Origin of the sequence: Pectinatus frisingensis (genome assembly GCF_014076555.1) — a bacterium.
Taxonomy (GTDB): Bacteria; Bacillota; Negativicutes; order Selenomonadales; family Selenomonadaceae; genus Pectinatus; species Pectinatus frisingensis.
In genome coordinates, this window is sequence record NZ_CP045424.1 from 1367573 (window position 1) to 1425243 (window position 57671).

The 57671-nt window shown below is 39.2% G+C and carries 50 protein-coding genes, 1 other RNA gene and 3 riboswitches (2 of these 54 running past the window's edge); of the genes, 17 read left to right on the forward strand and 34 right to left on the reverse strand.

The genetic code is table 11. From position 1 onward, the window contains the following. On the reverse strand, positions 1-445 hold the 5' portion of the coding sequence (locus F8M42_RS06380) for a metal-dependent hydrolase (RefSeq protein ID WP_182188500.1). It extends 233 nt beyond the left edge of the window; the window shows 445 of its 678 coding nt (coding positions 1-445); its start codon is at positions 443-445; its stop codon lies beyond the left edge, outside the window. 114 nt (positions 446-559) lie between these two features. Here F8M42_RS06380 and F8M42_RS06385 point away from each other — a divergent pair, with 114 nt between their 5' ends. Further along, the gene (locus F8M42_RS06385; protein WP_182188501.1) at positions 560-1270 is read left to right on the forward strand and encodes a thiamine diphosphokinase; all 711 of its coding nucleotides are present in this window, start codon (positions 560-562) and stop codon (positions 1268-1270) included. Between the two features lie 103 nt (positions 1271-1373). Here the strand turns inward: F8M42_RS06385 and F8M42_RS06390 are convergent, their stop codons facing one another. The 9 genes from F8M42_RS06390 to F8M42_RS06430 form a co-directional block, all read right to left on the reverse strand. Continuing rightward, positions 1374-2777, reverse strand: coding sequence for an aminopeptidase (locus F8M42_RS06390; protein ID WP_182188502.1), 1404 nt, complete (start codon positions 2775-2777; stop codon positions 1374-1376). 443 nt (positions 2778-3220) lie between these two features. Then, on the reverse strand, positions 3221-4231 hold the full coding sequence (locus F8M42_RS06395; RefSeq protein WP_182188503.1) for a tyrosine-type recombinase/integrase: 1011 nt from the start codon (positions 4229-4231) through the stop codon (positions 3221-3223). Between the two features lie 468 nt (positions 4232-4699). After that, positions 4700-6754, reverse strand: coding sequence for an ATP-dependent DNA helicase RecG (gene recG, locus F8M42_RS06400; RefSeq protein WP_229711494.1), 2055 nt, complete (start codon positions 6752-6754; stop codon positions 4700-4702). Between the two features lie 26 nt (positions 6755-6780). Further along, the gene (tsaA, locus tag F8M42_RS06405; RefSeq protein WP_229711496.1) at positions 6781-7170 is read right to left on the reverse strand and encodes a tRNA (N6-threonylcarbamoyladenosine(37)-N6)-methyltransferase TrmO; all 390 of its coding nucleotides are present in this window, start codon (positions 7168-7170) and stop codon (positions 6781-6783) included. 116 nt (positions 7171-7286) lie between these two features. Continuing rightward, the gene (aspS, locus tag F8M42_RS06410; RefSeq protein WP_182188505.1) at positions 7287-9089 is read right to left on the reverse strand and encodes an aspartate--tRNA ligase; all 1803 of its coding nucleotides are present in this window, start codon (positions 9087-9089) and stop codon (positions 7287-7289) included. Positions 9090-9091: 2 nt separating this feature from the next. After that, the gene (gene hisS / locus F8M42_RS06415; RefSeq protein ID WP_182188506.1) at positions 9092-10357 is read right to left on the reverse strand and encodes a histidine--tRNA ligase; all 1266 of its coding nucleotides are present in this window, start codon (positions 10355-10357) and stop codon (positions 9092-9094) included. A gap of 12 nt (positions 10358-10369) precedes the next feature. Further along, entirely contained in the window at positions 10370-11872 is a 1503-nt protein-coding gene (gene hemZ / locus F8M42_RS06420) for a coproporphyrinogen dehydrogenase HemZ (RefSeq protein WP_182188507.1), read from the reverse strand. After that, on the reverse strand, positions 11854-12306 hold the full coding sequence (locus tag F8M42_RS06425; protein WP_182188508.1) for a Fur family transcriptional regulator: 453 nt from the start codon (positions 12304-12306) through the stop codon (positions 11854-11856). The genes hemZ and F8M42_RS06425 overlap by 19 nt, the downstream gene beginning before the upstream one ends. A gap of 147 nt (positions 12307-12453) precedes the next feature. Further along, positions 12454-13506 carry a glycosyl hydrolase family 18 protein gene (locus tag F8M42_RS06430; RefSeq protein WP_182188509.1) on the reverse strand — a complete coding sequence of 351 codons (1053 nt, stop codon included), beginning with the start codon at positions 13504-13506 and terminating at the stop codon, positions 12454-12456. 62 nt (positions 13507-13568) lie between these two features. Between F8M42_RS06430 and F8M42_RS06435 the strand changes: the two genes are divergently transcribed. Next, the gene (locus F8M42_RS06435; protein ID WP_182188510.1) at positions 13569-14048 is read left to right on the forward strand and encodes a hypothetical protein; all 480 of its coding nucleotides are present in this window, start codon (positions 13569-13571) and stop codon (positions 14046-14048) included. A 1-nt stretch (position 14049) separates the two neighbouring features. On the opposite strand, the gene F8M42_RS06440 is transcribed toward F8M42_RS06435, so the two are convergent. From F8M42_RS06440 to F8M42_RS06460, 5 genes are all read right to left on the reverse strand, one after another. Next, positions 14050-14868, reverse strand: coding sequence for a polysaccharide deacetylase family protein (locus F8M42_RS06440; protein WP_229711498.1), 819 nt, complete (start codon positions 14866-14868; stop codon positions 14050-14052). A 101-nt stretch (positions 14869-14969) separates the two neighbouring features. Next, positions 14970-15311, reverse strand: coding sequence for a hypothetical protein (locus F8M42_RS06445; protein WP_182188511.1), 342 nt, complete (start codon positions 15309-15311; stop codon positions 14970-14972). Between the two features lie 136 nt (positions 15312-15447). Further along, complete coding sequence (dusB, locus tag F8M42_RS06450; RefSeq protein ID WP_182188512.1) at positions 15448-16425, reverse strand: tRNA dihydrouridine synthase DusB; 978 nt, start codon at positions 16423-16425, stop codon at positions 15448-15450. A gap of 40 nt (positions 16426-16465) precedes the next feature. Further along, positions 16466-17230 carry a type III pantothenate kinase gene (locus F8M42_RS06455; protein ID WP_182188513.1) on the reverse strand — a complete coding sequence of 255 codons (765 nt, stop codon included), beginning with the start codon at positions 17228-17230 and terminating at the stop codon, positions 16466-16468. A 24-nt stretch (positions 17231-17254) separates the two neighbouring features. Next, positions 17255-18229: a biotin--[acetyl-CoA-carboxylase] ligase gene (locus F8M42_RS06460; protein WP_182188514.1), complete on the reverse strand. Its 975-nt coding sequence runs from the start codon at positions 18227-18229 to the stop codon at positions 17255-17257. Positions 18230-18567: 338 nt separating this feature from the next. On the opposite strand from F8M42_RS06460, the gene F8M42_RS06465 reads away from it, so the two are divergent. Further along, a complete protein-coding gene (locus tag F8M42_RS06465; RefSeq protein ID WP_182188515.1) occupies positions 18568-19380 on the forward strand; it encodes a polysaccharide deacetylase family protein in 813 nt (270 codons plus the stop codon). Positions 19381-19439: 59 nt separating this feature from the next. On the opposite strand, the gene F8M42_RS06470 is transcribed toward F8M42_RS06465, so the two are convergent. Next, positions 19440-21350, reverse strand: coding sequence for a sigma 54-interacting transcriptional regulator (locus F8M42_RS06470; RefSeq protein ID WP_182188516.1), 1911 nt, complete (start codon positions 21348-21350; stop codon positions 19440-19442). A 242-nt stretch (positions 21351-21592) separates the two neighbouring features. Here F8M42_RS06470 and F8M42_RS06475 point away from each other — a divergent pair, with 242 nt between their 5' ends. Further along, positions 21593-21925, forward strand: a complete 333-nt coding sequence (locus F8M42_RS06475; protein ID WP_182188517.1) for a hypothetical protein — start codon at positions 21593-21595, stop codon at positions 21923-21925. 82 nt (positions 21926-22007) lie between these two features. On the opposite strand, the gene dnaX is transcribed toward F8M42_RS06475, so the two are convergent. Both dnaX and ffs read right to left on the reverse strand, forming a co-directional pair. Next, positions 22008-23756, reverse strand: a complete 1749-nt coding sequence (gene dnaX, locus F8M42_RS06480; RefSeq protein ID WP_182188518.1) for a DNA polymerase III subunit gamma/tau — start codon at positions 23754-23756, stop codon at positions 22008-22010. Positions 23757-23807: 51 nt separating this feature from the next. After that, positions 23808-23907: signal recognition particle sRNA small type (gene ffs / locus F8M42_RS06485), an RNA gene on the reverse strand. Between the two features lie 160 nt (positions 23908-24067). Between ffs and F8M42_RS06490 the strand changes: the two genes are divergently transcribed. Next, positions 24068-24445 (forward strand): methylglyoxal synthase, encoded by a 378-nt coding sequence (locus F8M42_RS06490; protein ID WP_182188519.1) that lies wholly within the window; start codon positions 24068-24070, stop codon positions 24443-24445. 253 nt (positions 24446-24698) lie between these two features. On the opposite strand, the gene bioF is transcribed toward F8M42_RS06490, so the two are convergent. The 3 genes from bioF to F8M42_RS06505 form a co-directional block, all read right to left on the reverse strand. After that, entirely contained in the window at positions 24699-26606 is a 1908-nt protein-coding gene (gene bioF / locus F8M42_RS06495) for an 8-amino-7-oxononanoate synthase (protein ID WP_182188520.1), read from the reverse strand. Between the two features lie 314 nt (positions 26607-26920). Beyond that, the gene (locus F8M42_RS06500; protein WP_182188521.1) at positions 26921-28210 is read right to left on the reverse strand and encodes an aspartate aminotransferase family protein; all 1290 of its coding nucleotides are present in this window, start codon (positions 28208-28210) and stop codon (positions 26921-26923) included. Between the two features lie 57 nt (positions 28211-28267). Continuing rightward, a complete protein-coding gene (locus F8M42_RS06505; protein WP_182188522.1) occupies positions 28268-30193 on the reverse strand; it encodes a peptidase U32 family protein in 1926 nt (641 codons plus the stop codon). 457 nt (positions 30194-30650) lie between these two features. On the opposite strand from F8M42_RS06505, the gene serA reads away from it, so the two are divergent. Both serA and F8M42_RS06515 read left to right on the forward strand, forming a co-directional pair. Beyond that, positions 30651-32234 carry a phosphoglycerate dehydrogenase gene (gene serA, locus F8M42_RS06510; RefSeq protein WP_182188523.1) on the forward strand — a complete coding sequence of 528 codons (1584 nt, stop codon included), beginning with the start codon at positions 30651-30653 and terminating at the stop codon, positions 32232-32234. Positions 32235-32469: 235 nt separating this feature from the next. Then, the gene (locus F8M42_RS06515; RefSeq protein ID WP_182188524.1) at positions 32470-33402 is read left to right on the forward strand and encodes a malate dehydrogenase; all 933 of its coding nucleotides are present in this window, start codon (positions 32470-32472) and stop codon (positions 33400-33402) included. A gap of 685 nt (positions 33403-34087) precedes the next feature. Here the strand turns inward: F8M42_RS06515 and dhaL are convergent. Then, a complete protein-coding gene (gene dhaL / locus F8M42_RS06520) occupies positions 34088-34708 on the reverse strand; it encodes a dihydroxyacetone kinase subunit DhaL (RefSeq protein ID WP_182188525.1) in 621 nt (206 codons plus the stop codon). Positions 34709-34905: 197 nt separating this feature from the next. Then, a complete protein-coding gene (locus tag F8M42_RS06525) occupies positions 34906-35910 on the reverse strand; it encodes a GGDEF domain-containing protein (RefSeq protein ID WP_182188526.1) in 1005 nt (334 codons plus the stop codon). Positions 35911-36073: 163 nt separating this feature from the next. On the opposite strand from F8M42_RS06525, the gene F8M42_RS06530 reads away from it, so the two are divergent. Then, positions 36074-36292 (forward strand): helix-turn-helix domain-containing protein, encoded by a 219-nt coding sequence (locus tag F8M42_RS06530; RefSeq protein ID WP_196591878.1) that lies wholly within the window; start codon positions 36074-36076, stop codon positions 36290-36292. Between the two features lie 388 nt (positions 36293-36680). On the opposite strand, the gene F8M42_RS06535 is transcribed toward F8M42_RS06530, so the two are convergent. The 3 genes from F8M42_RS06535 to F8M42_RS06545 all read right to left on the reverse strand — a co-directional run bounded on the left by F8M42_RS06535 (position 36681) and on the right by F8M42_RS06545 (position 39644). Continuing rightward, positions 36681-36881, reverse strand: a complete 201-nt coding sequence (locus tag F8M42_RS06535) for a hypothetical protein (protein WP_182188527.1) — start codon at positions 36879-36881, stop codon at positions 36681-36683. Positions 36882-37048: 167 nt separating this feature from the next. Then, on the reverse strand, positions 37049-38101 hold the full coding sequence (hydE, locus tag F8M42_RS06540) for a [FeFe] hydrogenase H-cluster radical SAM maturase HydE (RefSeq protein WP_229711500.1): 1053 nt from the start codon (positions 38099-38101) through the stop codon (positions 37049-37051). A gap of 136 nt (positions 38102-38237) precedes the next feature. Next, entirely contained in the window at positions 38238-39644 is a 1407-nt protein-coding gene (locus tag F8M42_RS06545; protein WP_182188528.1) for a diguanylate cyclase, read from the reverse strand. A gap of 464 nt (positions 39645-40108) precedes the next feature. On the opposite strand from F8M42_RS06545, the gene F8M42_RS06550 reads away from it, so the two are divergent. The 3 genes from F8M42_RS06550 (at position 40109) to F8M42_RS06560 (ending at position 42482) form a co-directional block, all read left to right on the forward strand. Continuing rightward, a complete protein-coding gene (locus tag F8M42_RS06550; protein WP_182188529.1) occupies positions 40109-40561 on the forward strand; it encodes a dCTP deaminase/dUTPase family protein in 453 nt (150 codons plus the stop codon). Between the two features lie 11 nt (positions 40562-40572). Next, entirely contained in the window at positions 40573-41907 is a 1335-nt protein-coding gene (locus F8M42_RS06555; protein WP_407672869.1) for a replication-associated recombination protein A, read from the forward strand. A 134-nt stretch (positions 41908-42041) separates the two neighbouring features. Continuing rightward, positions 42042-42482 carry an RrF2 family transcriptional regulator gene (locus F8M42_RS06560; protein WP_182188531.1) on the forward strand — a complete coding sequence of 147 codons (441 nt, stop codon included), beginning with the start codon at positions 42042-42044 and terminating at the stop codon, positions 42480-42482. Between the two features lie 149 nt (positions 42483-42631). Here the strand turns inward: F8M42_RS06560 and F8M42_RS06565 are convergent, their stop codons facing one another. Further along, on the reverse strand, positions 42632-43255 hold the full coding sequence (locus F8M42_RS06565) for a LysR family transcriptional regulator substrate-binding protein (RefSeq protein WP_182188532.1): 624 nt from the start codon (positions 43253-43255) through the stop codon (positions 42632-42634). Between the two features lie 293 nt (positions 43256-43548). Further along, positions 43549-43723: riboswitch (cobalamin riboswitch) on the forward strand. 356 nt (positions 43724-44079) lie between these two features. After that, positions 44080-44262: riboswitch (cobalamin riboswitch) on the forward strand. Positions 44263-44392: 130 nt separating this feature from the next. Between F8M42_RS06565 and F8M42_RS06570 the strand changes: the two genes are divergently transcribed. The 6 genes from F8M42_RS06570 to F8M42_RS13620 all read left to right on the forward strand — a co-directional run bounded on the left by F8M42_RS06570 (position 44393) and on the right by F8M42_RS13620 (position 52506). Beyond that, positions 44393-44821 (forward strand): OmpH family outer membrane protein, encoded by a 429-nt coding sequence (locus F8M42_RS06570; RefSeq protein ID WP_182188533.1) that lies wholly within the window; start codon positions 44393-44395, stop codon positions 44819-44821. 165 nt (positions 44822-44986) lie between these two features. Then, a complete protein-coding gene (locus F8M42_RS06575) occupies positions 44987-45790 on the forward strand; it encodes a hypothetical protein (RefSeq protein ID WP_182188534.1) in 804 nt (267 codons plus the stop codon). A gap of 24 nt (positions 45791-45814) precedes the next feature. Continuing rightward, entirely contained in the window at positions 45815-50173 is a 4359-nt protein-coding gene (locus F8M42_RS06580) for a TonB-dependent receptor domain-containing protein (protein WP_182188535.1), read from the forward strand. Positions 50174-50211: 38 nt separating this feature from the next. Next, entirely contained in the window at positions 50212-50817 is a 606-nt protein-coding gene (locus F8M42_RS06585) for a hypothetical protein (protein ID WP_182188536.1), read from the forward strand. A 103-nt stretch (positions 50818-50920) separates the two neighbouring features. Further along, positions 50921-52270, forward strand: coding sequence for a transposase (locus F8M42_RS06590; RefSeq protein ID WP_229711502.1), 1350 nt, complete (start codon positions 50921-50923; stop codon positions 52268-52270). Further along, on the forward strand, positions 52168-52506 hold the full coding sequence (locus tag F8M42_RS13620) for a transposase (RefSeq protein WP_229711535.1): 339 nt from the start codon (positions 52168-52170) through the stop codon (positions 52504-52506). The genes F8M42_RS06590 and F8M42_RS13620 overlap by 103 nt, the downstream gene beginning before the upstream one ends. Positions 52507-52721: 215 nt before the next feature. Next, positions 52722-52898: riboswitch (cobalamin riboswitch) on the reverse strand. 136 nt (positions 52899-53034) lie between these two features. On the opposite strand, the gene F8M42_RS06595 is transcribed toward F8M42_RS13620, so the two are convergent. The 7 genes from F8M42_RS06595 to anfD all read right to left on the reverse strand — a co-directional run. Then, a complete protein-coding gene (locus tag F8M42_RS06595; protein WP_182188537.1) occupies positions 53035-53439 on the reverse strand; it encodes a P-II family nitrogen regulator in 405 nt (134 codons plus the stop codon). A gap of 14 nt (positions 53440-53453) precedes the next feature. After that, positions 53454-53780, reverse strand: coding sequence for a P-II family nitrogen regulator (locus tag F8M42_RS06600; RefSeq protein WP_182188538.1), 327 nt, complete (start codon positions 53778-53780; stop codon positions 53454-53456). Positions 53781-53953: 173 nt separating this feature from the next. Then, a complete protein-coding gene (locus tag F8M42_RS06605; protein WP_182188539.1) occupies positions 53954-54484 on the reverse strand; it encodes a pyridoxamine 5'-phosphate oxidase family protein in 531 nt (176 codons plus the stop codon). A 52-nt stretch (positions 54485-54536) separates the two neighbouring features. Further along, on the reverse strand, positions 54537-54965 hold the full coding sequence (locus tag F8M42_RS06610; RefSeq protein WP_182188540.1) for a hypothetical protein: 429 nt from the start codon (positions 54963-54965) through the stop codon (positions 54537-54539). Positions 54966-54988: 23 nt separating this feature from the next. Beyond that, positions 54989-56377, reverse strand: coding sequence for a Fe-only nitrogenase subunit beta (gene anfK / locus F8M42_RS06615; protein WP_182188541.1), 1389 nt, complete (start codon positions 56375-56377; stop codon positions 54989-54991). Between the two features lie 112 nt (positions 56378-56489). Next, positions 56490-56837: a Fe-only nitrogenase subunit delta gene (anfG, locus tag F8M42_RS06620; RefSeq protein ID WP_196595516.1), complete on the reverse strand. Its 348-nt coding sequence runs from the start codon at positions 56835-56837 to the stop codon at positions 56490-56492. A gap of 23 nt (positions 56838-56860) precedes the next feature. Then, a protein-coding gene (gene anfD / locus F8M42_RS06625) for a nitrogenase iron-iron protein, alpha chain (protein WP_182188542.1) crosses the window boundary here: on the reverse strand, positions 56861-57671 show its 3' portion. 752 nt of this gene lie beyond the right edge of the window; only the last 811 of its 1563 coding nucleotides appear in the window; its start codon lies beyond the right edge, outside the window — the gene reads right to left on this strand; the stop codon is at positions 56861-56863.

Here is a 57671-nt window from a genome sequence, read left to right on the forward strand (position 1 = left end):
CTTTGGCACCGATAATCTGCATATCAGAAAATAGTGCTGTATCACCGGAATAGTAAACAGTCGGACCTTTTTTGAAATTTATGACAAAACCGCAGGCTATACCGCCGGCTGTACCACAACTGTGAATGGCAAGTGTCATACGCACCATACCAAAGGGGAAAGAATGTGAACCGCCGATATTCATACCATAGGTATTTGCAGTCTTACCACATAGCTTCAATACTTCAGGGATGGCAATTATTGTTGCACCGGTTCTTGCTGCAATTGCCGGTGCGTCGCCCAAGTGATCAAAATGAGCGTGACTGACTAGTATATATTGACAATCTATATCTTCCGGTTTAACTTTGGTCAAAGGATTATCAGTGAAAAAGGGATCCACTAAAATTATGTTATTTTCTGTGGTCAAAGAAAAACAGGAATGTCCATAAAAATTAAATTTTACCATCAAAAAACCTCCATTCGGGCTTTAAAAAAATTTTCTTATCATTAAACATTACGCATAAAATGATAAAATCCTGCTAAATTTTATATTAAGTTTATTTTAAGATGAGGTGATATAATGATATATAAATTATCATTGCCGGAAATATTAGTTTCATATGAGACGAGTTCAGCAACAACCAATAAATTATTGCTGATAAGCGGTGGACGGGCGCCTGAATCAGCGTGGCTCCAAAGTGTGTCCAGACAGCGAATCATTTATTGCGCAGATCATGGTATCGATATCTGCCGGCATTCCGGGGTGATGCCTGACTATATACTTGGTGATGGAGACAGCGCAGCTGCAGATAATTGGCAGTGGGCAAAAAAAAGTAACATTCCCTTGGCTGAGTATCCGGTTGACAAAAATCTTACTGATACACAGCTGGTTCTGCAGGTGATTGCAGAAAAATACCATCAAAATGATATAGTCATCACCGGTGCATGGGGCGGCAGGTTTGATCATTTATACAGCAGTATATTTTCCTCAGCATCATTGGCTGCGCAAAACAATATTATCTGTGCTGCCGATGAAAAAGAAACCCTGTTATACTTACAAAATGGTACTTTACAAGTTAAATGTCACAGCATGCCGATAAGTATATCACTTTTACCATTAAGCACCGTATGCGAGGCAGTAAGCATCAATGGCGTAAAATGGCCGCTGCATAAAGTCGTTCTGCAGCAATACTGGCCATATGCTATCAGTAATGTTTTGCAGAAAGATTCGGTTCTTGAAGTAACAGTGGGCAAGGGATTACTTGGAATATATTTCTGCTGGAGTGTATAACAGATAAATTCCATTAAAGCACGTTTTATTTTAGTATTGCCAAATAATTTACAAATAAAATACCCGCTTGTCGGCGAGTATTTTATTGCGGCAGAGGATTATATCAGGCTTCTGCTAAAAATGCACTGTAACCTTTCTTGGTTTCATAAACATCAATTTTACTGGTCACTTCCCATGGAGCATGCATATTAAGTACTGCTACACCGCTGTCAATGACCTGCATGCCATACAAGGCCATGATATAAGCGATAGTACCGCCGCCACCTAAATCAACACGACCCAGCTCAGAAAATTGAATATTTACTTTATGTTTATCCATCATGGCACGGATTTCACCCAAATATTCAGCATTGGCATCATTGGAGCCGGATTTACCGCGGGCTCCGGTGAATTTATTAAAGGCCATCCCTTTTCCCAAATAGGCAATATTTTTTTTGTCATAGGCAGATGCATACAGAGCATCATATGCAGATGTGACATCAGAGGAAAGCATCTTGGAATTTGTCAGGCAGCGTCGCATATTAAGCTCAGTGTATGTACCCAATAAATTCATGACTTCCGCTAAAGTGTTTTCAAAAAATTTTGATTGCATGCCGGTGGCGCCGACACTGCCGATTTCTTCTTTATCAACTAAAAGACAGCATGCTGTCTTTTTGACATTTTTGGTTTCTAATATTGCTGCCAATGACGTATAAGCACAAACACGGTCGTCCTGTCCGTAAGAGATTATCATGCTGCGGTCTATTCCCAGCTCTCTGGCGGCTCCAGCTGGAACAACTTCCAACTCTGCTGACAGAAAATCATTTTCTTCAATGCCATAGGTTTTTTTCAATATATTGAGTACATTGGCTTTTACTGCGTCTTTTTCTTCATCCTTCAGCGGCAGAGAACCTACTAAAACATCAAGCGATTCACCGGTGATTACTTCAGTAGCTTTTTTTGTCATTTGTTCCTGAGCAAGATGAATAAGAAGGTCTGTTACGCAAAAGACAGGGTCATCTGCTTTTTCACCAATGACAACATTCACAACAGTGCCGTCTTTTTTGACAATTACACCGTGTATTGCCAAAGGCATTGTCACCCATTGGTATTTTTTAATACCGCCATAATAATGTGTATCGAGATAAGAAAGACCGCCATCTTCATAAAGCGGATTTTGCTTTAAGTCAAGACGGGGACTGTCAATATGTGCTCCTAAAATCGTCATGCCATTTTCTAATGGATCACTGCCTATATTAAACATTACTACCGATTTTTTCATGCAGACTGCATACACTTTATCACCTGCATGAAGTGAACCGTCAGCTGCGATTATTGACCGCAGATCCTTATAACCTTTTTCTTCAGCCTGCTTGATTATTTCCTGTACACATTCTCGTTCGGTTTTACCAACAGTGAGAAATTTACGGTAATTGTCACAAAGTAGTTGAAGATTTTCCTTTTCTTTTTTGCTATATTTTTCCCATATGGATTTTTTATTATCTTTTTTATTTTCTTCTTTTGCCATATTTGTTTATCCTTTCAGTTTTATTATAGTTTCATTATACTATTCATTAATTTATCTGGCAATCATAAATCTTACTATTTTAGTAAGTAATCATACAAACAGCACTTTTATAAATCATTTAATTGTTTACTAAAAGGATAAGTGTCTGTTACATTAATGAAAGACGGTTAATTATTCATATAGTTATAAAATGAAAATGATTATGATTATATGCGTCAGCCACTTATCATAGTATTGTCATGATAATTTTCAGAATTGTTTCTTTTACACACTTTTTAACTTATGAAAATATAAATAGTTTAATAATATTCTATATCTATAAGTTCCAATTATTATTAATAAATGAAATCCTTGAATAATAAATAGCTATAAATATTTATTATTATTTTTACTATTATAAATACGAATATAAATATTATTAACTAATTAATATCAAATAATATTTATATGTTGTTATTTAGTCTAATATCAGACGTATAACGATTATCCATTTGACTAAATACATGAGCATATTTGCTAGTTATATTTATATCACTATGGCGCAGAACCTGTTTCACTATCTGTAAATCCTTGGTCGTGCTGTACAATAGGGTACCACAGGTATGGCGCAGCATATGGCAGCTGATACCGGCTTTTTTAAATCCGGCAATTTCCAGCCATTTATCGATGCTGCGGCGAATACTGCGCCGATTCATCCGGCCCCCTTTATTTCTATTGCCAAGGGCAGTAAATACTGGCTCACCATATGGATCTTTTTTTTGTTTATCGGCATAACGTAGTTTTATATATTGCTTTAAATATGCCATAACATCATGACGCGGATAAATAAAGTCATTGTGTCCCTTGCCATGGATATAAATAGTTTTTACCTGCCAGTCAACATCAGCTACCGACATGCGGTATACTTCAACTGTGCGCAATCCTTCCAGTGCCATAAGCATGATCATTGCTTTGTCACGAATGTTTTCAACGTTTTTTCCGTCATCAGGAATCACATTAAGTAAATGTTCCAGCTGCGCTGCCTGCAAAAATTTTAGAGGTGAAATGTCATTGGGTTCATAGGCCTTTACACCGATGCCATCAGTAGGATTTTCTGCCAGAAGTTTCAGTTTCACAGCCACATTGTAAAATTGTCTGACAGCATTGAGCTTGCTCTTAATACTTCCCTTTTTCATTTTTAACTGGACCAGCATATCCCGGTAATAAGTGAACTCATATTCGGTTATTTTGAGCGGGTGGCGCTTGTTATAGCGACACCATTGCAGATAGTTATCAATAGCTGAATAATAATTGCGCAAAGTATCCGGAGAAGGTTCACCATGAGATAGATAACGTTCTAAAAGTTTTTTGTAATTTAAGATAAAAGTGTTATCATTTATTTCATATTCCGGAATGAAATCAGGAATAGTCATGAATTTGTTAGAATCGGTAGATATTTTTGCTAAGTTTTTCATTGTAAATCCCTTTTTTTAATGGATTTTTCCGCTTTCTAAGTCCTATTTTTTATGAAGTAGGACTTAGAAGATTAACTTAATTATATCATATATAATTAAGCGCAGTAAAATATTTTTTAAAATAGACTGTATATAATTCTAATTTATTTAGAATTATATACAGGGATAGAATTATATTAAAATTAAAAATTTCAGTAAAAAAACTACCTCTAAAAATCAATTTTAAGCAATTTAAAATCGATCGGTAATATCAATACATTAATAAATAATTAAAACAGCTGCTGCTTAAATACAGGCCTAATAGTGATGATTCCTAATATTTTTATAATAAAAAGTTAATACTATTTAGTAACAATTATGATATGGTTAGAACTATTTGATGATATTATATTTTTAACAAAATATTGTCCAACAAATATTAAGTATTAAACATCTGAAAAGTTTATTGATATTTAATATTTGATAATGTTACGTATCAAATATTTTGAAAAAATTATTTTTATATTGTAATTTTATGGTTTCAATTATTGCAGCAATATTATTTTGTGTATGACACCATTGTTCAGCTTCATTACGCGCATTTAACAGAATGTCTGTATCGTTTAAAACATCGGCAATTTTTAAATCAGGCAAACCATGCTGCATTGTACCAAAGAATTGTCCGGGACCTCTGAGTTGTAAATCTGCTTCAGCAAGTTTAAAACCATCGTTGACTTTTTCCATCAAAGTCAATCTTTGCTTTGATTTGTCACTTTTGTTGTCAGATAAAAGTATACAGTAAGAATTATAAGGACCTCGGCCAATTCTTCCTCTTAATTGGTGAAGTTGAGCCAGGCCAAAACGGTCAGCTCCTTCTATCACCATTATAGATGCATTAGGTACGTTTACTCCAACTTCGATTACGGTGGTTGAAACTAAAAGCTTTATTTTATTGGTAAAAAAATCATTCATTATTTGTTCTTTGTTTTTCGTATTTAATTTACCGTGTAATAAGGCACAAGAAGTATTTTTAAAAACAGTATGAGTAAGTTCCTCATAAACTGCTTCTGCCGAAACGGCAGCAACATTTTCTGAAGTTTCAATTAAAGGACAAACAACATAAGCTTGTCTCCCTGCATTTATTTGCTGGTAGACAAATTTGTATATTTTATCTCGAGCGGACTTTGTCCGTAAAAAAGTCCTTATTGGCTTTCTGCCCGGTGGCAGATGCTTTATTGAAGATATATCAAGATCGCCATATACAGTAAGTGTCATTGTTCGTGGTATAGGTGTGGCTGTCATAACCAGTACATCGGGGGTATATGAAGCTTTGGTTTCTAAACGGGCTCTTTGTTCGATACCAAATCTATGCTGTTCATCAGTCACGACAAATCCCAGTTTTGCAAAAATAACTTTGTCTTGGATTAAAGCATGTGTACCGATGATTATCTGCCATTCTCCGGTGGCTATTTTTCCCAATGCATCTTCATGTTCCTTGGATGAAAGACTGCCGGTCAGTAATCCGACTTTTATATCCAATTTTGTTAAAGTCCGGCAAAAATTTACAAAATGTTGTTTTGCTAATATTTCGGTCGGTGCCATAAGAGCTCCTTGATAACCATTTTCAATTGTTTTAACCAAGGCAAGTAATGCAATGACAGTCTTACCCGAACCTACATCACCTTGCAGGAGCCGCTGCATTGGAATAGGGGATTCCATGTCATGACAGATTTCCCGCCAGACATTCTGCTGATCAATAGTAAGCTTAAAGGGCAGCTGCTGATATAATTTGTTTGTAAGATTACTGTTTGCCAGATAACGTATGCCGCGTCGATTTTGGCTATTGATTTTGCGGCGATAAATCAGGCCGCATTGCATGATAAAAAGTTCCTCAAAAATCAGCATACGGCGAGCAGCTGTTATTTCATCTTTATTTTGTGGCTGATGAATATATTGCAGTGCAGTTTTTTTATCTACCAATTTATACTTAGTCCTTATTGAGAGAGGCAGCGCACAAGGAACTTTTTGCAGATCAGTCAATACTGTGCTGATGATCTGTCGGAAAAATTTTGGTTTTATGGTTTCCGGCAGGGTATATAAGGGCAAAAATTTACATTCTACTTCATTATTTTCTAATACTGAATATGAAGCTACCTGATTGATTGTCATATGGCCATAACCACCATAAGCATAGTCAGCCTTACCTCTGATAAATATATTACTGCCGATTTTTAAGGTTTTTTTAATAAATGGTTGATTAAACCAGATGATTTGAATAGTTGCGCTGTCATCTGCCAATAGAGCAGTTGTAATTTTCATGCCGCGCCGTGATACCTTTTCCTGAATGTTCAGCAGCCGTCCCGTTATATTTACTAAAGTGCCAGCATTGACCATGCTGATTGGTGTTAATTCGCTTTGATCACTGTAGCGTTTAGGGTAGTATGTTAAAAGGTCATAGATATTTTCAATGCCAATTTTTTTTAAAGCTTTAGATTTTTGTGGTCCAATACCTTTTAAATATTGGATATTTTGTTTAAGGTCCATTATCATCACCCTGGCTGTTTGATAAATTAGCTTATTACTGGTTTTATGTCGAGCACCGGAGTACCATCCAGCATATCAACACCGGTAAAATATATAGTGTTATTTTCTATTTTTGTTATTTTTACTTCAGATATCCCGATATGATTGGGCCGATGTGGTGAACGAATAGAAAAAACACCAGTGATTTTATCACTCTGGCAGGGTTTTTGCAGAAGAGGAGTTTCAGTTGATTGATGAAAGTAAAATATAATCAATATTTTACTTCCGCAGGTAAGACCTTGCAGTCCATCTTTATAGTCATCCAATAATTTCAGACGTGCTTGTTTTTCCGGTGCATAGATACTTTGGCGTGGTATTTCTGCGGTATTTTTAAATTCAGATTCGATAAGGCCGATGGGTCTGACAGTAATTTCCATAATAGATTTTCCTTTCGTCTTGTCTGGGGTGCTGTTATTTAAAAATGTCCATTATTACAATGATTAATAGGAAAATTGAAATAAGTACCGTAAAATTCATACGGTACTTATCAATATTAATCTTCTTTATGTTTTTTGCCAGCAATAGTGGTTTTTATTGAAAGCTCACGCAGCTGTTTGTTATCGACATCAGAAGGTGCCTGGGTCATAAGGCAGGAGGCGCTTTGTGTTTTTGGAAAAGCGATGACGTCACGGATCGAATCACATTTTGCCATGAGCATAACAAGACGATCCAGACCAAATGCCAATCCTCCGTGCGGTGGAGTGCCATATTGGAAAGCATCCAGCATGAAACCGAATTTACTGCGAGCTTGTTCAGGTGTGAGTCCGATGGCTTCAAATACTTTTTCTTGTAAGTCACTATTATAGATACGCAGACTACCGCCGCCGATTTCGGTACCGTTCAGGACCATATCATATGCTTTAGCTTTTACTCTGCCGGGATCCGTCATGAGATACTGAACATCTTCATCACAAGGAGCAGTAAACGGATGGTGCATTGCCTTCCAGCGATTTTCATTTTCATCGTATTCAAACATTGGAAAGTCAATTACCCATAGGAAAGATAATTTATCAGGGTCAATAAGATTTCTGCGACGAGCCATTTCTAGCCGCAAAGCTCCAAGAGCCTGAGCAACGATCAGCGGTTTATCAGCAACAACCAGCAATAAGTCACCAGTTTTAGCTCCGACAGCCGATTTTATTTTGGCAAAAATTTCTTCTGAATAGAATTTTTTAAATGGTGATTTTATTTCTGTTTCAGTATATTGAATCCAGGCTAATCCTTTAGCACCATAAGTTTTAACATATTCAACCAAACCGTCCAATTCACGACGTGGTATATTAGCATATCCGGCTACATTGATGACTTTAACCTGTCCGCCGTTTTGCAGAACGGATTCAAATACCTTGAACTGGGAACCGCGCACATACTCGGAAATATCCATGAGTTCCATACCAAAACGCATATCTGGTTTGTCTGAACCAAATCTATCCATAGCATCCTGCCATGTCATGCGTAAAAATGGACCGGGAACCTTAGCACCAATGGCTTTATCGAAAAGCTCAACGATCATGTTTTCCATTGTGTTTAGAATATATTCCTGATCGACAAAGGACATTTCCACATCAAGCTGAGTAAATTCTGGCTGACGGTCAGCACGCAAATCTTCATCACGAAAACAGCGGACAATCTGAAAATATTTTTCATAACCGGCCAGCATCAGTATTTGTTTAAAAATCTGTGGTGATTGGGGCAGAGCATAAAATTTACCCGGATTTAAACGGCTTGGTACTAAAAAGTCACGGGCACCTTCCGGTGTGCTTTTTGTAAGCATCGGAGTTTCAATTTCCAAAAAATCGTTCCTGTCAAAATAATCGCGCATTATTTTGGTAACACGATGACGCAGAATGATATTTTTTTGCATTTCCGGACGACGTAAATCGAGATAACGGTATTTTAAACGCAATGTTTCATCAGTATCAATGTTGTCCTGAATGTAAAAGGGCGGTGTTTTAGAAATATTTAGTATCCTGAGTTCTTCGCAGTATATTTCAACTTCACCAGTCTGCATATGAGGGTTGATGGTATCTGTGGAACGCAGCGAAACCTTGCCGCGGACAGCTATGACGTATTCTGAACGCAGTGATTCTGCTTTTGGAAAAGTATCCTTGCCCATCTTATCTTCAGCGTAGACTGTTTGTACAAGTCCGGAGCGATCACGCAGATCAACAAATATTAATCCACCATGGTCACGGCGCCGAGAAACCCAGCCGCATACGACTACTTCCTTTCCTACGTCAGCCTTGCTGATTTTTCCGCAATGATGTGTGCGGGGCATTCCTTCTAATGTTTCCATTATTATTTATTCACCTCAAAAATTAACTTATCTATTAATGTATCAAATGGAATTTCCATTTGTTCACTATCTTTCATATTGCGTACGGATGCGATATTTTTGGATAATTCATCATCACCAATGATAACAGTGTACTTGGCTCCGCTTTTATTGGCCTGTTTCATTTGAGACTTCATGCTGCGGCCAGCATAATCCATCGATGCTGCTATATTGCCGTCACGTAATTGATGGAGTAATTTGAAGGCTGGCTGCGTAGCATTTTCACCCATTGCCACGATAAATACATCACAAGTATTTTTTCGGGCCGGTAAAAGATGCTGCGTTTCCAGTGCCAGCAGAATGCGTTCTAATCCGGTTGCGAATCCAACAGCAGGTGTTGGAGCACCGCCGCATTCTTCAATGAGTCCATCATAGCGGCCTCCGCCTAAAACAGCACTTTGAGCTCCCAGAGGTGTGTATTTGAATTCAAAAGCAGTCTTGGTATAATAGTCAAGGCCGCGTACTAAACGCGGATCCAAAGCGTATTCTACACCAATTGCTGTAAGATGGCGCTGCAGCTGTGCAAAGTGTTCGGAACATTCATCACACAGACTATCGGTTATTGCCGGAGCTCCTATTGACAATTCCCTGCAGTGTGGATTCTTGCAATCAAGTATTCGCAGGGGATTGCGATTAAAGCGTGATTGGCAGTCTTCACATAATTCATCAAATTTATCTTTGAAAAAAGCCTGTAATTTCTTCCGATATACAGGCCGGCACTTAGGGCAACCTACCGAGTTTATCTTTAGCTTGATATCGTTTAAACCAATTTGATTTAAGAGGCTGGCACCAAGCTTTATCACTTCAGCATCAATTAATGGATTTTGTTCTCCGATAGCTTCGACGCCAAACTGATGAAATTCACGGTAGCGGCCGGCCTGTGGTTTATCATAGCGAAACATTGAACCAATATAAAATAACTTGGTAATATTACCATCGGCATATAATTTGTTCTGCAGGTAAGCCCGAACGGCTGAAGCAGTATTTTCCGGGCGTAATGTAATGCTGCGTCCGCTTCTATCAGAAAATGTATACATTTCTTTTTCAACAACATCAGTAGTTTCACCTATGCCGCGCAGAAATAATTCTGTATGTTCAAACATAGGCGTGCGTATTTCTTCAAAACCGAATACAGTACATAAGCGGCGTATTTTTTCTTCCAGATAACGCCACTCGTGAACAGTACCCGGTAAAATATCCTTTGTACCGCGTGGAATAGTTGTCAGCATTAATATCTCTCCTTATTTTCCGTAAACTTCCTCCATCAAAGAGACACGCCGCATAATATAATCATCAACACTTTTCAAATAAGCAGCTAAATTTTTCGGGTTAAATAAAGTCTTTAAATATGTTCCCGCCGGAGCTACTATTTTTGTTGACGCATTGCCGCCTATTCCTAAAATAGTCTGGTGTTCACTCATTATTTGTATATTATATATACTTGCCGCATCTTTTTTGCAGTAACCTGTGTTTTCCAGTTGACCACTCATGTATCCCTGACGATAAAGATAATATGGCTGATAATCACTGCGACGCAGAGCATTTTCCACTATATGGGCCATCTTCTGGACGACAGCATCATTTGGCAGAGTAATGTCGGATTTATTTAGTTTCAGTGCCGATCCTTTTTTTATTGCCAGGGCGTGTACTGTTATATCATCCGGTGCTAATCCGATAATTTTTTTTATAGTATCGGATGTATCTGCATCTGATTCTCCCGGCAGACCTAATATTAAATCCATATTTATTTTTGCAGAACTCATCCGGCGGATAACATGATAGACATCTATGATATCTTGTGGAGTGTGTTTGCGTCCGATAAAATTTAAAGTTCGTTCTTGCATTGTTTGTGGATTTACACTGATTCTGTTGACGCAATACTCATTCATTAGCAGAATTTTTTCCTGGGTAATTGAGTCGGGGCGTCCTGCCTCCACAGTGAATTCAACAGTATCAACAGTCTTTAAAGATGCCGCATATTTCAGCAATGCTGCAAAATATTTTTCCGGCAGACTGGTGGGAGTACCACCGCCGATATATATCGTCTGCACTTTTAACTTATAACGGATGATCAATGACTGCAATGAAATTACTTCTTTATGCAAGGCAGCCATGAATGAATTCAAAACAGTTTCATCCGGCAGCAAGTTGGAAGGAAATGAACAATACAAACAGCGTGATAAGCAAAATGGTATACCAATATAGATACTGATTGTACTGGCATCGGACGAAGCAATTGTCGGCAGCTGACGATAGGCAATATCAGTAAGCAAAGCTGCCTTAGCCGGTGAGACGGCATAATCGTCAATGAAACGTCTTATTATTGTCTCACGCGGCATACCAGAGGCAATATAGCGATGAACAATTTTAGCGGGTCGCACACCATGTAGTATTCCCCATGGTGCAGTTACCTTGCCAAATTTTGTTTTCAGCAGATGATAAAGATTCCATTTTATAAGGCGATTGACAGCGGCTTTAGGATTTTCATCACTGTTTGCAGCAGTTTCTTGCTGCAAACTCTCCGTTCGATCGTCTGTTGTTAAATAGATTTGTGTGTTTACTTTTAGTTCGCCAGCATTAGTGACAGTATTTTTTATTTCCATGACAGAATAATCACAATGCTGGACAGCTGTCTTAGGAATATACAACCTGAATAAAAGTAATATTTCTTTGATTATCTTATGGATAATTTCTTTATCATTATCAATTATAAGTTTGCCGATGGTTATAGTTTTTTCTGACATTCGCTGCAGTACCCATAAAACGTAACCTGATGGTCAGTTATTTTAAAATTGCTTTTTTTCATTATATCAGCTTCCAGGTCGTCCAATAAATCATCAGCAAATTCATTTACTTTACCGCATTTTACGCAAATTAAATGATGATGCTGGTGAGCATTAGGACTGGCCGTATTAAGCTCATAGCGACGACAGCCATCACCAAAGTCATTTTTTTGCAAGATATTAATATCTGCTAAAAGTTCCAGGCTGCGGTAAACAGTTGCCAAGCCAATATCATAATCTTTATCTCGCAGAATGTAATGAACGTCTTCAGCACTCAGGTGTTTGCCAGGATTATCGATAAATACCTGTAAGACGACCTTTCGCTGCGGTGTAATTTTATGATGAGGTCCTTGTAATTTTTTTGTTAAATCATCAATGGTAATTTTTTTGCCCACAATTGTAAGCCCCTTTCTCAGAGTAATTTACCATGAATATTACTATCAACTAATTATTTTACCAAAAAATAGTATATATTACAAAGTATTTTTAAGAATAACCATAAATGCTTTTATTATAGTAAAAGCATAATCTAAAATATGTTATTAGTTTTTATCAGCATTCAGTTTACGGTTAAACAACGGCCAGATGTCAGAAGTTTCAAATCCCTTGCGCCAGCTGGCAATACCAGGCAGGTTATACAAGCTGACTAAATTAAGTTTTTGGCTCAATGAAGCGGAATCTTCCTGCCAGACACGATAACGGAAATTTTTATCTTGATATTCGAAATAATACTGTTTCTTATCATCGAGCCAGTGTGGCGATAAATTATATTTGTCGATCAAAGACTGGGCTGACTCCATGCTTAAGGTCTGAGCTGTTACCTTGCCCTCACCTTCCCGCCAAAGTCGCATATATAAGGGGACTCCCAGCACAAGTTTATCGTTGGGGACTCCTTGGGCGAGCGTGGCTTCCAACCCCTTTTTTACCCAATCATATGAGGCAACTGAACCACTGTCCGATGACAGACGGCTGTGTTCATCATAGGCCATAAGAATAAGATAATCAAGTGGCCCAGCTAATTCTTTGCGGTCATAGCATTTAGACCATACCGGATTATCGGAAGGAATGGTTATATCCATGGATAAGGTCAAATTTTCACGATGCAGTACAATAGCAGACTGTCTGATGAAAGAAGTCAAAGCATCACGGTCCTGCTCGTAAATATTTTCAAAATCAAAATTATAACCGTCAAAATGATTCTTTTCAGCATAAAATACCAGCTGTCTTATTATATATTCACGTGCTGCCGGATCATTTAAAAAAGCATGCGTCAAATCCTTATCAAAGTCATTTGTAATTAATGGCCAAATCTTATAACCGTTTTCATGGATCCTTTTCACATAGTTTTCACTTATTGTTGTTTTAATGAAACCATTTGGTTTGACGATAGTAAGCCATGATGGTGAGATGACGTTTACACCGTCAATTTTAGGCTGACGTGATAAATCATTTGCAGTGTCAAACGTCGGCTGCCAGATAATATTTAATTTTTCTTTGGCAGAATCCTGCGATTCATTGCCAATACCAGCATCAGCAGTAGAAAAGAGCATCATGCTGCAAAGTAAAAATGCTATAAATATTTTTATTGAATACATATTCACTCCATTAAAATGGTATAATTAAACAATAAATTATTATTTTACGTGAGGCTAATGCTATGAATACAACACTGACTTTGAGGTGCGGACACAATATTACTGTCAATTTGCCTGATGATACAAAAGCTCAGGCTGCTTTAATAAAAAAATATCGATCACAGGATTGTCCAATTTGCCGCCGTAAAAAACAAACAATTGCAGCCGCAGAAAAAGCAGGTCGGATGCAGCTGATAATGAGTGCCTGTAAACCATTACTGGGAGAGGTTTCTGCTATTGAACAGGCTGAACGGATACGTGAAGGTAAACTGCGTATGCTTGATGCGTTATTTGACAAGACGGTTTTGGCTTATGAATTTAGCAGTGACAAAGAAAAACAAACATTTGAACACTATAGGTGTCGAACTATCCGGCGTTTTTGCGACAAGCAGAATGCTGCATGGTGGCTCGAACGGCGCAATATGCCGGTGGAAAGTATCATAGAGGCCCTAAAAGAAAAAAGTTTTTTAATTGACGGACGACTGTTTCAGGAAAAAAAATAATTTATCGTTTGCGGCGCCATTTCTTAAAACCGCGTTCCCATTTGCGTAAAGCTATAAAAAGTATAAACAGGCGGCTTGTTTTTAAGATAAATTCCCATTTTGACTGATGTGACGGAATAGGGATACGTGGTAAGGCATACAAATCAATATGAAATAAATTGACACCTTCAAATATGGCAAAAGCAGCTTTGTAGCCAGTTTTTTTTGCTGCAGCGGCAACAGATTCATTAAAATTTCCATACGGATAACATAAAAAATCACCGTCAGCAGATAAAGCATTGGACAATAACTGCCTACTGTCGTGTAATTCATCAATGATTTTGGATTCAGTGCAGTTTGTTAAAAAAGGATGTGTCATTGTATGTGAAGCAATTAGCTGACCGTGCTGCTGCCAGTCCAACAATTGTTCCTTGGTCATTGTAATCGTTTCTTCTTTACCCAAATTTTCCCAATTATTTTTTTTGCCTATCCAGTTGCCAATGGGAAACACAACAGCAGTCATCTTATATTTTACCAATAATGGTAAAGCAGCTGTATAATTATCGGCGTAACCATCATCAAAGGTGAGCAAAATTGATTTAGACGGTAATTTTTTTCTTATGGCATAAAAATCATACAGCATATCTAAGGTTATAGTATGATAATTTTTTTTATGCAGATAATTCAGCTGCCAGGCGAGCTTTTCTACAGATAAACTATTTCTGTCGTTTTTAACATCTGCGATGCGGTGATACATCAACACTGGTATATAATGGGCTGAACGGGCAATAAAACAAATGACTGCCAAAATTATAAACAACAGTATTAAAAAAAATATCATAATGAAACTCCAATTATTAAATAATAACAATAGCGGCAGGTTACTGCCGCTATTTATAATCATGTAAGCAAAAATGATAAGGTAAATGACATTTTTATCTTTTAATGCAAAATTTTAAAGATAACCCATACTATAAAAATTGACAATAAAGCTATTGATAAAAATGGTAAGGCCACAAATATCATAAAAGCCATTGCTGCTAAAATGATTAATCCGATAGTAAATCGTGACAGCCAACTGTTTTTAGAAGATATATTCCAAATGTGATACTGTCGATAATGTGGTCTGGCATGGCTGTGCTGGCGGTTATTTTCCTCTTCTATGGTCACACCGGAATAATTATCTTTTTCGCGTTCAGTCATCACAGAAACACCATTGTCAAAACCACAGTAAGGGCATGTAGACGCATCACCAATTTCTCTTTTGCAATTAGAACAAATCATATTTTTCTCCTTGCTGTTAAGAATAAACAGCAGATATATTATCTGCTATAAATAATATATTATTTTATAGCTTATACTTGCAGTTTCTTATATTCTATCACATAATAGGTATTTTTATGAAGACATATGATACTTTTTAGCAAATATCTTTATTGTACTTTTCCATTTCATTAAGAATGACAATAAAATCGTTTCGTGTCTGTGCTAAATTGAATTGCCGGCGCAGTTCAGCTCCACCGGGTAAGCCACGCGTATACCATGTGGCATGCTTACGCATTTCACGCGGTCCTATATAACTGCCTTTTTTAGCCAAAAGCATGTCAAGATGTTCGAGTATAACCATTTTTCTTTCTTGAATGGTAGGGTCGGGCGGCTGGTGACCGGTTCGCAAAAATTCACTGAATTTATGAAAAATCCATGGATTTCCCTGCGCAGCGCGGCCAATCATGACTGCATCGCAATGAGTCTGAGCAAAAATAGTCGTCAAATCATGGCATGTTCGTATATCACCGTTGCCAATGACTGGAATTTTAACTATTCGTTTTACTGCGGAAATAATTGGCCAGTCAGCATTACCACTGTAAAATTGTTCGCGTGTTCTACCGTGTATGGCTATTGCATCCATTCCGGCCATTTCAGCCAATTTTGCCATGTCCAGTATATTTATATGTTCATCATCCCAGCCCTTGCGCATTTTTACTGTCACAGGCAGACTGACAGCTTTTTTCACAGCCGTCATTATAGCAAAAGCTCGTTGTGGATCCAGCATTAAGGCAGCGCCTTCATGATTTTTTACTATTTTAGGAGCAGGACATCCCATATTAATGTCAATTATATCGGCACAGCCGCACGCCTCTACGTATTTAGCAGCTTCCGCCATGCTTTCCGGGGTTTCACCAAATAATTGTAAAGTCAAGGGATGTTCGCGTTTGTCAGTCTCAAGCATTGATAATGTATGCTGATTCTTGAAATGGATTCCCTTATCGCTGACCATTTCTGAATAAACCAGACCGCAGCCCATACGGTGGGCTAAAATACGGTAGGCGGTATCAGTTACACCTGCCATTGGTGCCAAAAAAACAGGCGTATCAATTTGTAAATTACCAATAAACATGTCTTGTTTGTTATGTATGCTCCTTAATATAATAATCTATCTATTTATTTCTTTCATATAGTACACGCAGTCCGGTCAATGTAAGAAAATGATCTGTCTTGTCTATCGTTTTGGATTCACGTGCAATCATGTTGGCAAGTCCGCCGGTTGCCACCACTTTCATTTCTGTATTTAATTCTTTTTTCATACGGCAGACAATACCATCAATCTGTCCAACGGCACCAAATATGATACCGGCTTGTATACCTGTTATTGTGTTATGGCAGATGACAGCCTTGGGGGTAACCAGTTCAATACGTGGCAGTTTAGCAGCGCGTTGGAATAAAGCTTCACTTGAAATGCCGATCCCGGGGGCAATAGCTCCGCCCAGAAAATCCCCGTTTTTACTGACTACATCAAAAGTCGTGGCTGTCCCGATATCAATAACGATCAAAGGTCCGCCGTATTGCTCAAAGGCACCAAGCACATTAACGATACGGTCCGCGCCGATATCACGGGGATTCTCATATTTTAACTTTATGCCGGTTTTGATGCCGGGTCCCACTAAAAGCGGCCTTATGCCAAAGTAACGCTGGCACATTTTTATTATAGGCACAACCAGAGGCGGAACCACTGATGAAATGACAATTGCGGTAATGTCAGACATCGAGATACCTTGAAAACGAAATAATTCATTAATCAGCATCCCGTATTCATCACCTGTTTTTTGACGGTCAGTCGAAATGCGCCAATGATGCATCAATTTTTTTCCATCATACGTACCTAAAACTATATTGCTATTACCAATGTCGAATACCAACAACATTTTCAGTTATACTCTCCTAATTGTTTATTTTGCTGAACGTATGGAAACATCTCCAGCCAATACCCGTACTACTTTTTTACCTGTATCAATTAACAAAGCCCCATAATCATCGATGTCAATGGCTTTACCGTAAAAAGTTTCATTCACACTAATGACCTTCACATTATTGCCTAAGGTTACTGAGTATTTTTTCCATTCAGCAAGAATTGTCGAAAATCCATATTGTTTAATATCATAATAGGCTCTTTCCAATTCCAACAGTATCTGCGCCAGCAACGATGCCCGTGATACTTTGGCACCGGTAATCTGCAGCAGTGATGTAGCAATTTGACCAATATCAGCCGGCATGTCCTGTTCGCTGATATTAACATTAACACCCATACCGATAATGATATAGTTTATCCTGTCCATTTCAGCATTCATTTCGGTTAATATACCTACTAATTTTTTGCCATTATACAAAATATCATTTGGCCATTTTATTCCGACTGTTACACCGGTAATGGCTGATATTGCCTTAGTGATTGCCACTGCAGCCATAAGGGTGCATTTTGGTGCCTCCTGTGGTAGAAATTGCGGACGCAGGATAATTGAAAACCAAATTCCCTTTTGTGAAGGAGAGAACCAGCCTCTGCCAATCCTTCCTCTGCCGCTGCCTTGCGCTTCACTTACGATGACGGTGCCTTCAGCTGCATCTTCTAAGGCAGCTTTTTTTGCGGCATTATTTGTGGAATCAACAGTTTTATAATATTTTATTTCATTGCCGAAAAATTTTGTTTGTAAAACAGCTTTTATTTCACCGGGAGTAAGTAAGTCTGGAGCGCTGATAATACGGTATCCGCTGCGTGATTTACTATCAATATTGTATCCTTCTTTTCGTAAAATGCAGATATGTTTCCAAATGGCAGTGCGTGAAACAGAAAGTTTCTCTGCCAGATAGGCTCCCGACACATATTCACCGTTAGCTTTATGTAAAATAGTTAAAATTTCCGAACGCATTTAAACATAACCTTCTTTTGATATATAATAATACACTCGTAATCTCAAAATTAATTTTTGATTTGCCTGCGGCACAAATATCTGATGCATAGTTTAAATGTGCAATATAGCAACATACACTTCACTGTACCTGGACAGTTTCTTATTTTTCTTGCAGACAGATAAATTCCGGTAAGCATTGTCTTTATAAAAACATTACACATAGTTCGTCCCAAATATATTATTAATCATACCCTATGAGTTTTATTTTCGCAAGAAAAATAAACTGGCAAAATTATTTTAGGATTGTTATAATGAATTTATCAGTTAAACTTTGAGAGGAGTAATTAATAAAATACATGCGCTATTCATTGATCAAAAAAATTGTTCTCATTATTTTTTTATGTTTTATTCCTGTGATATTGACCAGTCCGCATGTTGTTTCGCAGAACAGCACGGCATTGGAAAATACCGGACAGGACGGTATTATCGTTTTAAATTATCATAAAATAGACGATGTCAATATATCTCTTTCTGTAAGGCCGGCGGATTTTGATAAACAGATGGCTTATTTAAAAAACAATGATTACAATGTAATTACACCGGATGATCTTTATGAAAATCTTGAACAAGGTAAAAAATTGCCGCCTAATCCTGTCCTTATAACTTTTGACGACGGTTATGAAGACAATTATAAAAATGCCTATCCCATATTGAAAAAATATGGTTTTACTGCAACTGTTTTTGTAATAACAAGTTTTTTAAATAAATATCCTAATTATCTGACATGGGATCAATGCCGGGAATTGAAAGAAAATGGTTTTTATATTGAATCACATACGGTTACGCATCGCTCTTTGACGGAATTGACTAATGAACAAATAAAAGATGAGATTGTTCAATCAAAAGCGGCCCTCGATAAAAACTTGGGGCAGAATACATATTATTTTGCTTATCCTACTGGTACTTATAACTTATATATAGCGCAAATGCTTAAAGATGCAGGTTATCGCGCAGCTTTTACGATAAAATATGGAACAGCAGAAACCTCAAGTAATATTTTTGCTTTGGAGCGAATACCGATTTTTCATACGGCTGATACGTTCAGTTCCTTTTATCGCCGTTTAAATTATATTCCGTTATTTGAAAAATTAGGCTGGATAAAAAGCTGATTTATATGGATTTATGGTATACAAAAAGGGCAGATTATTCTGCCCTTTTGCATACCATATTATTTTTTTACGCCATATTTTTTGATGTAACGATACAAAGTAACTCTGCTGACGCTTAATAGATTAGCCAGACGGCTGATATTGCCACCGGCGGACTGCCAAGCACTCATAAATATATCCTTATCATCTTTCCATTTACTGTCTGGCTTTATGTTACCCATGAGGTTTATGTCTTCAGCATAGATAGTATCATCAATAGTGGTAAATACGGCATTTTCAATAACACCCTGCATTTGTTTGATGTTACCTGGCCAATCATATTCTGATAACAGCTTTATTGCTTCGCTGCTGAGCTGCTTCGTACTTAATTTGTGCTGTGCTGACAGTTCCTTTAAAATACTTTCCGCCAACAAAGGTATGTCATCTCTGCGGCTTCTTAATGGAGGCACATGAATGATACTACGCGAAATTATCTCAAATAAACGTTTATCAAATAGATTTTTTTCACATAAACGACGCAGATTACTGTCTGATGAAGCGATTATCCGCACATTGATGCTGCGTTCCACATCTTCACCGATACGGCAGATTTTCTTGTTCTGCAAGGCGTCGGCAAGCCGTTCAGCTGTTTGTAACGGTAGTTTTTCTATTTCGTCAAGTAATAAAGTGCCGCCGCTTGCCAGTTCTAATTTCCCAGGATGACTTAACTCCTTGCCCATTTTGGCTCCAAACAATTCTTGTTCTAATAATTCGGGTGTTATATCACTGCAATTTAATGATATAAGCGGACCATGTGAACGAGAACTTGCCATATGGATGCCGTGTGCCAGACGCTGCTTACCGGTACCGGCTTCCCCCTGCAACAGGATATGATAATTTTTTTTAGCGGCTCTTGCTGCACGCTCTTTCATTAATTTACAAGACGAGCTGATGCCGACAATGGTATCCAGACTGTATTTTGCTGTATAACCGGCAGCATGAGCTACCAGCATACGCAGATCTTCGATAGGCATGGTAACGGCCACAACACTGTCGATACTGCCGTCATTACTGTCTTTTATCGGAACTACTGTTGTGATGTCTTCATAAGTTTTTATCTGGGTAGTCCAGGTGATTTCCTGATTAATGCACGATACCCCTTCGAAGCCTTTATAAATAGGCGTATGCTTATAATTTAATACTACATCATTGAGATTTAAAGTCTTTTTGGCTTGCTCATCAATAGCACCTATACCGGCAAGACGAGAAATTCCTAATTTATTGGTATAGGCAACGTCACCATTTTTAAGAATATGATATACGGCAAAAGGTGTAGCATTTAATATTTCTTCTTGTGCCTGCAAAAACATTTTTTGTTTTAAATGTATTTCCATACCGGTCTTAATTGCCATCAGTAAAGCAATTATCCCGTCCTGCGGCAGCTTATCATAATCGCGGCACAAAACAGTGACGATGTAAGCTGTATTGCCACACACCATAATCGGTGCAGAACCCGTATCGCAATCATGATATTCCTTAAACCATATTTCCGGTCCGAACATCCAGAACAAGCTTTTATATTTAGCCGTGATATTGGAACTGAACGTACCAACAGTTTTTTCGTCTAAACAAATGCCTTCAATTTTTTTAGAAAGCAATCGATTGTAAGGGGAAGAATAATTTTTCAATACTGTGCATTCACTATCGAGTAATAGCAGGCAAATATCATATTCCTGCAGAAAATCTTTTATCCCCTCAGTAAAATCCTGCATATATTCCATTGCAGCATTGTGATGTGATTGAAGTGCCTTTAAATTTTCTTTGTCCATTCCATTTACATCATTAAATTTTTTTGCAGCTATCGTAAGTCCTTTGCTTTCCTGCCACGAATCAGCAATCCATGGATGCACGTTGGGATCAATTACACCGCTTTCCATGAAACTATTATAATAATTCGCTAATTTTTCTCGGTTGCGATTTTGTCTAATCATTATGTTCTTGCGTCCAAATACATTTGACGCAAAATGTACACCTCTATTCTTTATTTTTAATAAAACTTAACAAGACATATGTTATATTGTAGCAATCATTGGCAAAAGTATCAATCCATATTTAGAAAAAAACTGTTATTATTTTATGAATTTTATAAATATATTATAAAAAATTGCAATATTACACGATAATATAAAATATATGCTATAATATAAAAAATTAATAAAAAGGATTGATGTTAATGTCACGCTATTCAAAGCGTATTAGTGAAAAAATTGAAAAGACAAAAAGTACTGCCAATCCACCGGGGAAAAAAGCCGGTCGTGATATTCTCCTGCTTATTTTAATCGCAGTAAACTTTTTATTTCTTATATTAGGCTGGTCACAGGCACTTATAATTGATAAGGCGATTTATATCTTATTGGAATGTTCCTTGATATCAATTTATGCTTACAGGCATGCCAGACTCAATGAAAAAAATACTGAACGACTGAAATACATGGGTCTTACTTTTATGGGCATTGCCTTTGCCTGCTTTATTTATAGTGCCTATATACGTTATTTTGCAAATTGAGCTGTTTAATTTGCAGCAATATGGTACCAAACAGGCTGCCAGTATTTGGTATTGGCAGCCTGTTTGGATTTTACAAATTTTATCAATCATCATCTTCCACAATATTGTCACCGAAAATTTTCACGGCTGTTTCCAATCGTACTTTTTCCTCTTGACTTAAATTATCTTTTTCCTGTAAAGTTTTGGTTTTATTGGTTTTTTTCGGCTGGGGTTTATTTTCTTCCGGTGCGGCAGTCGGATTGTTGCTGCCAGAACTATCCATTACACATAATAAACTGATTTTGTGACCGCTTTTTGCCAATAAAATATCTTCCAGCAAATTTTTATAGTCTGCCTGTTCAGTACGAGCCTTAAGAAAAGGAATTTTAAAAGCCAAAGTCAGACGGCCATTTTCTATACCGCGGAGCTGTGCCTTTTCAATGCAGGCCAATGCCATTTTTTTGTGCTCATTTTCCAATTCTGTCAGTACGGCTTTCCATAGGTCGGCAGCATTTTTTACAGTAATATCAAGATCCGGTGCTGCTCCGGACGGGACCGGGCGGGAAAGTGTAGTTTTAGATGATTTTTTTGGAGTTGTCATCTGCCGGTCATCATTTCTGACAGTTGATGTCGGCACGGTAATATTTGCTGGCGATTGTTTTTTTTCAGCCGCTGGTTTCATATTTTTGACAATGTTTTCCAAATGTTCTACTTTTTCTTCTAATATTCTCAGCTGTGAATTACCGGCAATTTCTTCTGCTGCTGTACCATCAGGGTATACACATAGCTTCATCAGGGCCATTTCCACTGTGATTCGCGGTTGTGGTGACCATCGCAGCTGCGTCAGCGTATCATATATTTGTTCTATCATCGATGCCAGCCTGGTATGTGAAAATGATTCAGCCTGTCGTTTTACAATAGCATTGTCCTCATGGTAGACATCGGCTGATAGCTCACCTGTGGCTTTATATATCATCAAAGCGCGCCAATGCAGTGTCAATTCTAATAAAAGTTGATTTAATGCCATGCCGCCTGCTAAAAGATCATCTATTATTTTTAATATTTTGAGGGTGTTGTTTTCTAAAATCGCATCAGTCAGCTGCCATACACAATCATAGCTTACTATTCCCAATATAGTACATACATTATCAGCAGTTAGTTTTTCGGCCGACAGTGCCGTACATTGATCGAGCATGCTTAAGGCATCACGCATGCCGCCGTCTGCGTGGACGGCGATGATGTCCAAAGCTTCATCATCTGTCTGTATTTTCATTGCAGCAGTAATTTTTTGTAATTGTTTAGTGATAGCCTGTTTAGTTATCCGTTTAAAGTCATACCTTTGACAACGTGATTGAATTGTTGCCGGAACCTTATGGATTTCGGTTGTTGCTAAGATGAATACAACATGGGCCGGCGGTTCCTCTAAGGTTTTCAACAGAGCATTAAAGGCCTCAGCAGTCAACATATGCACTTCATCAATGATATAGACTTTGTATCTGCCATCGACGGGGGCAAATTTTACTGTTTCACGTAAATCGCGTATTTCATCAATGCCACGATTCGATGCCGCATCAATTTCGTAAACATCCATCGAGGTATTGTTATTTATTTTTTGACAGTTGGCACATTTATTACATGGGGTGGCAGTAGGTCCGTGTTCACAATTAAGTGCCTTCGCCATGATTTTTGCTGTACTTGTCTTACCTGTGCCGCGTGGTCCGAAAAACAAGTAAGCATGTCCTATTTTACCGGTTTTTATAGCCTGTGCCAAAGTATGGCTGATATGGTCCTGTCCAACTAAATCGGCAAAATCCTTGGGCCGCCACTTGCGGTATAAAGCTATATAAGCCATAGAAATCCATCACCTTAAAAAAAATAAAAACAGCTTCTAAAGTCAGACTGCGACGCTCAGGCACCCTCACGGCACACGAAGGTGATCACTTACCGCTGCTTCCTTCCGGATCTGACGGGGTTCATGAGTCTTCATTGCGTGAGACCCAAACGCCGCAGTCTCACCTGAGAAACTGCTTTTGCTTAATCATTCTAACATAACTCGGACGCAGTTGCAAGAATATATATTTACCCGCACACTTAAATGAACTATACTATAAATAGACATGAAAGATATTAAATTGTTTTTGAAAGGGTTGGTGTTATAAACTTATGAAAACTATCGCATTGATTGCCCATGATGAAAAGAAAAATGAAATGCTTGATTTTGTTAATAACCACAAAGACTTATTAGAAAAATTCCACCTTGTTGCTACTAAAACCACTGGTGAGCTCATAAATGAAAAATATCATCTTAATGTTGAAACCATGTTGTCAGGGCCAATGGGCGGTGACCAGCAGATAGGTGCTCTTGTTGCTACAGAAAAGGTAGACTATGTAATATTTTTACGTGATCCATTAAATGCGCAGCCGCATGAACCTGATATTAATGCTCTCCTGAGGATTTGTGATGTGCATAATGTACCACTAGCTACTAATCGAAAAAGTGCACATATTTTGTTAAAATATGTTTCCAGTAAAATGGCATAATCAGCTGCAGGTTTTCCCAGACAATTCCTTTTTACACTATATAATATAATAATATTTTCTGGCTTGCTAAGGAAAATCGTGTTGTTTTTTGCTAGACCGGAACAGATATTATTTAAGATATTACCATTAGTCAACAAATGAGAAGAATAGAATAGTATGCCGCAGTCCATATAAACCTTCAAGCCGATATGTAAAATCAGTTTGGGGGTTTTGTCATGCATAATGTAAAATGAAACCTAAATCTTTATATTTTTTATAGGTTGATGGCGGCGCTGATTTTTTTTGCTGCCAGCTGAATCTCTGCTTCAGTATGTGTCGCCATAACAGCCGCCCGCAATATGGCCGCTCCTTTTGCCACGGTAGGATAACGAATTGCTGTAAGAAAAATATTTTGCTGGAATAATTCTTTTTCTATCCGTATTGTTTTGGCTTCATCTCCTATTTTTATCGGGACAATTGCTGAATCGCTATTAGCCGAAATTCCATTTATCCTTAGTGTTTCGCAGAAACATTGAACATTTTTCTGAAGCTTTTTTACTATACCGGGGTGGTTTACCAAAATATCCAAAGCTGTAAGCGCCGCGGCAAGTGCTGCCGGTGATTGACTCGTTGAAAAGATATAACTGCGGGCTGTGTTGCGCAAATAGTCAATCAATATTTTGCAGCCGCAAACATAACCACCTTCACTGCCCAATGATTTTGATAACGTGCCCATAAGGATATCTGGTTTTTTCTCCATTTTATAGTATTCACAGATACCCTTTCCATTTGGACCGATTACGCCTGTAGCATGTGCTTCATCTACCATTGTCAGTACATTATACTTGTGTGACAAACTCATAATTTGGGGCAGACTGGCAATATCACCATCCATGCTGAATACGGCATCGGTCACAATTAACCCGTGACAAGGGGCAAATTCACGCAATTTTGCCTCAAGACTATCCATATTATTATGATTATATATTACAATTCTGGCAGAACTCAGCCGACAACCATCGATAATGCTGGCGTGGTTTAGCTCGTCACTGTATATTATCCAGCCTTTTTGGCAAATAGCTGAAATAATTCCTAAATTTGCCATATAACCTGTGTTAAATAACAATGCGGCTTCTGTATTTTTGAATTTTGCTAAAGCACATTCCAACTGATTATGCAGTGAAAGTGTTCCTGTTGTCAATCGTGAGCCACCAGAACCGCAGCCGTATTTTTTTATGGCTTGTTCAGCTGATTCTTTGACCACAGTATTATTGGATAGTCCAAGATAATTATTTGAAGCCAGCATCAGCATACGGCGACCCTGATAAATTACATGGGCAGACTGGGCAGAAGTTATTTCGCGCGTTTGACGATAAAGATGCAGCTCCTTTTTATTTTGCAGGTACTTTTCCATTTGCTGGATATAATTTATGGGCATAATTGATTTTTCATTTGGAAAATACGGTACATGGCATACTAATACTCTTTGTTTTTCCAAATAATTGATACATTTGTCAACGTCCTGTTTAGGACCCTGATATAAAAATATACGTCCCCCGTTTGGACAGCCCATATTTTTCAATTTACTGATTCTAACATAACCAATATTTTTGGCAGCAATATATCCTGTCACATAATCAGGATCATCCGATATACATATTTCTGCAATGATATGTGGGGCAGCGACTACCTTACTGGCAAGAACTATTGCTTCCTGAAAGTGATTTTTACAACTGTCGGGCAGTCTGTCCAGTGAATGTTCAGCATCCATATAAGTCGCTCTGATGCCGCGCCCGAAATCAGGCTCCAATCTGCTTAAATCATTAATATCCAGAAGTATTGCACCGCGCATAGTATAAGTATCTGCGAATCTTTTCATGATTTCGGTACCATTTTTTATTCCCAGTTTTGACAAATATTGTAAAATTACCTCTTGTCCTTCTTCAGGAGTGTTCACCATGATGGACGAAACCGGCAAGGCATTTATATATTCCAGATCATCAGGCCGTACAGTTTCAATTTTCATATTAATAAAATCGGCCTGACCTTTAGCATGATGGAGGGCACGTGATAATAAAGCGTTCATTTGAGCGGGGAGCTCTTGTTCATGTAAAATTTTTTCTGCTCCGGACACGTGCTGCGAATTTTTACTGGCGCGCATTTTTAAACTGTAAAAAGACATATCTACATCTCCTAACCAGATTTTTGTTATGCCCATTATAATATACTGCTTTGTTTTTATTGTCAACTATATATATCTATAAGTTGACAATAAACTGATAAAAATAGACTGCTGCATACAGTAAATAATAATTATGTAAATTACCTAATTAGACGACATTTATTCTTAGTATAGTCGGATAAATTCAGGCATACTGCATATTTATCTAAAATACTGTCACAACAATCTATTTGTGGAACTTCATACTATTTTGACAAGAACTATATTTTTCATATTTTATTTTTTATTAAGTCTATTTTCATATTATAAAATCATTACTCAAATTTCTTGATAGTCTGTTCCAAGGCATTGAGCAATTTGTCAATATCGGCAGCTGTTATTACGAGCGGCGGTTGAAATGCCATGACATTTCTGGATACGCCGTTTTTACCGATTATAAATCCATTATCCTTCATGTCTTCTAATATTAAATCAAGCTTGTCCGGTGCCGGTGAACCGTCCGGATTGATAAACTCTGCTCCGATCATGAGACCGATACCTCTTACATCACCAATTACAGGATGCTGTTTTTGTATATTTTGCAGACCGTGTTTTAATTGTTCGCCGCGTTTTTGAGCATTAATCATTAAGCCGTGTTCTCTTATATACTTTAACACGGCCATCCCGGCAGCAGTAGACACCGGATTACCACCTAAAGTGGATGCTCCCGGTCTTACATAAACATCAGCAATTTCCGGTTTGGCTATAAAAGCGCTTATTGGTGCGCCATTTCCTAAAGCTTTCGCTACCGTCATTATATCAGGCACAACATCAAAATTTTCTATGGCAAACATCTTGCCGGTACGGGCAAAACCGGTTTGTACTTCATCAATAATCAATAAAATACCATGTTCGTCCAAAATTTCTCTGACACGCTTAAAATAGTTTTTTGGTGGAACAACTATACCACCATTACCCTGAATCGGTTCGGCAATAAATGCAGCCACCTTGCCGGAAGCAGCATATCCTGCAATATCTTCTATCATATTGGCGCATTCAAGATCACATTCAGGATAATGTTTCTTTAAAGGACAGCGATAACAATTGGGGTTAGGTACAAAATGAATGCCGCCCACCGGATTGGGATCGGTACGCCACATGCTTATACCGGTTAAGCTCATTGTCAATTTGGTGCGTCCGTGCAGGCCATGCCGTAAACCAATATACTCACTGCTGCCGGTATAAAGCTGTGCCAAGAGCAATGCACCTTCATTAGCTTCTGTTCCTGTAGAGCAAAAGAATGACTTTTGCAGTGAACCGGGTGTGGCTTGGGCAAGTTGTTCGGCTAAATCGACAAAATTTTCGGTGAGATATATATTGCACACATGCTGCAAAGTTTGCACTTGTTCACAAACTACCTTGGTGATTTCTGGATTGCAATGTCCGCAATTGATAACCGACACACCGGCAAAACAATCCAAATAACGTTTTCCGTTGCTGTCATAAAGATATTGCATGCTGCCCTTTACAAACTGCGGTGGTTCCTGATAAAAATGTCCCAAACAAGGCATGATATATTTTTTCTTTTTTTCAATTATTCCTTTCGGTCCAATATAGTCTGCCATCTGATTACCTCTTGTTCTCTGTGATAAATTTTTATAAAAATACATAAATAAAAATAATTATTTAGCCGTTTCATAACGGTAAACACCGCTGCCGAGCGGGCGCGGACCTGATTTTGTCATTGATTCAATCATTTTACCGATATTACAGCTGGAAAAATCATCAATAGCCTGACGATAAATGCTGACTATTTGTCCGGTATACTGTGGTGTATAGTCCTGCGCCTCAATGCAAAAGGATTTTGCTTCGGTCAGACTGCTAAGATAAGGAAGCAGGCAAAGATCATGAGCAAATAAAATATTATTTCTATTATATTGTGTACGTCTTATTGAATGTATTTCATCTGCTGTATCAATGAAAGCATAATGTTTATCAAATACAGCCGGATCTTCCAAAGGCGTTTTACCGGTTTCTTCTGCAATAAAATCGAAATCACAAATCATTGCTTCTACAGCGCCATGTACAACTACTTCGACTGGCAGAGAACTTTTTTTCAATAATTCAACAATCTGCTTATGGGGCAGTTCAAAAGATGCCGCTGCCATAACGGCACCCTCATGCTTTAGTAAAGCAGCAGTTTCAGCATTGAACAGATTGAAAGAAGTACCACACTGCACGGATAATTGTGTACACTTTTCAGCCAGTAGAAAACTTCCCATGTTATGAACCAGAATACCATCAGGATCGATCGTAGATAATTTGCCGAATAGTTGTTCCAACTCGCTGAGCTCATGTGCACGGGTTATTCGTGGTGTGGAAATAATAAATTTGCAACCGGTGGCAGCAGTAATTCTTCTTCCTTCCATAAAGTCCTCCAGTGTCCAGGGACGAAACGGCCGATAAACATCACCGCCGGCATATATGACATCTGCCCCATTGCTGCAGGCTTCTTTCAAATGATTTAAGGAAGCACACCGCACTGATAATAATGGTTTATTCTTGCTTTTTTTCTCTATTGTTATGACTTCATTGCCGACAGCGGCTTCTTTTACAGCTTTACTGAAAAACCGCGGTTCATCTTCGCCGCTCAAACCAATGTCATCATAGGTTGGTTTATCAAGAGCAAAACAAGTAGAAAAGCCTCTTACTTTTATATCATTAAGCTTGTTTTGTTCCTCTTTAGTTACATTGTATCCCGTCGGATCAGCGATATATTTGTCTATAGCCCGACGATAGAGACTGACTAATTTACAGACAAATTCAGCATCACGCATGCGGCCTTCTATTTTGAAGGAATATACACCAGATTGGATCAGTTCCGGCAATGCATAATACATACACATATCTTTTAGTGCCAGCTTATAGGAGAAATCCTTTTGTGCCATGCAGGATGGATTTCGTACTGCATGTTCCGTACCAAATTTATACTGCCAGCGGCATGCCTTCATACAGCGGCCGCGATTGCTGCTGTTACCGAAGACAACACCTGAGTGTAAGCATTGTCCGCCTTCGGCAATACACATATCACCGTGGATGAAGTATTCCAGTTCAATGTCACTTTTTTGCTTCAACAACTGTATTTCACTCAAGCTCATTTCACGACTGGCCACAATACGGCTGATGCCGTATTCCTTAAACTTCCTTACCATAGCAGCGTTATGAGTGTTCATCATTATTGATGAATGAAGATTAAGTGACAAACCCAGCTCTTTTACGAGTTTTATTACGGATAAATCCTGGATAATAAGAGCATCTGGTTTTATATCATCGTTTAAACATTTTAAATATTCAACAAGCTGCGGGATTTCCGTATCGCTTATAAGATTATTTAAGGTCACATACAATTTTACACCATGTTCATGAACATATTGCACAGCCTTTTTTAAAGCGATATTATCAAAATTATAATCATCACGAAACATTCGCATATTGAATGCTTTTCCGCCTAAATAGACGGCATCCGCACCAGCTTTGACGGCAGCTTCCAAAGTATCCCACTTGCCGACCGGAGCCAAAAGTTCAACTGATTTTTTATTGAGCAACATAAATTACTAATTCCCATCCTTACTAAAAATATTTCTAAAATTTTACACCGACCTGTATTTTTATAAGACAAAATAATAAATCACTAAATATAGCATTAATAACATTGCATAAGTGATTTATCTATTTAATTATACAATATTATTACAAGATTTACACATAAAACCATTGATTTATTTCGTGATTAGCATATTTTATGCGTATGCAACCAAATATACTTTATTTTGCAGGTGAGATTTTTACTGTTTTTCTTACTTTTAAGACGAAAAATTTTTGTCTGTCGGCAAATAGTCTAATTTTTTAAATTATCGGTAATTCGGACAAAAATCTTTTCATATTCAACATATATATATATATCTTTTCTACTTGACTCATATAACATTGATAAACTAAAATAATTAAGTGGATAAAGTATTTGTTAACTTATCTTCATTTCAAAAAAGGAGACAGGATATTATAATGAAAGTTTTAGTTGCTGATGGCGTATCAAAAAAAGCTGTTGATATATTAGGCAAAGATTTTGAGGTAACCGTCAAGGATAAATTACCGGCAGAAGAATTACTGGAAATAATTCCTGAATTTGATGGAATTATTGTACGCAGTGCTTCAAAAATTACCAAGGACGTAATAGATAAGGCCGTAAAACTCAAAGTAATCGGTCGTGCCGGTGTAGGCACTGACAATATTGATATTTCTGCTGCAACACAACGCGGCATTATTGTTTTAAACGCTCCGGAAGGAAATACCATAGCAGCTACTGAACATACAATGGCTATGATGCTCTCTATGAGCCGAATGATCCCGATAGCCAATGAAACTTTGCAAAAAGGTGAATGGAACCGCAAAAAATATGTAGGGGTTGAATTGTGCGGTAAGACCCTCGGGATTATTGGTCTGGGCCGCATTGGCTCAGGTGTTGCCAAAAGGGCAATGGCTTTTGATATGAAAGTAATTGCTTATGATCCGTATTTGAATGAAGATAGAGCCAATGCTTTAGGTGTTACTATTGGTTCTTTGGATGATGTAATAGTAAATTCTGATTTTATAACCGTTCACATGCCACTCACATCACAGACAAAAAATATGTTAAACAAAGATAATATCTGCAAAATGAAAAAAGGAGTACGTCTTGTTAACTGCGCCCGTGGTGGTATTATTAATGAACAAGACTTGGCTGATGCTGTAAAAGACGGTCAGGTGGCCGGTGCCGCTGTTGATGTTTTTACTGCGGAACCATTAGCCGCCGATAGTCCGCTGCGCCATGTGCCGGGTATCGTCTTAACGCCACATTTAGGTGCTTCAACTGTAGAAGCTCAATTGGGAGTGGCAATCGATGCCTCAAACGGTGTTGTTGCTGCTTTAAAGGGCGAACCTGTATCCACGGCTGTGAATATGGCGCCGGTATCGGCTGAAACCATGAAAAAAATTCGTCCGTATCTGACCTTGGCCGAAAGACTTGGCTGTACGGCTCAATCATTATCCGACGGTCCTATTATCGATTTAACTGTGCAGTACAATGGCGATATTGCTGACATAAACACAAAAATGGTAACAATTGCTGTTATTAAAGGGATTTTAAATCCTATTCTCCAAACAGCTGTTAATTATGTGAATGCTCCTTCAATTGCCAAACAGCGCAATATCAAAATACAGGAAATAAAAGATAAAGATGTTGAAGATTTTGCCAATTTGATAACCGTGACAGTAAAGACTCCTAAGGGAGAACAGACTGTTCAGGGGGCACTATTTGGCATGGAAGGCCGTATAGTATCAATAAATGAGTATCGTGTTGATGTAGACCCGCATGCAAGGATATTGATTTGCCCACATATAAACAGGCCGGGGATGATCGGACAGGTTGGTTCCCTGCTGGGAAAACACAAAATAAATATTTCCGGTATGCAAGTCGGGAAAACAGCTATTGCCGGCACCAGTATGATGGTTCTTACCATCGATGATGTGATACCGCAGTCTGTAATTGATGAAGTTATGAAAATAGACGGTATTTTTGATGCTAAACTAGTAAACTTTTATGCAGTATAAAATCATATAGTAATGCAATAGTATAATGATAATGATTTTATTAATTTTGATAAAACAAAAGCTGTAAATCTTTCATTTTAATAGTAAATTATTATCAAGCGAATTTATTTGTTGGTCGCTATATATTATTTTTATTGTCCTATAAGTAAATACTTTACTTATAATCCCGATTGTATTATACTTTTATTTAAAGATGGATATAGCAATCCATAATTTTTAAGGAGGCTTCTTAAATATGAAAATTTCTGTTATTGGTGCTGGTAACGTAGGCGCCACTGCTGCTAACGTACTGGCCTTAAAGAATTTTGCTGATGAAGTAGTACTGCTCGACATTAAAGAAGGCGTTGCTGAAGGCAAGGCCATGGATATGATGCAGACCGTAAAAATGATGCACATTGACACCAAAATTACAGGCATAACAAACGATTATTCCAAAACTGAAAATTCAAATATTGTTATCATAACTTCCGGTATACCTCGTAAACCCGGTATGAGCCGTACAGATCTTATCGGTGTTAACTCCAAAATTGTAAAATCAGTTATGGATGAAGCTTTAAAGCATTCTCCTAATGCTATATTCCTGATTATCTCTAATCCGGTCGATACGCTTACATATCTTGCATTAAAAGACAGCGGATTGCCGCGTGAACGCGTATTAGGCATGAGCGGACTTCTTGATGGCAGCCGTTTTGAATATTATCTGGCACAGGCTATTGGTTGTCCTGTAGGTGATATTGATGCGATGGTCATTGGTGCTCATGGCGACTTAATGGTACCTCTTACTCGTATGGCTACTTATAAGGGAGTTCCTGTTACAGAATATCTTTCAGATGATAAACTTGCCGAAATTGAACATGCGACTCAGGTAGGCGGTGGCACACTTACCAAGTTACTTGGCACTTCTGCATGGTATGCTCCAGGCACTACTGCTGCTACAATGGCAGAAGCAATAGCTAAGAATACAGGCAAGACACTTTCCTGCATTGCTTTGCTTGACGGTGAATATGGTGAACATGATGTATGTGCCGGTGTACCTGTAGTACTTGGCAATAAAGGTATAAACAAAATATTAGAATTACCGCTTGATGAAAAAGAAAAGAAAATGTTCCAGAACAGTGTTGACAGTGCTAAGGAAACCAATGCTAAATTAAAAGATGCTTTAAAATAATTTAACATTGCTAAATTAAAGATAGGCAGAGGTTTGGGTTTATACCAAGCCTCTTTTTTATATCAGAACTTTTTTATATTACCAGTTTGTCAAATTTGCATCAAAAATAAAGACGGCTTGCAATTACACACAAGCCGTCCTCAGCAATAACTCAATGTTAATCCCTCTCTATTTTATTGTCTGTATATATTTTTTCGCGATTTAAATATATACTCTATAGAACATAGTCGACTATTTGGAAATGACGCGTAATCGCTATCATTAAATATGAAGATTCTCAAAGCGAACCACCATACTTATCTAATGCGCATTATTGTGACTCATGAAATGACACTTGTTTTAGTACAACTTCTACACTTTTGTGTCGATGAATACTCATTATAAAGAGTGGGCAACTTCACTTCCCCTACACCTCAGTAAAAATTGATGCTAAACCAACTCATGACATCTTCTATAATACGTCACATCCCTTCTCAATTCCTACAGTTAATCCATACTCTATATTGATCAATATATTCGTTAGAAGAGATATGATGATACCTATTGTAACTTCTATTAGGTTCATCTTTCTCTACTACAAGTATAGCAACAAAATATAAATATTGCAAGAGATAATAGAATATTTATTATAAATTTTCAGAAACAATCAACCAATCCCTGAATAGGGATTGGTCAATAAACATAATTAATATTTAAGAAAATTAAATAATTCACGAACCATGATTAAAGACGACATTGCACCAGGGTCTTCATGTCCGATACTGCGTTCGCCGATATAGGCTGCCCGACCCTTAGTAGCTGGAATAGTCTTAGTATAATCCAGTCCTTTTTTTGCTGCTTTGACCGCTGCCCCGATACATTGATACAACGTGTTATCTTTCACTTGCTCAGGTGTAAAACATTCATATACCGGTACTAGTACATCCAGCATAGTCTTTTCCCCGACATCTGAATGGCCGCGTTTTTTTATACCGTCTATTGCTGCTTTTAATAATTTTTCTACATTTTCAATGTTGAACTTGGTATTTTCATCACAAATGTCTGCTGCCCGTAAAAATGCTGTGGCATATAAGGGCCCGGATGCACCTCCGATGCTTTCTGCGAAAGCTTTTCCTACAACAGTAAAGACTTTTTTTGCACCATCCAGGTCTTCAATCTTATCAAGTGCGTCCACTGCCGCCTCGAAACCACGGGCCATATTTGTTCCGTGGTCACTGTCGCCGATAGAATCCAATCTGTCTAACAAGTCACGTTGTTTAATCACTGCTGCTGCAATATAATCAATAGCATCTTTTAATCTAGTCAATATAATTCCTCCAAAAAAGATATTATATTTATTGTATCATAAAACACCATAATTAATAAATACAATATATATAAAATATTTGATTATATTTCAAAGTTTTGTAAAATTCAATAGAAATTTAGTTATTGTAAGACTAATTTGTGGGAAACTGACAAAATAAAATATATAATTAATTATTTTATGACAATAAAAGCTATTTAATTTTCTTCATTTTGATAAACAATTTTTGCAGATAGCGGGTTGACAGAGGCAATTTCATGTACAGATGATTTGGATTGAATGATATGACCGTTAAAAGATATGCAGTTTCTGCCCAATTTTTTTGCATCGTATAGTGCTTCATCGACTTTTTTATAAAACGCGGTTAGGGTATCATCAACTTGCGGAATGCGTGTCACGATACCGATACTTACAGATAAAAAATTGCAGGGGATATTTTCCAAATTGATTTTTGTATTCAGCCTGATAATGTCCGCGGAAAGTTTTTGGCTCATTTTTAAAACATAATCATCTTTTATATCCGGCAGAAAGATTAGAAATTCATCTCCCCCAATCCGGCTTACAATATCTGTTTTACGTTTAAAACAATTTCTTATACTGTCTGCCACTTGACGCAATATATTGTCACCTTCCGGATGCCCCAGGGTATCATTATAATTCTTAAAATAATCAATATCGACCAGTATAATGCCCACATGCTTTTTGTCGCGTTTGCAGCCGTTCCAAACGAGTTTTATTGACTGCTCCAAACCATTGCGGTTGAGTAATTGCGTTAGACTATCTACTGTCGCTTGTATTTTTAAATGATTTATTTCTTCCATTTCAGTCATAAATGAATGGACAATTATTTTAGTATTGGCATTTGCCCGGAAAAGTACGCCGATATTGATGAAAAAGAGAATCGAAAATAAATCGATGCGTATCTGTGTGAGGAAAAACAATAACGCTGTAACACTGGTCGTGATAAAAAATACTACCAATAATTTTTGAAAAGGCAGAAGAAAAACTGCACTGCATAACAAAAAAACGGCAGAAGAAAACACCGACAGTTGAACCGGCAGCGATTCCAGCCCGGGTGTCGGAACAAAAACTAATATGCCAATAAATACAGTAATACTGATAGCTGATCCGACACGATTCCTATTATAATCCTTTATTTTAGTTTCTACTTGCCGTACTATCTGATTTTCATTATCCGTCATGATCTACTCCAATAAATTTTGCAGTTGTCCCTTACTTTATTGAATAATATTTTACTGTGCTGGTTTTTCCGTAAACCCCTTTTTGATTTATATGCCCCATATTGAGCATATAAACATATGACCATTATAGGGCATACTTTAGTTAAAGTAAAGAGTACTGGGGGTGAATAAGCTGATTTCCTATGCACCACTGTGGAAAACAATGAAAAAAAAAGGGGCAACCACTTACACTTTGAGAAATAAAGGGAACTACGACAATATCAGCGGATCGACAATTTTAAGGCTGCAGAAAAATGAATCGGTATCTACTAATACGTTAAATGCTCTTTGTAAAATTCTCAATTGTAAACTGTCTGATATAGTTGAGTATATACCGGATTGAATTTATATAGTTATATTCCAAATATTTTAAAATAATCATTGTTTTTATAAAAATACATAAATAATGCTAATGGAGTAACTTGGATATTTGTACCTGCCCCCAGGTAGAATTCACTTTTCATCAGCCGAGGCTGCCGCATGAACAGCATTGACCTCAAGGATTGCCGCCCGCGCTGCACGCTTACCACCCTTTTAAGGGTGGACAAAAGAAGCAATATATTGAATATTTATAAATGAAAACGGTTGCGTGTGACAATCCCATAATAATTCATTATACAGAAACAGTTTTGATAATGAAAATTTAAAGACCGGACGGAAAATACTTTACACAGTATCTTTCCTGCCGGTCTTTGCCAATTATAAATCATTTAGCTTTGAAATACCTGATATTAATTCCAGCAGCCACCGCCGCGATAACTGCCACTATCATAACCGCTGCCATAATATCCGCACCACTGTGACCCCTGGCTGTTATTAACAGGAGTTATATTTGGCGCAGCCTGCTGACTATCTGCCGCAAATGCAGTCAATGATGTAACAGTTATAGCTAAAGCTGCCGATGCGGCAATAAATAATTTTTTCCCTTTCATAAATAAAACCTCCTGATGATATTTCTGTGTCATGCCGGTTTATAATTAAAATACCGTCATAGCTGGAAAAAAAGTATTAAGTACTAACCTGTTTCCGTAATTCTTATATTAATAATAAAATATGGCAAAAGTGTGACATAAACATATTTAATTTATAAAGTATATGATCATGTCAGCCGTGGCTGATGTTGGCGAAATCCTTTATCAGCGGCTACATAGCGCCCGATTGACTTTATTTTTCCACCGATGCAGCTGCGGCACTGTGCCGGAGTATCTGCAACACATATTTTCCCGGGATAAAGAGCATATTTACGTCGGTAATCACCTTCTGTGACATTAGGCATTACTACATTGGCACCCGACTGCAAAATAATGATACGAGCATCGGCCTTAAGAGTTTCCATCGCCGTAGTCGCAGGAATATTTGCTTCCGGCAATAACAGCCTGATAAGCGACACCATACGGCGGGTTAAAGTAAAATCACCTTTTGCAGCTTTTGCCAGCGGAGTATCCTGATTTGGGATCAAAGGACCGATACCGATCATGTCGGCATCGAGCTGTTTGAAGAACAGTATATCCTGTGCCAATGACTCGATTGTCTGTCCTGGTAACCCCACGAGACAGCCTGTGCCAACCTCATAGCCGAGCTTTCTTAAATTAAAGAGACAACTTTTTCTATTATTGAAACTCATTGCCGGATCAAGTGCCTCATAAAGTTTTTTGCTGGTCGTTTCTATACGCAGCAGATAACGGTCAGCACCGGCTTTTTTTAATAGCTCATATTCTTCATAAGAGCGTTCACCGATAGATAGTGTGACCGCCATATCCATTTTCTTTATTTGTTTTATTATTTCGGCGAGAATATTCGCTGAAAAGTACATATCTTCCCCCGACTGTAAAACAACTGTCTTGTATCCATATCTCCGGGCTTTTTCTGCCAGTTTGACGATCTCAGACGGTGTCAGGCGATATCGCTCAATATGCGGATTATCACGGCGCAGACCACAATACATACAATTTTGCCGGCAGATATTAGAGAATTCGATAAGTCCGCGCAGGTGGATACTGTTGCCAACGTATTTTAAACGTACTTGATCGGCAGCGGCAGCCAGTGTATCATCAATAGTTGTATCGGACAACAGAGCCGTTAATTCATTTTGGTCAAGTTCATGCGTCATTTGGGCTTTTTTTAGATATTGAAGGATCATTTTATCGGACATTTTGTAACTCCAATTAAAAAAAAATTTTTTAAATTTAAACCTGATAAAATTATAACAGAAAAAGACAACTATTAAAAACAGGAATAAATTCAATAGTTGTCAATATATAAAACTTTATCTTGTTAAAGAACGTCTTTTAATTAAGAATATCCAAAATATCGTCTTCATTGCATTTGATCATATCGACAAATGGTCTTGCCAAAGCAGGATCGTATATTTTTCCAACATTTTGCTGCAGTTTTGCTATGGCTGCCTGATAATGCAAGTCATCATTATCATTATTTAAAAACATACCATGAAAGCTGTCTATCAGACGAAAAATTCTGCATTCAAGCGGGATTTCTTCTTTGAATAGTCCCAGTGGGTAGCCGCTGCCATTCCAATTTTCATGATGCTTTAATACTGCATTGGCCAATGTGGAATATTTTTTTGACATATTCAATATGCGAAATCCTATTTCGCAGTGCCGGTAAAATTCGATGGATTCAGGGTCAAAGGGCAGCGATGCTTTCGATAAAAGGTTTTTGATGCCAATGTCGTGAATAACCGACAGTTTATATAAACGAGTTGTCATATGAGGCGATAAGTTCAATTTAACGGAAAACATTTTTGTCAGATAATTGAGCAACTCAGTATTTTGATATCTTATTGGATAGTCATCTCTTAATCCCGCAACCAGTTTGCCGATGATTTTCTCCCGTACTTTGTTATCATTGCCAAATTTTTCGTGATACATATTGCTGTCGGCATCGTCAAAGACATTTTTTACACTTTTACCGTTGGAAAAATTCTGCCAGCCCAATGATATGCTTAAATAAATATCTTCCTCAATTTCATTGTGTTGTTCAATATTTTTTTTAATCTTTTCATATAGGATATCCATTTTTCTTTCCTGCGAAATAATGACAAATTCATCACCGCCAATTCGAAAAAACAATTCATTTTCTGTTAAGCACTGTCTTAATATATTAGCGGCTGTGCTGATTATTTTGTCTCCGGTGCGATGGCCCAATGAATCATTTATAAGCTTTAGACTGTCAACGTCGCAGATCATGAGCCCGCCGGAATCAAATTTTTCTGTATGGATAATCGTCATTACCTCGTCAAAATAATTCCTGCTGAAAGCGTTTGTTAAAGAATCGCGGATTTTAGAAAAATCAGGTTTTTTATTCTCCTTTGTTTTTCCTGTAATATCCCGGACGATAACCAGTACCTTATCATCACTGCATTTTACAAAACGTGCCTCAAAATGTTTAAGTTCATTTTTTATGACAAAATGACAATTAAATATTTCTATGGAATCTTTGGCAATAACGGCACCGATCATCTGTAAGGTACCTGCTGCAATATAGCCGGGAAGTATTTCTTTGATGTTTTTCCCTATATATTTATCAAACATAGCCGTTGAACCAAAGGCTCTGGGATGATTACAAGCTATACAAGTACCCCCTGTATCTATCTGTAGAAGTAGGTCTGGCATAAGATCCAATAATATCAAGGCATTTGTTCCTTCATCATGCAAATCGATCAAATTTTTTTCCATAAAAATGCTACCTTTCAAAAATCAAGGAATGCTCAGGGAATACGTCATTATATAGAAACAGGGCGGGCAAAAATAAAAACAGAGAGGGTGATATTCCCTGAACCGAAATAAAGATTTCATAAACAAAATCTTATATTAAATTTACAAAATTATACGTATTCTGTAAAAATCTGAACTAAAAATTATCGGTTGTTTTTATTTTATAATAAAACACAGCGATAAGGAACAACAATTACAAATTATTTCATTAAATAATAATGATACTGGATATTATTTTTCTCTTTTGCGGCAAACCGATAATTAAAAAATATGGATCTGATTGGTGCAAATAAGTAAAAACGATTATATTTGATTGATTTTGCTTGCCAAGGCATTTGCTATTAACCGAAATATAAACTATAATGTATAGCAAATTAGTTATATATTAATTGTATGATTTGGTATTGTCAAATTTAGGGGGAAAAATGAAAAATCGCGGTTTTGAAATAATCAGTTCATATGAAAACAGCGGCATAGTTCTGCCGGAACGAAAAACTGATAAAAGTGCGGGGTATGATATAGCCTGCGCTGATGACGTTACATTTGATGTCGGTGTGGTAACTATAGTACCCACCGGTCTCAAAGCCTACATGCTGGATGATGAATACCTGGGAATTCATATGCGTTCCGGCATGGCAATAAAACATGGTTTATCATTTATAAATAGTCAGGGAATTATTGATGCTGATTATTATAATAATGATGAAAACGAGGGACATATAATGCTGGCTGTATTTAATCATGGGAAAACAGTATTTACAGTGAAAAAAGGAACACGTCTGGCTCAGGGGATTTTTTATAAGTATCTTATGGCTGACGGAGATAATAGGAGCAAGGGATCTGTCCGTCAGGGCGGGATGGGCTCCACGGGAGCATAATTATGGAAAGTATGGATTTATTTACCAGTGCGGCCTTGAATGCAGAAAAAAATGCTGGAATTGACAGTCAAAAACCTTTGGCAGTACGAATGCGGCCACAGGCATTTGATGAATTTGTTGGACAGGAGGATTCAGTTGGCAAAGGGCGTTTCCTGCGGGTAATGATCGAAAATGACCGTATACCGTCACTCATTTTATTTGGACCACCTGGTACCGGTAAAACAACATTAGCCCGAATGATTGCCGTGATGACAAAAAGTAATTTTAAACAGCTCAATGCGGTTGCAGCCGGTATCGCCGATATCAGAAAAGTTGTTGATGAAGCCCATGAACAAAGAAAATTTTATCAAAAACGGACTATTGTTTTTATTGATGAAATACACCGCTTTAATAAAAGCCAGCAGGATGTTTTATTGCCATATGTGGAAGATGGACGAATAATTTTAATCGGAGCCACTACTGAGAATCCTTACTTTGAAGTAAATCATGCATTGCTGTCGCGTGTACGGGTAGTGCGTCTGCATAGCCTTTCCGATAAACAAATGATTATCGTACTGCAAAAGGCACTATGTGATAAAAAACGTGGTCTTGGTGAATATGGTATAGGCTGTGCTGAGCCTGAGCTGACTACCATCGCCCAGGCTGCTGCCGGGGATGCCCGTGTGGCACTTAATCTTCTGGAACAGGCTGCAATGCTGGCTCATACCGCTCATAGCAATATCACTGCTGAAATTCTTTCAGATATCATGGGAGAAAAGTTGCAGACCTATGATAAAAAAGGGGATAATCATTATGACACCGTTTCGGCTTTCATAAAAAGCATGCGCGGCAGTGATCCCGATGCTGCAATACATTATCTGGCCCGCATGATCGTTGCAGGCGAAGATGTTAATTTTATCGCTCGGCGGATTGCTATTTGCGCTGCTGAAGATGTAGGAAATGCTGATCCCATGGCATTGGTAGTGGCAATGGCTGCTGTGCAGGCGGTTCAATTTATCGGTTTACCGGAAGCTCGTATCCCATTGGCACAGGCTGTGACCTATATTGCTTCAGCACCGAAGAGTAACGCCGCCTATCTGTCCATTGACAGTGCCTTACAGGATGTCCGCACAAGGGATTGCGGCGCCATACCGCTGCATCTCAAAGATGCCCATTATAAAGGTGCTGAAAAATTGGGACACGGCATAGATTACAAATATCCGCATGATTTCAATGATCACTTCATCAAGCAGCAATATCTGCCCACAAAAATTATGGGGAAAAAATATTATGATCCTACATCGAATGGTCACGAGAAAATAATTAAACAATATCTGGCAACACATCAAAATTTTTTGCCAAAATGACACCTTAACTGGTATAATGTTAAGTAGTAGTAAATATATAATATTAATAAAAATTATAAGAATAAACAGTTTGATGGTTTATTCTGCCAGAGCTGCTTGGGAACAGCTTACGAAAATAATTGGGGGAAAATATTATGAAATTATCAACGAGAGGTCGCTACGGCGTTACCGCTATGTATGAGCTTGCCCTGAACTACGGCAAAGGACCCTTGTCACTGCGCACGATTGCCGCTAAGCAGGATATATCAGATAATTATTTGGAACAGCTTATCTGTGCGTTACGAAATGCCGGACTGGTAAAAAGCACCCGCGGTGCCCAGGGAGGGTATGTCTTGACAAAGGATCCTGCTGAAATCACTATTGGAGATATTATTACAATAATGGAAGGACCTATCGCATTAGTTGACTGTCTGCTCAATGAAGCTGATTCCAGCAGCCAGATTTGCAAAAAGGCTGAAAAATGCGTTACCCGCAGTGTGTGGGAAAGAGTCTGCCAAAGTATAAGTGAAGTTCTTAATTCGATAACTCTGGCAGATTTATGTAAAAATAACTGCCAAAAATCAGACTGTCGATAATTTGTACTTGAATGAGTGAAATATTTATCATAAAATAAGCAAATAACTAAGAGGCTGTGCTTTAAGAAAAGTTTCTGCCGTATGTTGGAAATTTCAGGAAATAAACAATATACAGCAGGAACTTTGCTCAGGGCAGCAGCCTTTTTCCATTATGATGCAGATATCTGCGTCGTAGGTATAACAGCAAAAAAATTTTGCAATAGTGGTGAATAAGGTTCATTTTTCCGCGTACATAAAACGATTTCATTAATCAGATCAATATCTTTTACATATATTCTTGATAATTTGCCCGCAGTGATAAATTCATGCACTGTCAAGGATGAACAAAAGACGATGCCATAACCTGAAATGGCAGCCATAAGACTTTCATGCAGACCATCAAATTCAAGTGCGATTTTAGGAGCTTTTAAGTTGTGGATATGGCACAACGCTTCTAATGTAAAATGGTTGTAGCTGCCATTTTCCCGCAAAATAAACGGTTCAGATATAATCGTTTCCAAACTGATGATTTTATTAGCATATTTGTGATTTGGCGCAGCAACAAACCACAGTTCATCTGTCATTATTTTTTTTATACATAATTCATTTTTATGGATAATAGCGCCACCGCCTAAAACTGCTGCATCTGCCTGATAATTGAGCAGCTCGTTTACAGCAGCTGCAGTTTTATTTGTTGTGACCTTGATGGTCATGTTTTTGTGGATCTGTTTTAATGCCGCTGCCCATACCGGTATCAGGTAATTTGCGGTTAGATAATTACCGGCAATTCTCAATGAGCCGCATTTACCGTCAGTATAATCACGGACTAATATATTTCTCTGAGAAGGGAAGTCTTATAATATTATTTACATTTGCAAGACAATCAAATCAGTCTGTGAGATATCTGTAATAAAGTTTTTATAATACCACGGCAAAAAAATTTATTTATGATTAGCTTTATTATTAGTGTATATTGGAATTTTATTATTTTAAATTTGTAATTTTTTTATTGACAAATTTGTAAAATAGCATTATCGTAATAAGTGAAAACTATTATTTATTAAATTAAGATAATATTAACAATTAGATAATTTTTATGAAATCAGGTATCCATTATCTGGATGGATTCAATAGGGAAGTCCGGTGCAAGTCCGGCGCTGTCTCGCAACTGTGAAGGAGAGCTGTATTTTTGTTTCCCTCTTACCAAGGAAAAATGCAGCAATGAACCTAAGTCAGGGTACTGCCTGGTTTTTATATCCGTATATAGCCTGCGATGTACAGGTCTGGGATTGAGAACATTTGCAGGTATATGCATGATGTATGTGGTGCATTTGACTGCAGATTTTTAGGTGAGCTGTTTTTGGGAACAGCTTTCGTTCTTGACCCGGCAAAAGCAGGCAGCTTTTAGAAAATAAAGCGTCGGTAATTCCGCTGGTCGGGATAACTGGCGCTTTTGTTTTATCAATATAGCTATGTAAGACATTTTTGCTTTATCTGCCCTTAGAAATTAAGAGCGGATAAAGGGCAAACTGACAGTTATGCAGGCATTTCGTTCTTTATCCACCCTTAAAAGGGCGGACAATCGCGCGCAGCGTGGTGATGGGCTGCATAAATAAAAACTTAATAAATCGGAACAGGTGCCCTTCGGGGCTTAATAGGGAAGTTTGGTGCAAAGCCAACACGGTCCCGCCACTGTAACGGAGAGTAAATCCGCAGACAACGTCACTGGAGCAATGCTTTGGGAAGGCGCGGATAAACGATGACCCGGAGTCAGGAGAACTGCCTGTTGTACAATCACCGCTTGACCTGCGAGGTATGGGGAGGAGATTACACATCCGGGCTTTTTTGGCCTGTCTGTGTAGTGCGCTCCCGCAAGGGAGTTTTTTTATTGTCCTTTTATATCACAAATTTTATTTATAGTGAGGTAAACCATGAAACAATTATCTTTAATTTCAACACTGACCGCTATGTTTTTCAGTCTTATTTTGCTGCTGCCGTCAACGGCAATGGCCGCCGATATTCAAAACATCGGTGTAATGAATCGACAGCAGGTTGTTGCCGCCTATCCCGGCATACAGGAAATATTCCAGCAGCTGCAGGATATGCGCACTGCCGCACAAAATGATTACAATACCAAGAGCAAAGGTCTGTCCGATGATAAGCGCAAGACACTCAATGACACTATCGCCCAGCAGGAAGCACAAAAAGAAGCTAAACTCATGAATCCGGTAGAAAATAAAATCAGCGCTGCCGTCAAAGCAGTCGCCGCTGACAAAGGGCTTACCATTATTCTGGATGCTGCCGATGTCGTCTATGGCGGTACCGACATTACCAATGATGTTATCGCCAAAATAAAATAAGCATATTAAAAGCCTGTTGTCTGCACGGACGACAATAACTAACCGCCGGTGCAGTTATTAATACAGTAATCCGGATAAAGGAGGTGCAGCGTCTTAAATGTCGCAGGGCAGTGAGGCTGTCCTGCCGGGGTATAAGAACCAATTTTGTTTAAGGAGGCTTTATTTATGAGTTTGTCTACAGTGGTGTCAACTTTTTATAATTTCGGTGCTTCTCCTGCGGCCGGTCGTCTTAAATTGATTTCTTCTTCGGGGTCAACGCCGACTGTTACGGGAGGACTCCCAAATGATATTCCTAATACCGATCCTATCGCTTTTTACTTTAACGGCGGCAGCGGCACCGGCATCAGGATATTGCTAGTGGAAAGGAATTACGACAAAAATTATAAGCAAACTTTTTGTACGCTTTCCGTGTATGATCCCAGCAGTTGGACAAAAACAGTCAATGAAAATTCGTCGGCTTATGAATACAGTGATGGTGCTCCGCTGCTCAATATTTACAATATCAATTCACCGGGCGGGACTGATGCCGGCACACTTTATGGTGCTGATTACACCGGTACTGATAATGACAACGGGCGCATATTTAAGCTTATCCATGGCAAGACCGGCAGTGCGGAAACCCTGACATTGGACAGCCATGATTATCAGTTTGTACCGACGGGTTCGGGTGCCACGGCACACAGCGTCGACTCGGTATTTAACACTGAATCAGGCACTGACTACGTTTATGCCGCAGCCCAGCAGTATAGTTTGTCCGGTTCGCCCTCTAATCCGGCAAACTATACTTACTATAACAGTATCATTGTCAAGCTCGATCCCGGTACGCTGACACCGGTCAGCGGCGGCGGTCCGAGTGCCAGCCTGGCACCGAATGTCTTTGATCTGCAGTACTATGGCGGCAGCTTCTATGTGACGGCCCTGGGTGGGGCGCAGTGGAACCAGACTCCAATCAAATGGAACTTTTTGTAATAATAACAATAAGGAAGAAACATTTTGAAAAGGAATAATAAATATATAGTATTATATCCCCTGGCTCTTTTTTTGCTTACTTATACCGCACCCTGTGAGGCATGGGATCAGCTGGTAATAAATGGAGAAAATGCCAATTACATAAATTGGGGAATAAATGCCGACCCAAGCGGAACTTATAATATCACGAGTGGAGGCATTTATACTACCTATGCCAGAGATACACAGACCGGCGGACCACCGGTTTCCAGATATAATGAACCTATTAATATTTTAAATGGAGGAATATGGCGTCCGCTGGATGCTAAGTCTATAATTCTTGCGAGTGCTTTAACCATGCATTCCGGTTCCATGATAGATCTGGCATATAAATACAGTGCTGCCAACGGTTATACTCAGGAAAACGGCTATGATCCCTGGTCGGCAGCAACCTCTATTAATACAGCGCGACGTTTGTCATTGAATAATGGCAGTTTTGAAGGCAATATTGCTTTTCGGCTTAATATGGGAACAGCTGTTTTTGACCAAAGCGGATATAGCTCCATGGGTGGTACTGAGGGTATATCTTTGACTACGCCGCAGATAATCAATACGGCTGAATATCCAACTGTAAATGTTACACTGCATTATATCATCGGCAATCATTTTGGTGAAGGAATGGTTGGATCTAATTGTTACTATCCATGGGATCACCAGACAGCAGCCATGCTGAAGAACAAAATACCTGGTATTTTTTTTATAAGCAAGTCAGATACTGCCACAATGGATAAATTTAATGTGTCGGGCAGCGGCGAGTACCATCTTGATGGTGCCATCAATAAATATCTGCTGTGGACGCAGGTGCAGCAAGATGAAAGCGATCCGCGAATAGATTATACTACAAATAGAGAGTGGAGCCTGGTCTGGACAGCCCGGCGGCAGAATTATCTTTCCCAGGGGGCTTACTCGGCGGCCAATGCGGCACTGGCCAGCCGCAATATGTGGCGTATCGAAGATGATGTACTATGGAAGCACGGTGACGATATCCGCTTTGCCGACCGTACCGGCAGCAAGTCACCGGAAGGTTTTTATGTCAATAACTGGCAGGGCAGGTACACCTTCGGCGGTATCCAGGGCTCGAGCTTCGACCAAAGCTACAGCGGCATCCAGGTCGGCTATGACAAGCTGCGCAGCCGTGACCTGTTCAACGGGCGGGTGCATACCGGCGTATTTGTCAGCAAGCTCAATTCCGGCGCCGATTTCAGTGCCCAGAGTGCCGGTGGTGCCGACTACAACAGCGGCTCCGGCAATATCAGCAGCCTCGGTTTTGGTGCCTATATGCTCTGGGAAGGGCAGAAGGGACATTACCTTGATACCATGCTGCGCTGGAGCAAGGTCGACAACAACTACGCCTATACCGATTCCTTTGATAATACCTATACCAAGGACTTTATCAGCAAGAGCTACGGCATCGGTGCCCGCTATGGCCGCTATATAACAAGAAACAACGGCTGGTTCCTGGAACCGCAGATCGGGCTGTCTTATGGCGTCACACGGGCCTATGATTTCCGCACGGCCAATGACCTTGAATACATGCAGGACAAGACCGGCATGCTGACCGGCCATGCCGGGATAACCCTGGGCAGAAAATACGGACAGGGCAGCCACAGCGGTGAAGCCTACCTGAAATTGGCAGCCAACCATGACTTTAGCAGCAATGATGCCATGTTTTATGCCATGCAGCCTGAGTCAATGAAACTGGAAGTCGGGGCAGATCCCGTTCTCGCTTCGCAGAAAATCGATAATCTTGAAGGCCGGGACACCTGGTATGATGTGTCCCTGGGCAGCAGTATCAAACTGGGAGAAAGCCATGATGCCTGGATCGGTGTCAACAAATCCTTCGGCGGCAATGTCAATACCAAATGGCAGGTAAACGGCGGTGTTACCTGGTACTGGGGCGGTCCGGCCAAGCCCCAAAAGGCACGGACAGCTGCCCCAAAGACAGCGGTTCCGGACAGCCAGCCCACCCAGTCCGTCAGCAGGAATGAACCGGCGGTCGGCAGTACGGCCAATGGTGCGACACCGGCGGTACGGCCGGCCGATAACAAGACTGCCGTGCAGCAGACCGGCAGGAAAATGAAACCTGCCGCCGATACGGCGGCTGCTTCACCGGCTGCCGACGGACAGCCGGTATCAGTGCCGGTGCCTGAAAACAACCGGACTTCTGCCGCAGCGGCAGAAAGCACCCAGCCGCCTGCTGATACCGGAGCAGCCGATGCTGCAGCACCGGCTGATGAGGGGAAAACAAAGCTGGCGCCGATGCTTGTCGAAGCCGACCGTCCCGACTGGGAAAGCAAGCTGTCACCGGGTACAGTATCGGTAATCGACGTGCCGAAGTACAAAGGCGAGCAAAAAACGCTGGCCGATCTGCTGCAGACAGTACCGGGAGTATACATCGACCGGCTGTCGAGCGGTACCGGCCATTATACGACCGTGCGCGTACGCGGCTCCTCGGCCAGCCAGGTAAGCATCTATATGGACGGCGTACTGGTCAATACCGGCAGTGAAGCGGCAGTCAACCTGGAAAATCTCAATATCGACAATGTCCAGCGCATCGAGGTCTACCGCGGCTATATCCCGGCCCGTTTTGCCGGAGCGGCAATGGGCGGGGCAATCAATATAGTCACCAAAAAACCGACCAAGACCGGCGGCAAGGTCAGCTACGGCATCCGTTCTTTCGGCGGCCAGAAGTTCAATCTGGAAACCACGGCACCGCTTGGCGACGGCAGTCTGCTGCTGGCGCTCAATAAAGAACAGGCGGAAAATGACTTCCAATATAACATGGTGCCAAATTATTGGTCCAGTCCCGACGGCAGTAAAATGCCTACTGGTGTGCCCGATAAGCGCTGGCGCAAAAACAACGGCTATAACGATAAAAACATCCTGCTCAAGTGGCAGGATAAGGACTGGTTTATCAAGCTGAACTACACCGACAATGTCACCCATACCCCGCAGGCGATAGACCCGTATTTTCCCCGGGTGGATTCATCGGAAGAATGGAAGACTTATGGCGGCCTTAATTGGGCTGAGCAGTCTGCTTTGATGGGTGGTACCATAGATACCAAAAAAACGGAACTGTCCTTTGGCCGCCGCCAGCAGGCAGGCAATCTGGAATGGGGCTGGCAGCTGGGCACCATTCACCAGAACAAACAGGCATTGTTCCAAAAAATTGTGAATGGGCTGATGTTCGGCACCAATACATTCAAGAATAATATCTATAATGCTTCTGTCGACGGTACCTGGAAAATGGGCAACCATCTGCTGGAATTCCTGCTGAGTGGCAGCAAGGAAACTATGGATGTGGGTTTTGCCACCAACTATACTTATTCCTCCGGATACAACATTGATAGATATAAGGACTACTTCCTGCCCAAATACAATATGAGCAACTATTACTTCCAGCTGCAGGACACGATGAAGCTGGACGATTCGGGCAGCCTGACCTTTACTCCGCTGGTGCGGTCGCAGCGTTCCAACATGGGAATCGAGATACAAAATGGCAAGGGCTGGCTCAACAGCTATAACCTGGCACTCAAAAAGAAATTCGACAAGCACCTGACTGCCAGAGTCACCTATGGCACCTACTATCGCCTGCCCAGCTGGTATGAAATCTTCGGTGACGGTATCAATCTGGTATCCAGATGGCAAAATTACCGCTCCAATTCGACATGGAGCCCGGATGTATTTGCCGAACATGGACAAAACTGGGATGCCTCGCTCAACTGGACCGGCAGGCTGCTCGGCTCGGACAGCGACACAACCCTGACCTATTTCCGCCGCAACTCGGAAAATACGATGACGACTATGTTCAATCCTATATGGGGCGCCACATGGTATGCTAATTTTGGAACCGGTGAAGTGCATGGTGTGGAATTCAACAGCAAGCTGCACTGGCACCGCTATGATCTGTCACTGGCGGCCACCTGGCAGAATTCTTTGGTAAAGCAGGGTTATACGCCGGGAGCCAATATGAGCAATACGGCCTGGCAGGGACAGCCACTGCCATGGACACCGGCCTGGACCGTCAATGCCCGGCTTGACTACCGTTTCCCGGGGGATAAGCTCAGTATCTTCGGCGAATACAACTGGACCGATAAACTGTCATGGTTTAATAATGGAGGTGTAGCTGCCTATTATGACCCATTGGGCTTATTCAATATCGGTATGAAGTATAATTTTGACAAGCAGCTGAGATTGATCGCCGGTGTCAATGATATCGGCAACAAAGGACCAAAACAAATGACGCACTCGGAGGGTGATCCAGGCCAGCTTATTACTGAATATACCGTTCCCTATCCGCAGCAGGGACGGACCTTCTATATGACACTGGAATATTCATTTTAAGATTTTATTGTATATTTAATTTGTACAGGAGGATGACGATGAATACTAAACAGAAATTATTGGTTTTAAAACTGGATGTTACTGATAGTATGAAAGAAGCCGACAGTCTTTGGCAGGCCGTTGGCAGTATGGTAAAAATGAATATGGTGGTCTGCCGGCAGTCGGCAGATATCCTGACAGCTGCAGTCAGCCGTAAACCGGACTGGATACATATCATCAGCCGCAGCGATTCGGAACACTTATTTTTTACCGACGGTACAAAGCAGTCTGGCAGCTGTAAGCGGATATCTTTAATAAAACAGCTCCTAAAAGCTGATCCGGTGCTTACTTTACTCAGTCTTAACAGTAAACTCGACAAAAGGGATGCTGAAAACATCGGACAACTCAAAGCTTTGCTGGGTATGGAAAATGGGTACAATCCCCTTGCCTCCAGGTTGTTTATCCCCCGCTTTTATAGCAATATTTGTATGGGTATGGCGCTTGCCCCTGCGGCAAAAATAGCCATTAGCAGTATGCAGCCGGAAGTTATCAGTCACGGTGGAATACCGGCAATGTGCTTTAATAAAGCCATTGATCCCGAAACGTTCACTTTTGTGAAACAGCGCTATATACCGCAGCAGCCAATTCCTTTTATGATGCAATAAAATTTATTACTTGATGATGCTGAATAAATAAGGGGTTGTGAAATAACGCCCTGACAAATAAAAAGAGGTCCGTCAGCTCAGAATAGCTGATGGACCTCTTTTTGTGGTAAAATTTTACGTACCAATGAAAAACATTACCCCTAATCATTCTAAAGTAAAACAGGCAGTTTTGCCACTATTTATTTCGGATTTTCTGGATATCTGTGATCCCGTGCTGGTTTTCGACAGATTTATGGAGGGAATCGACTTGGAGAAGTACCTGAAAAATGTTCCGGAACACGTTACCGGACGCATCAGATACAACCCGACCAGTATGTTGAAAACAATCTTATTTGGATTTATGACAAATGGATATATCTCTCTGCGCGAACTGGAAGATTGCTGTAAAGTCAATCTTCGCTTTATGTACCTTATGGATCATGAGACACCTTCTTACCGAACTTTCGGATATTTCATCGAAAATATGCTCAATCCATCGGTTGAGGAATTGTTCAGCGATATCAATAAGAAAATCTTTGCCGAAGATCATGTGGATTTGAGCCATCTGTATATCGATGGTTCGAAATTTGAGGCAAATGCCAATAAATACAGCTGGGTATGGAAGAAAGCAACTGAAAAGTCCAGATACAGGCTTTTTGAAAAAATCACCGGGTTACTTGATGAAATCAACGATGATCTTGCCGGATTTAATATCAAAATTGATACGAATTCCGAATATGTTCCTGAATACCTGAATGAAGTAACAGATCGGTATGCCAAAATCTATGAAATAGATGAAACAAAATTTGTCCATGGAAAAGGCCATCGAAAAACACCCCGGCAGCGCTATTACGAACGGCTTCAGGAATATACAGCCAAACTCAAAGAATATGTTGAAAAAATAACTATTTGTGGTCCAGACGGGAACAGTTATTCCAAAACAGATCACTGTGCGACATTCATGCGGATCAAGACAGATTATATGGGCAACGACCAGCTCCTGCCAGCCTACAATGTTCAATTTGGTATTGCAGATGAATACATAGCTGTAGCTGATGTAAATCAATACCGTGCAGACATGGATTGTTTTGTTCCCTTACTGGAGAAATTTCATAATACCTACGGATTTTATCCAAAGTATCCCGTAGCTGACGCAGGCTATGGTTCATACAACAATTATATTTACTGTGAGCAGCACGGGATGGAAAAATACATGAAATTCACGATGTACAAGAAAGAAACCACAAATGCGAAGTATCGAGAGAATCAGTTTCGCCCAGTAAATTTCAAGATTGATGAAGAAGGTACTCTGCGTTGTCCCGCAGGACAGGCATTTCATCTGCAATACAGACAAAATGTAAAAGGAAATCGATACGGACAGTTTACCAGTGCAAAAATTGTACAGATTGTCCTTATGGTGCCGAATGTAAAAAGACGGACAAAAACAGGACGATTCGTCTTAACCAGGAACTAACCTCTATGCATCAAGAAGTTGTGAACAACTTAGAAAGCATTCAAGGAGCGCTTCTTCGTATGAATCGCTCGATTCAATCTGAAGGTACTTTTGGGATTATGAAAAATAATCGCTGGTACAAAAGAATAGTTCGAAAAGGTATGGAACAGGTACGTTTAGAGATTTTTCTGGTTTCTATCGGTTACAACCTATATAAATATTACAATAAAAGATTGCGAATCAAAAAAGCCGCATAAGCTGAAAAAATTGCAGTTCTTATGGGAAAAGGGGGGTATACACTTTTTTCGGATTTATCTTGTGAAAATTTCAAAATAGACACAAAAAAGAGCTGTGGATAAAATGATTTCTCATTTTGTCACAGCCCCAGAAATATTCATCACAAAAATCTGTAATATAAAATCTCCTACCTATCGCTCGCAGGTATAAGCATCAACAAAAATAACCAATGCTAATGGTGACGTTAAAACAGGTAGTTCTCTTGGCTCAGGATCATTATTTCTCAAGCCTTCCCAAAGTTTTACTTCAGTGGCATAGTTTGAAAAACTCATCTTCACAGTGGCGGGACCGCTTCGGCATATACCAAATTCCCTATTAAGTCATTTCTGACGCCTGTTTCCAACAATATTTTATTTTCATATTAATATTAACTATATTTATCTTTTTTGTCAATATACACATTCATTTTATAAAAATGGTTACGTGTAATAATTTATTTCATCTCCATCCAGTCTATAGGGAAGATGCGCATTTTTCTGTAAAAAACTTTACAATGCTGCATCTCCTGTTTCCCTAGTCCTGACACGTATAGTTTCATCCAGTGGCGCTACAAAAATTTTCCCGTCACCTATGCCGTAATCGGTGCGGTTAGCTCCGATTATTGCCCGTATGATTTTATCAGCATCTTTATCAGCTGCGAGCACGATAATCACCCTGCAGGGAAAAATCTTAGTACCATTGACAAATTCAGTCATCAATACATCAGAGCCGCTATTTGCAGAATTCATACTGACAATAGATAGTTTTCGTTTGGCAAGAAGATTTTTATCAGTTACAAGTCTGCCTCTCCCTTCGGCTTTAAATGCGGTAAATCCAGGAATACCAATGTCCAACAAAGCCTTTTTAGTAGAACCAATTTTTTCCATCCGGATGACAGCTGTTATTTCTTTCATTGTTGCCTCCTCCATTACAAACCTGTTTTCCCACTGGAAACTGTGTATACCTGCTCTAATCGGCTGACAAAAATTTTTCCGTCACCAAATGCTCCCTCAGCGCCACTTTTAGCATATTCAAGAATAATATTGATCACATCATTTCTCGCAGTGTCTTCTATCCCCAGCATCAGCATACATTTGGGAATTTCATCGTATATGCGTTCACCAAACTTTATGCCTTGCTGTTTACCGCGGCCGACAACGTCAATAATTGTTGCCGAATGAAAACCAGCTTTTGAAAGTTTTTCCAATAATAAATTCTTTTTTTCTGGACGGATAAATGCTTTAACCATTAACATAAACAACACTTCCTTTCAAAATTATTCAGTTAAACCGTGTGATGGTAAATGTAGTCCTACAAAAATAAAATTGCCAGATATGATGTATTTATTTTAGAAAAATAAGTCACAGTATGACCATGTCAAGAAAATTATGAAGATTGAACTGCATAATACAGAACCGTTGAAATATTTTAAAGCGCTGATGCAAAAAGTTTTTCCGGTTCGGCATAGTTTTCTTTAGCTGTTAATATATCGGCAATAAGCTTGTGAACTTGTACTGTACAGCCATCATTGGCCGATTTATAGTTTTTTATGAAATTTCCCGTAAAATCCGTTTTATAATATCCCGGCATATATTTTTCAGTCAGTTCCTTAAGTATGGCACCCTTTTCCTTATAGTTTTCCAATAAAGTTACCTTACCGAATATGATGACACTGAAATAAGCTGTATCAGCGTGGCATGGCATAGCATCTTTTACAGTGCCGTATTCGTGATAAACTGTAAAACAGCACTGTGGATTGTTCTTTAAGGCTTCTTCCTTACGTCCGGAAGCGAGGCCGTGAAAGTAAACCGTATCGTTCAGCCATATATAGTTAAGTGGCACGGCATAGGGAACCCCATTACTCATCACAGCCAAAGTACCGGTTCTCATGTTTTTCATGAATTTGTCGATTTTCCCTTTATCTTCGCAAATCCTTTGTTTATAGCGTATACCCGTCATCGCATTTCTCCCATTTTTTCCATATTATACAAAGAATATAGTATGGTATAGTTTATTTGTTATTTTTAGATGAAATTTGAGAAAGTATTTTTTGTGACATATTGGATAAATAACAACATAAATGCAGTATCTGAGAAATTTCGACTTTGGTGAAATTTGTTTTACGTTGATAATTTTCCAATGAACATATACCATAAGCAGTATCTAAAATTCTTATTTGTGCAGTTATATCTGAGGGTATAATTATATCTGTGATTTGTTCCAGTGCATCCATAAGGGATTGGTAATTATGCGTTGCCGGATCAATACTGTAAAATTCGCATATGGCTATAAGATAATTTTCTACAGCTATAGATGCTATATCAAAGACCACAATATAAGACTGCTTTTCAAGCATAAATTGTTCGGCCCGATGGTGATACATCAGCGCACTGTGATATCTTTTTTTGAATCCGGCTATATTGGTAAAATATTTTTTCATTTTTTGCCCTTGTTATAATGCATTTACCACATGTTCAGAAGCCATTCCTTATTTTTGGTATATTCCATATCAGTAAACCATACATTGGCTATTTTTTCAGCCAGCAGCATGGCACCTTCATAGCCAATTGTTGGGTCCCTATAATAACCTGCCCTATCAAACACGGGGAACCCGACACGTACAAGAGGAATTTTATTGTCCATGGCAATGAAACGGCCTTTGGAATGTCCCAATATAAGATCAAGTTTCAATCCCTTATTCTGCAATAGATCACCCAGATTCCAAAGATCTGCATTAGTGATTATTTCCATATCATAGTTAATATTTTCCTGTAAAGCTTTTATGCGTTTATCAGCAGCATAATTAGTATTGTCATCACCTAAAAGTAGTAAAACCGGTTTCATTTCCATATCGAGACAAAATTCGGTAAGACCTATGACCAGATCAGGATTGCCATAAATAGCTACACGTTTATCAGCCAAAAACATATGTGCCACATCTGTGATGGCATCGATAGCTATACCCCGCTCCCTCACCAAAGACTGGGGAATTGATTTACCCGTCAACGTTTTTACGTTTTGCAGAAAGGTATCAGTATTGCGTATACCTATAGGTGAAGGACCTATTATTGTGGGAATACCAAATGTTTTTTCAAGATAAGCCGCTGCCCTGCCTGATTCATAACGGTTAAGCGCTATTGTTCCGATTGCACTGCCGGTATTTTCCAGATCTTCGATAGTTGTGCTGCCGTGTGCTGTATGGTTGCCGTCAGGCATCAGCGGAGCATCAAATTTTTCAATGTCAAAAATGATGTTGGCATCTACTTCCATTTCGGAGAGCAAATGCTTAAGCGTGCGCACATCCCCGGGATTCTGCCAGCCGGTCAGTACATTAAGTTTTTTTTGCGGTTTGTCTTTTTTGGCAAAATGACTTATGATTGCCTCCATACCGACATCATAGCCTGTTACATGACTGCCTTTGAAGCTGGGAGTATGAATAGGAATCAGATGGACTTCCCGATTGGCATACTTTTCTTTTAACAATCCTTCGTTGAGTTTATTGATTACCCCGTCAATATCATCTCCTATTACTTCTGTTGAACAAGTGGTAATTATCGGAACAACTTTAACATGTGGATAACGCATAAGAAGAACATCGACAGCCTCTTCTACACGATGGATGCCGCCAAATACAGCCGCATCTTCATGTAAAGATGAAGATGCCAGTTCAAAACTTTCTTTGTAGTGCTGGGAAAACCACAGCCGTACAAACATTACGCAGCCCTGTCCGCCGTGTACGATTCCAATACAGTCCTGTATGCCGATACTGGCATATTGCGCTCCTGCCGGTTGGCAGGTAAAAATAGGATTGATCACACCTGTACGTTCTTTTTCCTTCAATTTACAAGGCATTGCTGCGCACCCCTTTTTATTTCAATTGCTTTTTCAGATAGAACAGCTTACTATAAAGGCGTTGTCTGCGTCTGCCTGCTCAGGCAGGCGCAGGCAAGCCACTGAATAGATTTTAATAATTAGGATTTTTAAGTTCTTCATTAAGAGAGTTAGTAATCAATTGATAATCAAGAGCTTCTTTTAATTTTCCCATCATAGTTTTAATATCTACGGAGTTCATTACTTTTAACCAGGAAAAACATTCCCATTCATTTACCAATTGTTGTGCTTCAGCCCAATAACAACGGTCAGCCAGACTCTCCTTTGTCGTTTCTTCCATGCAGAGTATTTGTGTGGCTTTTTCTATGATATTTTCATTTTGCAATTTTCTGTCCCAGCCGCGGGAATTGAACTGCCACAGACAATTTTTCATGATATAATTCATTAAAGCATCTTTTCCTGATTCTGTTGTGATTTCCACGGTCGGTTGCCTCCCTTACATAATCAGACTGCTGCCAGCTTGCCCTTCATTGGATATTGAGGATATTCTTTTCTGCGCAGTTTTTTTACACTGTCGAATTCACCGGTATATTCATGTAATTTTTCAGAATTTATGATTGATTCATCGAGCTGGTCATCCGATAGCATTTGACGTGTCACAAAGCTTTTGTCAGTGGTTATTTCGTCTTTGCTGATATCTACGAGTGATAGTTTATGAATTGGGGAATATACGGCATTATAAATATCTCTGGCAAATCTTACCCAGCCTTCAAAACCTTTGTATGGACCATTATGATAGGCATGGGCATTAAGATAAGGAACACGGATTTTTTTCGCCACTTCACCGGGACGCTTTCCTGTAACTATAAGATCCGGTTTTAGTTTATACATTGCTTCCAAACTTTCAAGCTCATTAGGGTCATCAATAGCCAAAGCACCTGCTTCACAACGGGATATACCTTTTTCCATATCACCCTGATGACCAAATTTAGTATAGACAGAAACCACCTCTAAACCCATTTCTTCATGAATGATATGAGCCCAATGCCATAATTTTGAACCACCTGGCCATAAACATATTTTTTTCCCTTGTAAACGCGCCGCATACCAATCAAGTTCCGGTTTCCAACGTTTGGTTTCTTCTTCAATAATAGCTTCAGCGCGGTCCTCAATACCGAAAAAAAGCCCTATTTTGCGAAGCGAAGATGTCAATGCTTTAAAACCAAAACCGTCGATATCCATACGCGGTATACCATAACGTTTGCGCAGTTCATCACAGATATATTCGGCTGAACGAGCACATTCCAGAACATTA

Bases quoted from the DNA above. Each gene is read 5' to 3' on its own strand.
- F8M42_RS06385 (WP_182188501.1), top strand. From the start codon at position 560: ATGATATATAAATTATCATTGCCGGAAATATTAGTTTCATATGAGACG.
- F8M42_RS06390 (WP_182188502.1), bottom strand. From the start codon at position 2,777: ATGGCAAAAGAAGAAAATAAAAAAGATAATAAAAAATCCATATGGGAA.
- F8M42_RS06395 (WP_182188503.1), bottom strand. From the start codon at position 4,231: ATGAAAAACTTAGCAAAAATATCTACCGATTCTAACAAATTCATGACT.
- recG (WP_229711494.1), bottom strand. From the start codon at position 6,754: ATGGACCTTAAACAAAATATCCAATATTTAAAAGGTATTGGACCACAA.
- tsaA (WP_229711496.1), bottom strand. From the start codon at position 7,170: ATGGAAATTACTGTCAGACCCATCGGCCTTATCGAATCTGAATTTAAA.
- aspS (WP_182188505.1), bottom strand. From the start codon at position 9,089: ATGGAAACATTAGAAGGAATGCCCCGCACACATCATTGCGGAAAAATC.
- hisS (WP_182188506.1), bottom strand. From the start codon at position 10,357: ATGCTGACAACTATTCCACGCGGTACAAAGGATATTTTACCGGGTACT.
- hemZ (WP_182188507.1), bottom strand. From the start codon at position 11,872: ATGTCAGAAAAAACTATAACCATCGGCAAACTTATAATTGATAATGAT.
- F8M42_RS06430 (WP_182188509.1), bottom strand. From the start codon at position 13,506: ATGTATTCAATAAAAATATTTATAGCATTTTTACTTTGCAGCATGATG.
- F8M42_RS06435 (WP_182188510.1), top strand. From the start codon at position 13,569: ATGAATACAACACTGACTTTGAGGTGCGGACACAATATTACTGTCAAT.
- F8M42_RS06440 (WP_229711498.1), bottom strand. From the start codon at position 14,868: ATGATATTTTTTTTAATACTGTTGTTTATAATTTTGGCAGTCATTTGT.
- F8M42_RS06445 (WP_182188511.1), bottom strand. From the start codon at position 15,311: ATGATTTGTTCTAATTGCAAAAGAGAAATTGGTGATGCGTCTACATGC.
- dusB (WP_182188512.1), bottom strand. From the start codon at position 16,425: ATGTTTATTGGTAATTTACAAATTGATACGCCTGTTTTTTTGGCACCA.
- F8M42_RS06455 (WP_182188513.1), bottom strand. From the start codon at position 17,230: ATGTTGTTGGTATTCGACATTGGTAATAGCAATATAGTTTTAGGTACG.
- F8M42_RS06460 (WP_182188514.1), bottom strand. From the start codon at position 18,229: ATGCGTTCGGAAATTTTAACTATTTTACATAAAGCTAACGGTGAATAT.
- F8M42_RS06465 (WP_182188515.1), top strand. From the start codon at position 18,568: ATGCGCTATTCATTGATCAAAAAAATTGTTCTCATTATTTTTTTATGT.
- F8M42_RS06470 (WP_182188516.1), bottom strand. From the start codon at position 21,350: ATGATTAGACAAAATCGCAACCGAGAAAAATTAGCGAATTATTATAAT.
- F8M42_RS06475 (WP_182188517.1), top strand. From the start codon at position 21,593: ATGTCACGCTATTCAAAGCGTATTAGTGAAAAAATTGAAAAGACAAAA.
- dnaX (WP_182188518.1), bottom strand. From the start codon at position 23,756: ATGGCTTATATAGCTTTATACCGCAAGTGGCGGCCCAAGGATTTTGCC.
- F8M42_RS06490 (WP_182188519.1), top strand. From the start codon at position 24,068: ATGAAAACTATCGCATTGATTGCCCATGATGAAAAGAAAAATGAAATG.
- bioF (WP_182188520.1), bottom strand. From the start codon at position 26,606: ATGTCTTTTTACAGTTTAAAAATGCGCGCCAGTAAAAATTCGCAGCAC.
- F8M42_RS06500 (WP_182188521.1), bottom strand. From the start codon at position 28,210: ATGGCAGACTATATTGGACCGAAAGGAATAATTGAAAAAAAGAAAAAA.
- F8M42_RS06505 (WP_182188522.1), bottom strand. From the start codon at position 30,193: ATGTTGCTCAATAAAAAATCAGTTGAACTTTTGGCTCCGGTCGGCAAG.
- serA (WP_182188523.1), top strand. From the start codon at position 30,651: ATGAAAGTTTTAGTTGCTGATGGCGTATCAAAAAAAGCTGTTGATATA.
- F8M42_RS06515 (WP_182188524.1), top strand. From the start codon at position 32,470: ATGAAAATTTCTGTTATTGGTGCTGGTAACGTAGGCGCCACTGCTGCT.
- F8M42_RS06525 (WP_182188526.1), bottom strand. From the start codon at position 35,910: ATGACGGATAATGAAAATCAGATAGTACGGCAAGTAGAAACTAAAATA.
- F8M42_RS06535 (WP_182188527.1), bottom strand. From the start codon at position 36,881: ATGAAAGGGAAAAAATTATTTATTGCCGCATCGGCAGCTTTAGCTATA.
- hydE (WP_229711500.1), bottom strand. From the start codon at position 38,101: ATGTCCGATAAAATGATCCTTCAATATCTAAAAAAAGCCCAAATGACG.
- F8M42_RS06545 (WP_182188528.1), bottom strand. From the start codon at position 39,644: ATGGAAAAAAATTTGATCGATTTGCATGATGAAGGAACAAATGCCTTG.
- F8M42_RS06550 (WP_182188529.1), top strand. From the start codon at position 40,109: ATGAAAAATCGCGGTTTTGAAATAATCAGTTCATATGAAAACAGCGGC.
- F8M42_RS06555 (WP_407672869.1), top strand. From the start codon at position 40,573: ATGGATTTATTTACCAGTGCGGCCTTGAATGCAGAAAAAAATGCTGGA.
- F8M42_RS06560 (WP_182188531.1), top strand. From the start codon at position 42,042: ATGAAATTATCAACGAGAGGTCGCTACGGCGTTACCGCTATGTATGAG.
- F8M42_RS06570 (WP_182188533.1), top strand. From the start codon at position 44,393: ATGAAACAATTATCTTTAATTTCAACACTGACCGCTATGTTTTTCAGT.
- F8M42_RS06575 (WP_182188534.1), top strand. From the start codon at position 44,987: ATGAGTTTGTCTACAGTGGTGTCAACTTTTTATAATTTCGGTGCTTCT.
- F8M42_RS06585 (WP_182188536.1), top strand. From the start codon at position 50,212: ATGAATACTAAACAGAAATTATTGGTTTTAAAACTGGATGTTACTGAT.
- F8M42_RS06595 (WP_182188537.1), bottom strand. From the start codon at position 53,439: ATGAAAGAAATAACAGCTGTCATCCGGATGGAAAAAATTGGTTCTACT.
- F8M42_RS06600 (WP_182188538.1), bottom strand. From the start codon at position 53,780: ATGTTAATGGTTAAAGCATTTATCCGTCCAGAAAAAAAGAATTTATTA.
- F8M42_RS06605 (WP_182188539.1), bottom strand. From the start codon at position 54,484: ATGACGGGTATACGCTATAAACAAAGGATTTGCGAAGATAAAGGGAAA.
- F8M42_RS06610 (WP_182188540.1), bottom strand. From the start codon at position 54,965: ATGAAAAAATATTTTACCAATATAGCCGGATTCAAAAAAAGATATCAC.
- anfK (WP_182188541.1), bottom strand. From the start codon at position 56,377: ATGCCTTGTAAATTGAAGGAAAAAGAACGTACAGGTGTGATCAATCCT.